The sequence below is a fragment of the Shimwellia blattae DSM 4481 = NBRC 105725 genome, assembly GCF_000262305.1.
In the GTDB taxonomy this organism is placed as follows: domain Bacteria; phylum Pseudomonadota; class Gammaproteobacteria; order Enterobacterales; family Enterobacteriaceae; genus Shimwellia; species Shimwellia blattae.
On sequence record NC_017910.1, the window covers coordinates 1,612,755 to 1,668,823 of the forward strand.

Annotated in this window: 55 protein-coding genes, 3 tRNA genes, 1 other RNA gene and 1 other annotated feature (2 of these 60 cut by a window edge); of the genes, 41 read left to right on the forward strand and 18 right to left on the reverse strand. The window is 56.5% G+C overall.

Translation table 11 applies throughout. The features are described from left to right. From dcyD to sdiA, 4 genes are all read left to right on the forward strand, one after another. Nucleotides 1-464: the 3' portion of a D-cysteine desulfhydrase gene (dcyD, locus tag EBL_RS07450; RefSeq protein ID WP_002440099.1), read on the forward strand. 523 nt of this gene lie to the left of the window's left edge; 464 of the gene's 987 nt are visible here — the last part of the coding sequence; its start codon lies off the left edge, out of view; the stop codon is at nucleotides 462-464. 27 nt (nucleotides 465-491) lie between these two features. Continuing rightward, on the forward strand, nucleotides 492-1,160 hold the full coding sequence (gene tcyL, locus EBL_RS07455; protein WP_002440100.1) for a cystine ABC transporter permease: 669 nt from the start codon (nucleotides 492-494) through the stop codon (nucleotides 1,158-1,160). Further along, entirely contained in the window at nucleotides 1,157-1,909 is a 753-nt protein-coding gene (gene tcyN, locus EBL_RS07460) for an L-cystine ABC transporter ATP-binding protein TcyN (protein WP_002440102.1), read from the forward strand. The genes tcyL and tcyN overlap by 4 nt, the downstream gene beginning before the upstream one ends. A 381-nt stretch (nucleotides 1,910-2,290) precedes the next feature. Beyond that, nucleotides 2,291-2,992 (forward strand): LuxR C-terminal-related transcriptional regulator, encoded by a 702-nt coding sequence (gene sdiA / locus EBL_RS07465; RefSeq protein WP_002440104.1) that lies wholly within the window; start codon nucleotides 2,291-2,293, stop codon nucleotides 2,990-2,992. Nucleotides 2,993-3,070: 78 nt separating this feature from the next. Here the strand turns inward: sdiA and EBL_RS07470 are convergent, their stop codons facing one another. Next, nucleotides 3,071-3,295: a DUF2594 family protein gene (locus EBL_RS07470; protein WP_002440105.1), complete on the reverse strand. Its 225-nt coding sequence runs from the start codon at nucleotides 3,293-3,295 to the stop codon at nucleotides 3,071-3,073. A 432-nt stretch (nucleotides 3,296-3,727) separates the two neighbouring features. Between EBL_RS07470 and uvrY the strand changes: the two genes are divergently transcribed. The 7 genes from uvrY (at nucleotide 3,728) to EBL_RS07505 (ending at nucleotide 8,001) form a co-directional block, all read left to right on the forward strand. Further along, on the forward strand, nucleotides 3,728-4,384 hold the full coding sequence (gene uvrY, locus EBL_RS07475; protein WP_002440108.1) for a UvrY/SirA/GacA family response regulator transcription factor: 657 nt from the start codon (nucleotides 3,728-3,730) through the stop codon (nucleotides 4,382-4,384). After that, nucleotides 4,381-6,213, forward strand: coding sequence for an excinuclease ABC subunit UvrC (gene uvrC, locus EBL_RS07480; protein ID WP_002440109.1), 1,833 nt, complete (start codon nucleotides 4,381-4,383; stop codon nucleotides 6,211-6,213). The genes uvrY and uvrC overlap by 4 nt, the downstream gene beginning before the upstream one ends. A gap of 55 nt (nucleotides 6,214-6,268) precedes the next feature. Beyond that, the gene (gene pgsA / locus EBL_RS07485) at nucleotides 6,269-6,817 is read left to right on the forward strand and encodes a CDP-diacylglycerol--glycerol-3-phosphate 3-phosphatidyltransferase (RefSeq protein WP_002440110.1); all 549 of its coding nucleotides are present in this window, start codon (nucleotides 6,269-6,271) and stop codon (nucleotides 6,815-6,817) included. Between the two features lie 147 nt (nucleotides 6,818-6,964). After that, nucleotides 6,965-7,040: transfer RNA gene (locus EBL_RS07490), tRNA-Gly, on the forward strand. Nucleotides 7,041-7,090: 50 nt separating this feature from the next. After that, nucleotides 7,091-7,164, forward strand: a tRNA-Cys gene (locus EBL_RS07495). Nucleotides 7,165-7,177: 13 nt separating this feature from the next. Further along, nucleotides 7,178-7,264 (forward strand) — tRNA-Leu (locus EBL_RS07500). A 176-nt stretch (nucleotides 7,265-7,440) separates the two neighbouring features. Then, nucleotides 7,441-8,001, forward strand: a complete 561-nt coding sequence (locus tag EBL_RS07505) for a UPF0149 family protein (protein ID WP_002440111.1) — start codon at nucleotides 7,441-7,443, stop codon at nucleotides 7,999-8,001. A gap of 31 nt (nucleotides 8,002-8,032) precedes the next feature. Here the strand turns inward: EBL_RS07505 and EBL_RS07510 are convergent, their stop codons facing one another. Together EBL_RS07510 and tyrP are read right to left on the reverse strand one after the other, a co-directional pair. After that, a complete protein-coding gene (locus EBL_RS07510) occupies nucleotides 8,033-9,295 on the reverse strand; it encodes an aromatic amino acid transport family protein (protein ID WP_002440112.1) in 1,263 nt (420 codons plus the stop codon). 489 nt (nucleotides 9,296-9,784) lie between these two features. After that, nucleotides 9,785-10,996, reverse strand: coding sequence for a tyrosine transporter TyrP (gene tyrP / locus EBL_RS07515; protein WP_002440114.1), 1,212 nt, complete (start codon nucleotides 10,994-10,996; stop codon nucleotides 9,785-9,787). Between the two features lie 302 nt (nucleotides 10,997-11,298). Between tyrP and EBL_RS07520 the strand changes: the two genes are divergently transcribed. Beyond that, complete coding sequence (locus tag EBL_RS07520) at nucleotides 11,299-11,937, forward strand: RpiB/LacA/LacB family sugar-phosphate isomerase (protein ID WP_002440115.1); 639 nt, start codon at nucleotides 11,299-11,301, stop codon at nucleotides 11,935-11,937. Nucleotides 11,938-12,041: 104 nt separating this feature from the next. Beyond that, a complete protein-coding gene (locus tag EBL_RS07525) occupies nucleotides 12,042-12,473 on the forward strand; it encodes a GNAT family N-acetyltransferase (RefSeq protein ID WP_002440116.1) in 432 nt (143 codons plus the stop codon). Here EBL_RS07525 and EBL_RS07530 read toward each other — a convergent pair. Continuing rightward, the gene (locus EBL_RS07530; RefSeq protein WP_002440117.1) at nucleotides 12,470-13,888 is read right to left on the reverse strand and encodes an MFS transporter; all 1,419 of its coding nucleotides are present in this window, start codon (nucleotides 13,886-13,888) and stop codon (nucleotides 12,470-12,472) included. The genes EBL_RS07525 and EBL_RS07530 overlap by 4 nt on opposite strands. A gap of 182 nt (nucleotides 13,889-14,070) precedes the next feature. Between EBL_RS07530 and EBL_RS07535 the strand changes: the two genes are divergently transcribed. Together EBL_RS07535 and EBL_RS07540 are read left to right on the forward strand one after the other, a co-directional pair. Continuing rightward, entirely contained in the window at nucleotides 14,071-14,931 is an 861-nt protein-coding gene (locus tag EBL_RS07535) for a D-amino-acid transaminase (RefSeq protein WP_014715957.1), read from the forward strand. Between the two features lie 57 nt (nucleotides 14,932-14,988). Next, nucleotides 14,989-15,240 carry a DUF2766 family protein gene (locus EBL_RS07540; RefSeq protein ID WP_002440120.1) on the forward strand — a complete coding sequence of 84 codons (252 nt, stop codon included), beginning with the start codon at nucleotides 14,989-14,991 and terminating at the stop codon, nucleotides 15,238-15,240. Between the two features lie 49 nt (nucleotides 15,241-15,289). Here the strand turns inward: EBL_RS07540 and EBL_RS07545 are convergent, their stop codons facing one another. Beyond that, nucleotides 15,290-15,781 carry a non-heme ferritin-like protein gene (locus EBL_RS07545; RefSeq protein WP_002440122.1) on the reverse strand — a complete coding sequence of 164 codons (492 nt, stop codon included), beginning with the start codon at nucleotides 15,779-15,781 and terminating at the stop codon, nucleotides 15,290-15,292. 913 nt (nucleotides 15,782-16,694) lie between these two features. Between EBL_RS07545 and EBL_RS07550 the strand changes: the two genes are divergently transcribed. The 5 genes from EBL_RS07550 to otsA all read left to right on the forward strand — a co-directional run bounded on the left by EBL_RS07550 (nucleotide 16,695) and on the right by otsA (nucleotide 22,757). Further along, the gene (locus tag EBL_RS07550; protein ID WP_002440125.1) at nucleotides 16,695-17,684 is read left to right on the forward strand and encodes an arabinose ABC transporter substrate-binding protein; all 990 of its coding nucleotides are present in this window, start codon (nucleotides 16,695-16,697) and stop codon (nucleotides 17,682-17,684) included. A 52-nt stretch (nucleotides 17,685-17,736) separates the two neighbouring features. Continuing rightward, the gene (araG, locus tag EBL_RS07555) at nucleotides 17,737-19,251 is read left to right on the forward strand and encodes an L-arabinose ABC transporter ATP-binding protein AraG (protein ID WP_034920046.1); all 1,515 of its coding nucleotides are present in this window, start codon (nucleotides 17,737-17,739) and stop codon (nucleotides 19,249-19,251) included. Between the two features lie 27 nt (nucleotides 19,252-19,278). Continuing rightward, the gene (gene araH / locus EBL_RS07560) at nucleotides 19,279-20,265 is read left to right on the forward strand and encodes an L-arabinose ABC transporter permease AraH (RefSeq protein ID WP_002440128.1); all 987 of its coding nucleotides are present in this window, start codon (nucleotides 19,279-19,281) and stop codon (nucleotides 20,263-20,265) included. 286 nt (nucleotides 20,266-20,551) lie between these two features. Then, the gene (gene otsB, locus EBL_RS07565) at nucleotides 20,552-21,358 is read left to right on the forward strand and encodes a trehalose-phosphatase (protein WP_002440129.1); all 807 of its coding nucleotides are present in this window, start codon (nucleotides 20,552-20,554) and stop codon (nucleotides 21,356-21,358) included. Continuing rightward, nucleotides 21,333-22,757 (forward strand): alpha,alpha-trehalose-phosphate synthase, encoded by a 1,425-nt coding sequence (gene otsA, locus EBL_RS07570; protein ID WP_002440130.1) that lies wholly within the window; start codon nucleotides 21,333-21,335, stop codon nucleotides 22,755-22,757. Before otsB ends, otsA begins: the two co-directional genes overlap by 26 nt. 11 nt (nucleotides 22,758-22,768) lie before the next feature. Here otsA and uspC read toward each other — a convergent pair whose 3' ends face one another. The 3 genes from uspC to nadE all read right to left on the reverse strand — a co-directional run bounded on the left by uspC (nucleotide 22,769) and on the right by nadE (nucleotide 25,805). Next, nucleotides 22,769-23,191, reverse strand: coding sequence for a universal stress protein UspC (gene uspC, locus EBL_RS07575; RefSeq protein WP_002440131.1), 423 nt, complete (start codon nucleotides 23,189-23,191; stop codon nucleotides 22,769-22,771). Between the two features lie 134 nt (nucleotides 23,192-23,325). After that, on the reverse strand, nucleotides 23,326-24,867 hold the full coding sequence (gene norR, locus EBL_RS07580) for a nitric oxide reductase transcriptional regulator NorR (RefSeq protein ID WP_002440132.1): 1,542 nt from the start codon (nucleotides 24,865-24,867) through the stop codon (nucleotides 23,326-23,328). A gap of 110 nt (nucleotides 24,868-24,977) precedes the next feature. Continuing rightward, nucleotides 24,978-25,805 carry an ammonia-dependent NAD(+) synthetase gene (gene nadE, locus EBL_RS07585; protein ID WP_002440133.1) on the reverse strand — a complete coding sequence of 276 codons (828 nt, stop codon included), beginning with the start codon at nucleotides 25,803-25,805 and terminating at the stop codon, nucleotides 24,978-24,980. Between the two features lie 264 nt (nucleotides 25,806-26,069). Here nadE and osmE point away from each other — a divergent pair, with 264 nt between their 5' ends. Both osmE and cedA read left to right on the forward strand, forming a co-directional pair. Continuing rightward, nucleotides 26,070-26,408, forward strand: a complete 339-nt coding sequence (gene osmE / locus EBL_RS07590; RefSeq protein ID WP_002440134.1) for an osmotically-inducible lipoprotein OsmE — start codon at nucleotides 26,070-26,072, stop codon at nucleotides 26,406-26,408. Between the two features lie 163 nt (nucleotides 26,409-26,571). Then, nucleotides 26,572-26,802 (forward strand): cell division activator CedA, encoded by a 231-nt coding sequence (gene cedA, locus EBL_RS07595; RefSeq protein ID WP_002440137.1) that lies wholly within the window; start codon nucleotides 26,572-26,574, stop codon nucleotides 26,800-26,802. A 63-nt stretch (nucleotides 26,803-26,865) separates the two neighbouring features. Here the strand turns inward: cedA and EBL_RS07600 are convergent, their stop codons facing one another. The 3 genes from EBL_RS07600 to hxpB all read right to left on the reverse strand — a co-directional run bounded on the left by EBL_RS07600 (nucleotide 26,866) and on the right by hxpB (nucleotide 29,768). After that, complete coding sequence (locus tag EBL_RS07600) at nucleotides 26,866-28,257, reverse strand: L-cystine transporter (protein WP_002440138.1); 1,392 nt, start codon at nucleotides 28,255-28,257, stop codon at nucleotides 26,866-26,868. Nucleotides 28,258-28,394: 137 nt separating this feature from the next. Then, the gene (locus EBL_RS07605) at nucleotides 28,395-28,982 is read right to left on the reverse strand and encodes a metal-dependent hydrolase (protein WP_002440139.1); all 588 of its coding nucleotides are present in this window, start codon (nucleotides 28,980-28,982) and stop codon (nucleotides 28,395-28,397) included. 117 nt (nucleotides 28,983-29,099) lie between these two features. Further along, nucleotides 29,100-29,768, reverse strand: coding sequence for a hexitol phosphatase HxpB (gene hxpB / locus EBL_RS07610; protein WP_002440140.1), 669 nt, complete (start codon nucleotides 29,766-29,768; stop codon nucleotides 29,100-29,102). Nucleotides 29,769-29,924: 156 nt separating this feature from the next. Between hxpB and EBL_RS07615 the strand changes: the two genes are divergently transcribed. Continuing rightward, the gene (locus EBL_RS07615; RefSeq protein ID WP_002440141.1) at nucleotides 29,925-30,461 is read left to right on the forward strand and encodes a YniB family protein; all 537 of its coding nucleotides are present in this window, start codon (nucleotides 29,925-29,927) and stop codon (nucleotides 30,459-30,461) included. A 33-nt stretch (nucleotides 30,462-30,494) separates the two neighbouring features. On the opposite strand, the gene EBL_RS07620 is transcribed toward EBL_RS07615, so the two are convergent. After that, nucleotides 30,495-31,355, reverse strand: coding sequence for a fructosamine kinase family protein (locus EBL_RS07620; RefSeq protein WP_002440142.1), 861 nt, complete (start codon nucleotides 31,353-31,355; stop codon nucleotides 30,495-30,497). Nucleotides 31,356-31,658: 303 nt separating this feature from the next. Between EBL_RS07620 and EBL_RS07625 the strand changes: the two genes are divergently transcribed. From EBL_RS07625 to ihfA, 9 genes are all read left to right on the forward strand, one after another. Then, the gene (locus tag EBL_RS07625; protein ID WP_002440145.1) at nucleotides 31,659-32,417 is read left to right on the forward strand and encodes a DUF481 domain-containing protein; all 759 of its coding nucleotides are present in this window, start codon (nucleotides 31,659-31,661) and stop codon (nucleotides 32,415-32,417) included. Between the two features lie 438 nt (nucleotides 32,418-32,855). Then, nucleotides 32,856-34,784: a threonine--tRNA ligase gene (gene thrS, locus EBL_RS07635; RefSeq protein ID WP_002440147.1), complete on the forward strand. Its 1,929-nt coding sequence runs from the start codon at nucleotides 32,856-32,858 to the stop codon at nucleotides 34,782-34,784. Between the two features lie 3 nt (nucleotides 34,785-34,787). After that, on the forward strand, nucleotides 34,788-35,330 hold the full coding sequence (infC, locus tag EBL_RS19750) for a translation initiation factor IF-3 (RefSeq protein ID WP_071840829.1): 543 nt from the start codon (nucleotides 34,788-34,790) through the stop codon (nucleotides 35,328-35,330). Nucleotides 35,331-35,423: 93 nt separating this feature from the next. Next, nucleotides 35,424-35,621, forward strand: coding sequence for a 50S ribosomal protein L35 (rpmI, locus tag EBL_RS07645; RefSeq protein WP_002440150.1), 198 nt, complete (start codon nucleotides 35,424-35,426; stop codon nucleotides 35,619-35,621). A 109-nt stretch (nucleotides 35,622-35,730) separates the two neighbouring features. Then, nucleotides 35,731-36,087, forward strand: a complete 357-nt coding sequence (gene rplT / locus EBL_RS07650; RefSeq protein WP_002440151.1) for a 50S ribosomal protein L20 — start codon at nucleotides 35,731-35,733, stop codon at nucleotides 36,085-36,087. Between the two features lie 124 nt (nucleotides 36,088-36,211). Beyond that, nucleotides 36,212-36,334, forward strand: a sequence feature (Phe leader region). After that, entirely contained in the window at nucleotides 36,217-36,261 is a 45-nt protein-coding gene (pheM, locus tag EBL_RS20720; protein ID WP_001386830.1) for a pheST operon leader peptide PheM, read from the forward strand. Its footprint overlaps the feature before it by 45 nt. A gap of 68 nt (nucleotides 36,335-36,402) precedes the next feature. Beyond that, nucleotides 36,403-37,386: a phenylalanine--tRNA ligase subunit alpha gene (gene pheS, locus EBL_RS07655; protein WP_002440153.1), complete on the forward strand. Its 984-nt coding sequence runs from the start codon at nucleotides 36,403-36,405 to the stop codon at nucleotides 37,384-37,386. Between the two features lie 14 nt (nucleotides 37,387-37,400). Then, a complete protein-coding gene (pheT, locus tag EBL_RS07660) occupies nucleotides 37,401-39,788 on the forward strand; it encodes a phenylalanine--tRNA ligase subunit beta (protein ID WP_002440154.1) in 2,388 nt (795 codons plus the stop codon). Nucleotides 39,789-39,792: 4 nt separating this feature from the next. Further along, entirely contained in the window at nucleotides 39,793-40,092 is a 300-nt protein-coding gene (gene ihfA / locus EBL_RS07665) for an integration host factor subunit alpha (RefSeq protein ID WP_002440155.1), read from the forward strand. 128 nt (nucleotides 40,093-40,220) lie between these two features. On the opposite strand, the gene EBL_RS07670 is transcribed toward ihfA, so the two are convergent. Then, on the reverse strand, nucleotides 40,221-40,577 hold the full coding sequence (locus tag EBL_RS07670; protein WP_126298253.1) for a RidA family protein: 357 nt from the start codon (nucleotides 40,575-40,577) through the stop codon (nucleotides 40,221-40,223). A gap of 131 nt (nucleotides 40,578-40,708) precedes the next feature. Here EBL_RS07670 and btuC point away from each other — a divergent pair, with 131 nt between their 5' ends. Beyond that, nucleotides 40,709-41,689 (forward strand): vitamin B12 ABC transporter permease BtuC, encoded by a 981-nt coding sequence (gene btuC, locus EBL_RS07675; protein WP_002440158.1) that lies wholly within the window; start codon nucleotides 40,709-40,711, stop codon nucleotides 41,687-41,689. A 24-nt stretch (nucleotides 41,690-41,713) separates the two neighbouring features. Here btuC and EBL_RS07680 read toward each other — a convergent pair whose 3' ends face one another. After that, entirely contained in the window at nucleotides 41,714-42,622 is a 909-nt protein-coding gene (locus EBL_RS07680) for a LysR family transcriptional regulator (protein ID WP_002440160.1), read from the reverse strand. A 96-nt stretch (nucleotides 42,623-42,718) separates the two neighbouring features. On the opposite strand from EBL_RS07680, the gene EBL_RS07685 reads away from it, so the two are divergent. The 6 genes from EBL_RS07685 (at nucleotide 42,719) to EBL_RS07710 (ending at nucleotide 48,625) form a co-directional block, all read left to right on the forward strand. Then, nucleotides 42,719-43,672, forward strand: a complete 954-nt coding sequence (locus EBL_RS07685) for a 2-hydroxyacid dehydrogenase (protein ID WP_002440161.1) — start codon at nucleotides 42,719-42,721, stop codon at nucleotides 43,670-43,672. 39 nt (nucleotides 43,673-43,711) lie between these two features. Continuing rightward, complete coding sequence (locus EBL_RS07690; RefSeq protein ID WP_002440163.1) at nucleotides 43,712-45,097, forward strand: MFS transporter; 1,386 nt, start codon at nucleotides 43,712-43,714, stop codon at nucleotides 45,095-45,097. A gap of 147 nt (nucleotides 45,098-45,244) precedes the next feature. Beyond that, entirely contained in the window at nucleotides 45,245-45,796 is a 552-nt protein-coding gene (locus EBL_RS07695; RefSeq protein ID WP_002440164.1) for a glutathione peroxidase, read from the forward strand. Continuing rightward, nucleotides 45,796-46,545 carry a vitamin B12 ABC transporter ATP-binding protein BtuD gene (gene btuD, locus EBL_RS07700; RefSeq protein ID WP_002440166.1) on the forward strand — a complete coding sequence of 250 codons (750 nt, stop codon included), beginning with the start codon at nucleotides 45,796-45,798 and terminating at the stop codon, nucleotides 46,543-46,545. Before EBL_RS07695 ends, btuD begins: the two co-directional genes overlap by 1 nt. Before the next feature lie 83 nt (nucleotides 46,546-46,628). Further along, nucleotides 46,629-47,093 carry an NlpC/P60 family protein gene (locus EBL_RS07705; RefSeq protein ID WP_002440167.1) on the forward strand — a complete coding sequence of 155 codons (465 nt, stop codon included), beginning with the start codon at nucleotides 46,629-46,631 and terminating at the stop codon, nucleotides 47,091-47,093. A gap of 92 nt (nucleotides 47,094-47,185) precedes the next feature. Then, nucleotides 47,186-48,625: a protein adenylyltransferase SelO gene (locus EBL_RS07710; protein WP_002440168.1), complete on the forward strand. Its 1,440-nt coding sequence runs from the start codon at nucleotides 47,186-47,188 to the stop codon at nucleotides 48,623-48,625. A 33-nt stretch (nucleotides 48,626-48,658) separates the two neighbouring features. Here the strand turns inward: EBL_RS07710 and EBL_RS07715 are convergent, their stop codons facing one another. Both EBL_RS07715 and ppsR read right to left on the reverse strand, forming a co-directional pair. After that, nucleotides 48,659-49,705, reverse strand: coding sequence for a 3-deoxy-7-phosphoheptulonate synthase (locus EBL_RS07715; protein WP_002440169.1), 1,047 nt, complete (start codon nucleotides 49,703-49,705; stop codon nucleotides 48,659-48,661). A gap of 157 nt (nucleotides 49,706-49,862) precedes the next feature. Beyond that, on the reverse strand, nucleotides 49,863-50,696 hold the full coding sequence (ppsR, locus tag EBL_RS07720) for a posphoenolpyruvate synthetase regulatory kinase/phosphorylase PpsR (protein ID WP_002440171.1): 834 nt from the start codon (nucleotides 50,694-50,696) through the stop codon (nucleotides 49,863-49,865). A gap of 337 nt (nucleotides 50,697-51,033) precedes the next feature. On the opposite strand from ppsR, the gene ppsA reads away from it, so the two are divergent. Then, nucleotides 51,034-53,412 (forward strand): phosphoenolpyruvate synthase, encoded by a 2,379-nt coding sequence (ppsA, locus tag EBL_RS07725; RefSeq protein WP_002440174.1) that lies wholly within the window; start codon nucleotides 51,034-51,036, stop codon nucleotides 53,410-53,412. 895 nt (nucleotides 53,413-54,307) lie between these two features. Here the strand turns inward: ppsA and rprA are convergent. Both rprA and ydiK read right to left on the reverse strand, forming a co-directional pair. After that, nucleotides 54,308-54,417: antisense sRNA RprA (gene rprA, locus EBL_RS19755), an RNA gene on the reverse strand. A 143-nt stretch (nucleotides 54,418-54,560) separates the two neighbouring features. Further along, a complete protein-coding gene (gene ydiK, locus EBL_RS07730; RefSeq protein ID WP_002443065.1) occupies nucleotides 54,561-55,685 on the reverse strand; it encodes an AI-2E family transporter YdiK in 1,125 nt (374 codons plus the stop codon). A 250-nt stretch (nucleotides 55,686-55,935) separates the two neighbouring features. Here ydiK and EBL_RS07735 point away from each other — a divergent pair, with 250 nt between their 5' ends. After that, nucleotides 55,936-56,069, forward strand: the beginning of a protein-coding gene (locus tag EBL_RS07735) for a cold-shock protein (protein WP_002443067.1). It continues 349 nt past the right edge of the window; the window shows 134 of its 483 coding nt (coding positions 1-134); its start codon is at nucleotides 55,936-55,938; the stop codon falls past the right edge of the window.

Consider the following 56,069-nt stretch of genomic DNA (forward strand, 5'->3'; position numbering starts at 1 on the left):
AAATTGCCCACCAGTGTGAGGATATTATTGATTTATCCAGCGTGGTTGTGGCCTCCGGCAGTGCCGGTACGCACGCGGGCCTTGCCGTGGGGCTGGAGCAGTTACTTCCCGGGACGGAGCTGATCGGCGTAACGGTTTCCCGCACGGTGGCCCAGCAAGAGCCCAAAGTCGCGGCGCTCCGGCAGGCGGTGGCTGAAAGCCTGCAGGTCAGCGCAACGGCCCCGTTAACGCTGTGGGACGACTATTTTGCCCCCGCTTACGGCATGCCAAACGAGGCAGGAAACGAGGCGGTGAAACTGCTGGCTCGCCTGGAGGGGATTTTGCTGGATCCGGTCTACACCGGGAAAGCGATGGCCGGGCTGATAGACGGCATCAGCCGCAAACGTTTTAAAGATGACGGTGCCATTCTTTTTGTCCATACGGGCGGCGCACCGGCACTGTTTGCCTACCATCCTCATGTTTAACCGGCCTCTGGCAGAGTGTAATTACTGATGCAAGAAAGTCTGCAACTGGTGCTGGATTCAGCACCCTTTTTACTCAAAGGCGCGATATTTACGCTGCAACTCAGTATCGGCGGGATGTTTTTTGGCCTGATACTCGGTTTTTTGCTGGCCTTAATGCGCCTGTCGCCGCTGTGGCCGGTCTCCTGGCTGGCGCGGATGTATATCTCCATTTTTCGCGGCACGCCACTGATAGCCCAGCTGTTTATGATCTATTACGGGTTACCGCAATTTGGTATCGAGCTGGATCCTATTCCCTCGGCGATGATTGGCCTTTCCCTGAATACGGCGGCCTATGCGGCAGAAACGCTGCGTGCAGCCATTAGCTCTATTGATAAAGGCCAGTGGGAGGCGGCAGCCAGTATCGGGATGAGCCCGTGGCAGACCATGCGCCGGGCGATCCTGCCCCAGGCGGCCCGGGTGGCCTTACCACCGCTGAGCAACAGCTTTATTGGCCTGGTGAAGGATACCTCCCTGGCGGCGACCATTCAGGTTCCTGAGCTGTTCCGCCAGGCGCAGCTGATCACCTCCCGGACGCTGGAGGTCTTTACCATGTACCTGGCCGCCTCTGTTATCTACTGGATCATGGCGACGGTGCTCTCGGTACTGCAAAACTATTTTGAGCAACAACTGAATCGCCAGGAGCGTGACAACAAATGAGTACCATTAGTGTCAAACAGCTGGTGAAGAAATTCCACGGGCAGACGGTGCTGCACGGTATCGATCTGGAGGTAAAATCCGGCGAAGTGGTCGCGATTATTGGCCCCAGTGGCTCCGGCAAAACCACGTTACTGCGCAGTATTAACCTGTTGGAAAAACCGGAAAGCGGGATCATCAGCGTTGGGGATATTACTATCAACGCCAGCCTTCCGCTGAGCCGCCAGAAGGCGAAAGTCCGCGAGCTGCGCCAGCATGTCGGGTTTGTATTCCAGAGCTTTAATCTGTTCCCTCACCGCACGGTGCTGGAAAATATCATTGAAGGCCCGGTGATAGTGAAAGGGGAGCCCAGACAAGAGGCCACCGCCCGGGCGCTGGAGCTGCTGGCAAAGGTGGGGCTGACGGGCAAAGAGAACAGTTACCCCAGACGCCTGTCTGGCGGGCAGCAGCAGCGGGTGGCGATTGCCCGGGCGCTGGCCATGCGCCCGGAGGTTATTCTGTTTGATGAACCCACCTCGGCCCTGGATCCGGAGCTGGTGGGCGAAGTGCTGAACACCATGCGCCAGCTTGCGGCGGAAAAGCGGACCATGGTGATTGTCACCCACGAGATGAGCTTCGCCCGCGATGTGGCCGACCGGGCCATTTTTATGGATCAGGGGCGTATTGTGGAGCAGGGGCCAGCGAAAGCGCTGTTTGCCAACCCGCAGCAGCCACGTACCCGCCAGTTCCTGGACAAATTTTTAATGCAGTAATCCGGCAGGCCACCGCCCGGTGGCCTCTGTTTTTAGTGCCTTCCTCTGTTGCCTGCCAGCGGCAGTCCTGCTGCTAACACATTAATTTCACTAACAGAAGAAAAATAATAACGCACGCAGTGATAACGCATTGTGATTATTTGTAATGCTAATCTGGCCCGGTATTTCGTAAAAAACAGACTATTTTTCGCCGCGTTATATACCCCGGTGTGTCATACCCTGTGGTCGTGTCGCCAGATCGTATGAGTAATTTATTACCGGATAGTTGTATTTTTACGCTATTGGTAAAAAATATTATGCTAAAAGGTAAATATATTTTAACAATGTGCTAAATTTACGATTGATTTTATTGATGATCTTTATGTAAGGAGCAGGCCACTTATGCAGGATAGCGATTTTTTCCACTGGTGGCGGGAATGCTCACTGGCGTTTCAGTCTGTTGAGACAGCGCCGGAGCTGCTGCTGGTGCAGCAAAAACAGTCGGTACTGATGGGGTTTGAATTTTGCGCGTTTTGCCTGCGCCACCCCATCCCGTTTACCCGGCAAAACCTTCTTACCCTGGCGACCAATTATCCGGAACAATGGATGGCCGGGCAGCATATGGAACATATCGCCGCCTGTGATGTGATACTCAAAGAACAGCCGGGAAGCCGCTGCTTTTTATCCTGGCATGATGCGCACGTGCCCCGGGGGGCCGGAGACGTTCACCAGGGGTTCACCCAGGGGGTGGTGGCATCTAACCGGACGGTTGGCTATTTATCGGTGGCTGACTGCAAAGTAAGAATGATGACCATGTCCGAAGAAGAGCTGATGCTGCGGATGCAGCACCTGTGTGAGCTGAGTATGGCGGCCCTGCAGCGCATTGATACCCCGATGCTTGAGGCCAGAGCCATGCGGCTCAGTAAGCGCGAGCGCGAGATCCTGCAGTGGACGGCAGAAGGGAAAACCTCATCTGAAATCGCGATGATTTTATCTATCTCAGAAAATACGGTGAATTTTCACCAGAAAAATATGCAAAAGCGCTTTAATGCGCCGAATAAAACCCAGATAGCCTGCTATGCGGCAGCAACGGGATTAATTTAAAGCCGGGGCGGTAGAAGAAAGAAGGGGGGAGGGCGCTTCAGACAAAAGGAGGCGGCCGGGATACCAGCCGCGCACAGATTACTGGCGGTACGCCTGTTTGATCTGCTTCAGGGTGCTGGTGAAAGCCTCTGCGTGGTTGCTGTTTTCCATCTGAGAGATTTCTTTTTCCATTTTAATTATTACTTTACCGGCATCAGCCTGCCCCATCGCTTTTAACATCTGGGTGAACAGCGCCTTCATACAACTTAATTCCAGGGCCAGTTCTGCTGCATTTTCGCGAGTGGAAAAGTCAGGTGTACTCATTTATTTTCCTCTATTCGGTTAGAACACCGTTTATCATGACGGCTACTCCAGGACGGCGGAGTATAGCATAAGCCGTGAAAAATACGCGCGCCGTAAAATGAGCAAATCATAACAGGTTGTTTTTTGCCCAACACCGCCTGTGGCGCGCCAGTCTGCGGCTTGTTTATATTATGTATATTTAAAGTTAATTAAAATAGAGTATTTATTAAATATATGTGTCTTATTTTGTTTATGCCGAACAGATACCGAATCTATTAACCATTTCCCTGAGCCAACAGGGTTATTTTCCTGAAGGTTTCCGGAAAAATTATTTCCGCAAAGCTGGTTACAGATCTCAGTAATGAATTTTGCGGTTTCAAACTTACAATAAAAACCGTTAAGATACGCCCGAGTTAGTTAGCCGCGTTATCCCTATTTCTGGAGATTCATCCATTGATCAACGTACTTCTTGTTGATGATCACGAACTGGTGCGCGCAGGGATACGACGCATTCTTGAAGATATCAAGGGCATAAAAGTCGCCGGGGAGGCCTGCTGCGGCGAAGATGCCGTAAAATGGTGCAGGACCAATCCGGTTGATGTTGTGTTGATGGACATGAGCATGCCCGGTATTGGTGGCCTGGAAGCAACACGTAAGATTGCCCGCGCATCGTCTGATATTCGGGTGATTATGCTGACCGTCCATACTGAAAACCCATTACCCACCAGGGTGATGCAGGCCGGGGCAGCAGGTTACCTGAGTAAAGGCGCCGCCCCCCAGGAGGTGGTCAGCGCTATCCGTTCGGTGCACTCCGGGCAGCGTTATATCGCTTCTGATATCGCCCAGCAAATGGCGCTGAGCCAGATTGAACCCGCAAAGACAGAATCGCCTTTTGCCAGTTTGTCTGAACGCGAATTACAGATTATGCTGATGATCACCCGGGGCCAGAAGGTCAACGAGATCTCAGAACAGCTGAATCTCAGCCCGAAAACGGTGAACAGCTATCGCTACCGGATGTTCAGTAAGCTGAATATCAGTGGGGATGTTGAGTTGACCCACCTGGCTATCCGTCATGGTCTCTGCAGTGCGGAGACATTAGCCAGTCAGTGAGCGCCGTGTTTGATTCTAAAGCATTTCTGAAAACGGTCACCAGCCAGCCAGGCGTCTACCGGATGTATGACGCCAGCGGGACCGTTATTTATGTTGGTAAAGCGAAAGATCTGAAAAAACGCCTTTCCAGCTATTTCCGTACCCAGGTCGCCAGCCGTAAAACGCAAGCGCTCGTCAGCCAGATTGCGCAAATTGATGTCACGGTCACCCATACCGAGACAGAAGCCCTGCTGCTGGAACACAACTACATCAAACTGTACCAGCCGCGCTATAACGTGCTGCTGCGTGATGACAAATCCTACCCCTTTATTTTTCTGAGCGGCGAGCATCACCCCAGACTGGCGATGCACCGGGGTGCCAGACACGCCCGGGGGGAATATTTCGGCCCGTTTCCTAATGGTTATGCCGTTCGCGAAACTCTGGCCCTGCTGCAAAAAATCTTCCCCATCCGCCAGTGTGAAAACAGCGTTTACCGTAACCGCTCGCGCCCGTGTCTGCAGTATCAGATTGGGCGCTGCCTTGGCCCCTGCGTGAAGGGGCTGGTGACCGAAGAGGAGTATGCGCGCCAGGTTGAGTATGTGCGGTTGTTTTTATCCGGTAAGGATGACCAGGTGCTCAGGCTGCTGATCGCCCGCATGGAGAACGCCAGCGAAAATCTGGAGTTTGAAGATGCCGCCCGCTTCCGGGATCAGATCCAGGCCGTGCGCCGGGTCACGGAAAAGCAGTTTGTGTCGAACACCGGCGACGATCTGGACGTAATTGGTGTGGCCTTCGAGGCCGGGATGGCCTGCGTGCATGTGCTGTTTATCCGCCAGGGGAAAGTGCTGGGCAGCCGCAGCTATTTCCCGAAAATCCCGGGCGGCACCGAGCTTAGCGAAGTGGTCGAAACGTTTGTCGGGCAGTTTTATTTACAGGGTAGCCAGGCGCGCACTCTGCCCGGCGAGATCCTGCTTGATTTTACGCTGACAGACAAAAACGTGCTGGCAGAGTCGCTCAGTGAAATCGCCGGGCGGCGAATTCATGTGGAGACCCGCCCCCGTGGCCCCCGTGCCCGGTATCTGAAACTGGCGCGCACCAATGCGGCCACCGCGCTGGTGACCCGGCTCTCCCAGCAGGCGACAGTCAGCCAGCGGCTGACGGAGCTGGCAAAAGTGCTGCACTTGCCGGAGATAAAGCGCATGGAGTGTTTTGATATCAGCCACACCATGGGCGAACAAACGATCGCATCCTGTGTGGTATTTGACGCAAATGGCCCATTACGCGCGGAGTATCGCCGCTACAATATAGAGGGCATTACGCCCGGCGATGATTACGCGGCGATGAATCAGGTACTGCGCCGCCGTTATGGAAAAGCGATTGATGAGAGTAAGATCCCGGATGTCATTCTGATTGACGGCGGGAAAGGGCAGTTACGCCAGGCTAAAGAGGTATTTGCTGATCTGGATGTCACCTGGGACAAGCAGCACCCGCTGCTGCTGGGGGTGGCGAAGGGCAGTGACCGTAAAGCAGGGCTTGAGACGCTGTTCCTTGAGCCTGAAGGGAATGGTTTTTCTCTGCCACCGGATTCACCGGCGCTGCATGTGATTCAGCATATCCGCGATGAGTCTCACGATCATGCCATTAGCGGCCACCGGAAAAAACGGGCCAAAGTGAAGAACACCAGCTCGCTGGAGGAGATAGAAGGCATTGGCCCTAAACGCCGCCAGCAGTTGCTGAAGTACATGGGGGGCTTACAACCCCTGATGAACGCGAGTGTGGAAGAGATCGCAAAAGTGCCGGGGATTTCGCAGGCGCTGGCAGAAAAGATCTACTACTCGTTGAAACATTAATTCCTATGTAGCAACATAGGTCAATCTCCATTGACGACAAATAGTTACCGGTGCTATGCGATTTAACATACCAACTCTATTAACGCTGTTCCGAGTTATTCTGATCCCGTTTTTTGTCCTCGCGTTTTATCTGCCTTTTACGTGGGCGCCTTTTGCCTGCGCATTTATCTTCTGGCTGGCGGCAATTACGGACTGGTTTGATGGCTTTCTGGCCCGGCGCTGGAACCAGAGCACCCGTTTCGGGGCGTTTCTGGACCCGGTGGCGGACAAAGTCATGGTGGCGATTGCCATGGTGCTGGTGGTGGAGTATTACCACAGCTGGTGGGTGACCTTACCGGCCGCCACAATGATTGCCCGCGAGATTATTATCTCTGCCCTGCGTGAATGGATGGCGGAGCTGGGGAAACGCAGCAGCGTGGCGGTCTCCTGGATTGGTAAAGTGAAAACCACGGCCCAGATGCTGGCGCTGATTGCGCTGCTGTGGCGGCCGAATATGTGGATTGAGTCCCTGGGTATCGCGTTATTTTTTGTCGCGGCGGTGCTTACCTTGTGGTCAATGTTCCAGTATCTGAGCGCTGCACGGGGCGATTTGCTTGATCAGTGATCAGTTCGCCGTAATTTTCAGCAAACGATGCACTGGGGTGAAAAATATCGTTGACTCACCGCGTCAGGTAAGTAGAATGCAACGCATCGAACGGCGGCACACTCTTCCGGACGATAACAAAATCAAGTGATTAGCTTACTTGATACTGCGGGAATAGCTCAGTTGGTAGAGCACGACCTTGCCAAGGTCGGGGTCGCGAGTTCGAGTCTCGTTTCCCGCTCCAGTTAAGAGACACACGCTCCGGCGGGTGTCACCCGAAAGGGAACACAATTTGGCGCGTTAGCAAAGCGGTTATGTAGCGGATTGCAAATCCGTCTAGTCCGGTTCGACTCCGGAACGCGCCTCCACTTTTCTTCCCGAGCCCGGATGGTGGAATCGGTAGACACAAGGGATTTAAAATCCCTCGGCGTTCGCGCTGTGCGGGTTCAAGTCCCGCTCCGGGTACCATGGGAAAGGTCTTTAAAGACAAAGAATTAAATCTGATAAGAAACCACCGCAAGGTGGTTTTTTTATATCTGCCATTCTGCCGATGAAGAGCGCAAATTATTTCATTCAGATGCATAATACCCCCCGTAGCGTGTAGATGATGCCGCCTGTCCGATTAAAAAACAGAGGAATAACTTATGAGTCAGGGCCCGTTAGATGCCGGTGAACTGGAATGGCTGGACGATATGCTGCTGGAGTACGGTAGCGATGCATCGGTACTGGATGTCTCTGAACTGGATGGTTTTTTAACGGCGGTACTTTCCGGCCCGGTGTTGATCCCGCCACAGCGCTGGATCCCCGCCATGTGGGGCGGTAATGAGCACCTGCCTCACTGGCACGACCCGGAGCAACAGGCGCGCTTTAGTGAGCTGCTCTTCCAGCATATGGAAGATATCGCCCTGCGCCTGCACGACGCCCGGGACCAGTTTGATCCCATGTTTGGCCTGCGCGATGTGGAAGGGCAGGAAGTCACCATTGTGGAAGAGTGGTGCTTTGGCTATATGCGCGGTGTGGCGCTGGGCCGCTGGTCCGCACTGCCACCCGAGGTACAGCCCGCCCTTGATGCGATTGCGCTGCACGGGGAAGAGCAGAACTTCGACCGGCTGGACACTCTCTCTGCGGATGAGTTCTTAGCCAGTATTGAGGCGATCCGCCCGGCCGCACTGGCCATTTACCAGTGGTGGCGTAAAACCCACTGAGTCTGCCAACAGCACCGGGGTTACCCGGTGCTCACCACAGGGAGCAGACCATTGCCAGGATGGCAACACCCCCCGCCAGAGTGATAAACACATTGCTGCGTCTTCCGGCATATCCGGCCATCGCCGGCACCCGGCGGATGGCATACACCGGCATCATAAACAGAATCACCAGGATAACCAGGCCGCCCGGCACTTCTGCCATCCCCGGAATACCCGGGTTCAGTGTGGCGACAGCCCACAGGGTGACCAGGAAGAAAACCGCAATACCAATATTCAGCTTACGCGGATCCACGCTTTTCCCCTGGTGCCGCGCCATCTTTTTTACCAGCCCCTGTAAGCCTTCGCGGGCCCCCAGGTAGTAGCCAAAAAACGAGCTGGAAAGTGCCAGTATCACCGCCAGCGGGCCAGACAACGCGAGCAGCGGGTTATTAAATTTATTCGCCAGACAGGAGAGCATGGAAATATTCAGCCCCTTCGCCCGGGCAAGATCCTGCGGGGTAACCGCCAGCACACAGCTGAAAACAAACAGCATGACAAACACCAGCAGCACCGCAGCGGTTTTACACAGTATCTGGCTGGCTTTTTGCTCTGCCTGCGCGCCGTACTCACGCTGCAGGGCGAGGGCAAAAGCGGAAATCGCCGGTGAGTGGTTAAAAGAGAGCACCAGCACCGGAAGGGCCAGCCACAGGGTGGTGGTGAAATCCCTTATTCCGGGTATCACCGTCAGCGCCGCCCGGCTCCAGTGGGGGATCAGACAGAGCGACAAAAACACCAGTATTCCCACCAGCGGGTAGACCAGCAACCCGGTCACCTTCAGCATCACGGTTTCGCGGGCCAGTACAACAGACATCAGCACCACAATCACTATCAGCGCCAGCAGCGGGCGCGGCACCGGGGGCATACCGGGCAGGCTGACCAGCAGCCCATTGACGGTATTAGTGAGCCCGACACCGTAGATCAGCAAAAGCGGATAGACAGCCAAAAAATAGAGCAGGGTGATAAGCATCCCGGCGGCGGCACCAAAATGCTCTTCCGCCACGGCGGTAAGATCGCACCCGGGCTCTTTTGACGAGAGCACAAAACGGGCCAGCCCCCGGTGGGCCAGCCAGACGACGGGGCCGACAATAACAGTCGCCACCACCAGTGGCCAGAACCCGCCCGCCCCGGCGCTGATCGGTAAAAAAAACACCCCGGCACCTATCGCTGTGCCACACAGGCTCAGTATCCAGGTGGTATCAAACTGACGGCTACCGGCCACGGTGTCCCTGCTTCCGCTGAGATAAATATCACTCATCTATGAACGTCCTTCCTGAGACCTGTATTTGGCGGAAATGTAATGAATATCCCGCAGCGCGGCAGTGATAAATATCATATATTTCTAATAACTTAGAGGTATCACCTTCGTTTATGTTTCGTTGATATTCTCCGTGCCATAACTGAAGCTAACAGCCGGAAATATAAGCAGTGCTTTATGGTTTTGCCCCGGGAAGGGAAGGGGCTGAAAATCAGGGCGTTCGAAAATAAGCCGTGCGGAAATAAGACATGCTGAAATAACCAGCGGTCAGACCGCCGGGCCTGCCATCAGGCTTGTGTTCAGGGAGAGGGCTGGTTAGTATTTTACCGAACGGTATCAGCGTTACCCGGGCAGGCAGCAGGCCGCGTCAGAAGCGACCCTGTCAGAGGCGGAACGTTAATAATCCCCGGCCAGCCCGGCACAATAAAATCAAAAAAGCAGTGTCGTGAAAACCACCCTCCGGGGTGGTTTTCTTTTTTATGCCGCGTATCAGCCGACGGCGGGCAGCAGCTTCAGGGCGATGGCCGCCTGCACTGCAATAATTCCCGCGCCACACAGCAATACCAGGCATAATACCGGCTTGCCGCCCGCAACCTGGTAGCTGCCTGCCGGGGCGTGTTTACGGCTCTGCCAGACCAGCAGCGCTGGCAACACCAGGGCAAGCACCGCCAGCGCAACCCCCGCATAGCCAAGGGCAAGCACAAACCCACGGGGATAAAACAGGGCAAACGCCAGCGGGGGTAAAAAGGTGATAAGCCCGGTCTGTAACCGGCCGGAGACACGATTATTACGCTGGAAAAGATCCGCCAGGTAGTCAAACAGCCCGAGAGACACCCCGAGGAACGAGGTGGCCAGCGCCAGATCGGCAAACAGATGCACCGCCAGCTCCACATGAGGGGTGGCGACCACCTCCCGAATGGCCTGGAGCAGCCCGTTCAGGCCGCTGTGGCTGGCCATAATACCGAGGAAGCTGTCACTGCTGATGGTGCCAAGGGTGGTCAGCTGCCACAGGATATAAGCCACCAGCGGGATGGCGCTGCCGGTGATAAATACCATCCGCAGCTTGCGCAGGTTACCGTCCAGATAGCTGACAATACTGGGAACGCTGCCGTGAAAGCCAAACGAGGTGAAAATAACCGGCAGCGCCGACAGGGTTAACCCCTGGCTCAGGGGCAGGGTCAGCAGATTCGCTTTGTGAATATGGGGCATCAGCAGGGCCAGCATAATCATCAGGAAGATCACTTTGGCGCTGAACAGAAGGCGGTTAAACATATCAACCATTGCCGTACCGGCACACACCACGCCACCGGCAATCACCGTAAACAGCAGCACCCCGGACGCGGGGCTGATGGTCATCTCCAGCCACTGGCCCAGGCTGGCAGCAAGTAATTCACCGGCCCCGCTGATATAGGCGGCGGTCAGGGCGTACATCAGAAACAGCATACTGCAGCCCGCAAGCCACTGCCCGGGGCGGCCCAGGTAGCGTAACGCCAGGCTGCCAAGCCCCATATCGGCCGGTTCGTGCTGATAAACCTCCACCAGCAGCAGTGCGGTATAGCTCATCAGGGCCCATAAGCTCACCAGTAATATCAGGGTGACACCAAACCCGACCCCTGCCGCCGCCAGCGGCATGGCGAGCATACCTGCGCCAATGGTGGTCCCGGCTACGATAAATACACTGCCTAATGTGCGGTTTTTCACTATTTCCTCTGTCTGTGGAGCGGATTTCCATCAAATCGTGCGGCAGAGTAAGGCAAAAATGGGATTTCGTCAAATGCACTTTACAATGCGTGTAATGATAAATTTACACTTTTGCGGCCGGTCGTGGTCTGCCGGTCGGTCATAAGAAAAAAGACCGGCCAGAAGTGCAAAACTGTGAATATATGCTATGTTTTCAAAACGAAATTTCATTAAATTTGAAAATATGTTTGTTATAAACCATCGCGGGTGGGAACAGTCCCTCATTCGCGGTGATAAACAGCGTTGACTCAGGAGAAGAAAGAATGAAAATTGCACTGATGATGGAAAACAGCCAGGCGGCGAAAAATGCCATTATCCATAAAGAGCTGGTATCCGTTGTCGAAGAGAAGGGGTATCCGGTCTATAACGTGGGCATGTGCGATGAGCAGGACCACCATCTGACCTATATCCATCTCGGTATTATGGCGAGTATTCTGCTGAACTCCCGCGCTGTTGATTTTGTGGTAACCGGCTGCGGCACCGGCCAGGGGGCGCTGATGTCCCTGAACATTCACCCGGGCGTGGTGTGCGGTTACTGTATTGATCCGGCTGATGCCTTCCTGTTTGCCCAGATCAACAACGGTAACGCCCTGTCACTGCCGTTTGCCAAAGGGTTTGGCTGGGGGGCGGAGCTGAATGTGCGCTTTATCTTTGAAAAAGCCTTCACCGGCCGTAACGGCGAGGGTTACCCGCCAGAGCGTAAAGAGCCGCAGGTGCGCAATGCGGGGATCCTCAACCAGGTGAAAGCCGCAGTCGTGAAAGATAACTATCTGGATACCCTGCGCGCTATCGATCCGCAGCTGGTGAAAACCGCCGTCTCTGGCGAGCGTTTCCAGCAGTGCTTCTTTGAAAACTGCCAGGATAAAGAAATCGAAGCGTTTGTCCGCGCTATCCTGGCGTAATCCGCAACACACGACCTCATCCGGCCCGCAATCTGTGGGCCGTTTTTGTACTTACGCTTTGCGATAACATGTGGCAATCTCTCTATTTTTAGCCCGGAGTGCCCATGAATATAAGACCCGTCACCCAAAGCGATTTTTCCCACTGGATGCCGTTATGGCAACAATATCTGGATTTTTATCAGCATGAGCTTCCCGCCGGGGTGACCCGTTCGGTCTTTGAGCGGTTGTGCGCCGGTAATGAGATGCTGGGTCTGGTGGCCACCGGTGACGATGGTCAGCTGACCGGGCTGATGAATCTGGTTTTTCACCCCTCCACCTGGAGCCTGCACGGTTATTGCTATGTGGAGGATCTGCTGGTGGCGCCGGAATACCGGGGCCAGGGTATTGCCCGGGCCCTGTTTGCCTACGCGGGGCAACTGGCGGATAAACGCCAGTGCGATCGGGTGTACTGGTTCACTCAGCAGGATAATCAGGCGGCGCGCCGTCTGTATGACAGTATCGGCCACCAGATCCCGTTTGTGGTCTATAACCGCTAATTTTTGCCGGACACCGTGCTACCGGCCCGGGCGGGCAGGCGCAGGGTGTCCGCCATTCCCAGCAGGCAGATCAGGGCAACCAGAACAAAAGCCAGCCGGAAACTGATCCCGGGAATGTCTGCCAGCGGCGGCCAGCGGGCAATCAGCTCACCTATTCGCACCCCGATGGCCCCGAGGGTTATCCCCAGCCCCACGGCCAGCTGGGTGGCGGTGCTGAACAGGGTATTGGCGTAGCTCATGGAGGCGGCCGGTACATCGGCGAAGGCCAGGGTGCTCACGGCGGTAAACTGCATGGAGCGAAACATACCGCCGAGGAACAAAATCACCAGGGTAACCCAGGTGGCCGTGTGGGGCGTCAGCAGCGCACAGGCCAGCAGGGCCAGCACATTCAGCGTGCCGTTTATCAGCAGCAGCGGCCTGAACCCCAGGCGGCGGATAAGCCAGGTGGTGGCGGGCTTCATGGCCAGGTTACCGGCAAATACCGCCAGCACCAGAGATCCGGCGTGAAACGCATCCATCCCGAACCCCACCTGAAACAGAAGCGGCAGCAGAAACGGCACCGCGCTGATGGAGCAGCGAAAGAGCGAGCCCCCGTACATGGTCACCGCAAAAGTGGGGATGCGCATGGCGTCCAGGCGGATCATCGGGTGGGCGGCGCGGCGAAAGTGGCGCAGTGTCCAGAACAGTGCCAGCAGGCCGGTCAGCAAGGCTGCAGCGGTTTTCCAGGGGGCGGGATCTCTGGCGGCGAGCATCTCCATGCCGATAACCAGCCCCGTCATGGCAAGCGCCATCGCCACAAATCCCCGGGTGTCAAAGGGGCGCCGCTCTTCGGCTTTGATATCCGGCACAATCCGCCAGGCGAGGGCTATCGCCACCAGACCTATGGGCAGATTAATAAAAAAGATCCAGCGCCAGTCGGCAAACTGGGTGATAAATCCCCCCAGAGGCGGGCCGATAATCGGCGCGACCAGGGCAGGCCAGGTCAGGGTTGCGATGGCTTTGATCAGTTGATCTTTCGGCGTGGTGCGCAGTACCGCCAGGCGGCCGACGGGCACCATCAGCGCACCGCCCACCCCCTGGAGTACCCGCATGGCCACAAAGGTGGTGACATTTTCCGCCAGGCCGCACAATACCGAGGCAAAAGTAAAAATCGCCAGCGCGAGGGTGAAAATCTTCCGCGCGCCGAAACGGTCGGCAATCCAGCCACTGGCGGGAATAAGCACCGCCAGCGTCAGTAAATAGGCACTGATACCAATATTTAAATCAACCGGGCGCACGCCGAAAAACAGCGCCATCTGCGGCAGCGCGGTCGCGATGACCGTACCGTCGAGAAACTCCATGAAAAAGGCACCCGCCACCAGCAATGCCGTGGGGGAAAGCCCCCATCGCCCCGGCACAATGTGAGAGTCAGACACGGTGATTACCAGAAATAAAATAGTGTTTTAATGTTTCCAGCTTTGCAGTAAACACGGACTGGCGCAAGGAAATATTTCCGTTGCTGGTTTTTCCGCCGGCATTTATCCCACCGCATGGATGAAGGCGGTTATCTGGTTTATGGTTTGAAGAACAGAGTACCAATGATGAAGAGAGGCACATGATGGCACGGACAGTGTATGTAAACGGGCAGTATATGGATGAGCAACAGGCCACAATATCAATATTTGACCGGGGCGCGCTGTTCGGGGATGCAGTCTATGAGGTCACGGCGGTCATTGATGGTCAGCTCTGGGATCTGGATGACCACCTGCACCGCTTGCGGCGCTCCTGTGCGGGCCTGGAGCTGGAGTGCCCCTGGTCCGACGCGGAGCTGGAGGAAATACACCGCACGCTGATAGCGAAAAACCAGCTCGGGGAAGGGGTGATTTATTTGCAGCTCTCCCGGGGGGACGCCGGCGATCGCGACTTCAGCTATGCGGAGGTCACTAACCCGCCAACCCTTGTGCTGTTTACCCAGCAAAAAACCCTGGTAGATACCCCGGAAGCGGCCCGGGGGCTGCGGATGATCACCCGCCCGGATGTGCGCTGGCAGCGCCGGGATCTGAAAACCGTCTCGCTGCTGGCGGCCAGTATGGCCTACACCGCCGCCCGGCGTCAGGGGGTGGATGACGCCTTGCTGGTGGAAAACGGCATGATAACTGAGGGCACCTCCTCCAATGTGTTTATTGTGACCCGGGACAATACGGTGATCACGCGCCCGCTGGGCAGCGGTATTTTGCCCGGCACCACCCGGCGTTTACTGATTGAGCTTATCGCGCAAAATGGCCTGCATCTTACTGAGCGGCTGTTCACCCCGGAAGAGGCCCGTGGGGCAAAAGAGCTGTTTATCAGCTCGACAACGGCACTCATTATGCCGGTCGTGGAGCTGGATGGCTGCCGCATTGCAGACGGTACACCCGGGCCGGTGGCGCAGGCGCTGCGCCGTGGTCTGATCAACTGGATCCGCCGTGACGAAGAGTGACAGCAGTGCGCCCGGGCATGTACTATGGCGCCTTTGCTATTTACAGGAGTGAGTTCAATGTCAGATATGCTTTCCGCCGATCAGGAACTGGTGTCCGACGTCGTTGCCTGCCAGCTGGTGATCAAACAGATCCTTGACGTGATTGATGTGATTGCCCCGGTTGAAGTGCGCGACAAAATGGCCCAACAGCTGAAAAGCATCGATTTCGCCGGTAACCCGGCGGCGGCAGATCCGGTTACCCGCCGGGCGGTCCAGAAAGCCATTGCGCTGATTGAGCTGAAATTCACGCCCCAGGAAACGGCGCATTAAGCCTTTACCGGCAGCCGTCTGCGGGTGCCGGTAAAGATATCTGCGGAAATTAGTGCAGCAGACCGGCGAGGTGCTTGTCGGTCTGTGCCATGCACATCCCGGCGATACGCGCGTTGTGCGCCTCGTCAGAGAGGGTTTTCAGTAACTGACCGGTCTGATTAAGCCGGGCGCGAATGCCCTGCAGGAAGTGCAGTGTCGTGGTGTCGTTCAGCGCTTCCGCTTCGGAGAATAACTGCGCCAGCGCGGTGCGGCGCCCCTGGTGATCGGCCAGGGCTTTTTCAAACAGTGTTTCCAGGGAGTCGCAGGGATTACCCGGCACCTTTATTTCACCCACCACCGGATTCGCGCCGGATTCTTTCATATAGTCGAATAACTGCATCATCTGGGTGACATCACCCTGAGCCTGCTGGCGCAGGAAATATGCGGTGCCGTTCAGGCTGTGCTCACTGCACCAGGAGCTCAGCTGTAAATAAAGGTTGGATGAATAAAAGACACGGTTCATCTGGGCGTTGAGTTTCTCAACCATTCCGAAAACTGCCATAAAAATATCCTTTTTTGATGGTGCTTATTTTCTACCCGGCACGCGTCTATTTCTTCGTGAAATAGAAAATTGCGGCGCGAGGTAAGAATGATAATAAAGAAAATAGTGATCTGCTTAACAACTTATGCGTTACATCACAACATCACCGGGCGGATGCTTGTGCCGATGCATAATACTCCTTCTCATGCATCCAGAAAACGCCTAAAACGGAGGGTTTACGGTTATTTACACCCTGATTTGCTATACCAGATCAGAGAATAAAATCTATTTTATCTGTATGATTTATAAAGATTTATTTCTGTGTATCTTCTGGTGGGTTAATTTTCACTCAGTTGATAACTTATTGACTTTTAAGGAGTGAGATTTTTACAAAAAATATGTATAAATTTGTGTCGCAGCGCCATTTTTGAATAACGCTGTTATTGGCAAATCACCCGTATGTATTACGACAGATAAATAAAGTTTAGCGCTAATAGGTTTGTGGCGGAATACTATTTGCGCTGGATCAATATTTACCGGAGTTATCAGATATTCCCGCCCGGGATATATAAATAAAAATAATTAATTGAGGGCGAAATGAATAACCGTCATACCCGCCCGGAGGCCAGCGTTTACCTGCCGCAGGGGGGCCAGCACAGGCAGGCTGAACATATGGATAAAACGGCTGGCGGAAAATTAATTGTGTGATGAAAATGCTCTTTTTTATGGGATAACATGCTAAATCTATGTACGTAATTACTGAAATTCTGTGGTGTGAGTTTGCTCTCCTATGGAGGATTAATTTCCCGCTAAAACTAATGCAGGTTTTCAGTGCCTGATCATGAGTCAGCACTAATCTCTTGTTTTCTTAACTATAACATCTAAAACGCTGGTTTTTATCCGGCCAATTACCCTGCTCAGCCTGGAGTTTATCATGCACAAATTCACTAAAGCGTTTGTCGCCATCGGACTTGCTGCGGTTATGTCACATTCCGCTATGGCCGAAAATTTAAAACTGGGTTTTCTGGTGAAACAACCGGAAGAGCCCTGGTTCCAGACTGAATGGAAATTTGCAGATAAAGCCGGCAAAGATCTCGGCTTTGATGTCATTAAAATTGCCATTCCGGACGGTGAAAAGACCCTGAATGCCATCGACAGCCTGGCCGCCAGCGGCGCTAAAGGGTTTGTTATCTGTACGCCAGATCCCAAACTGGGCTCGGCCATTGTTGCCAAAGCCCGCGGCTACGACATGAAAGTGATCGCGGTGGATGATCAGTTCGTGAACGCCAAAGGAAAACCGATGGAAACAGTGCCGCTGGTGATGATGGCCGCTACCAAAATTGGCGAGCGCCAGGGGCAGGAGCTGTATAAAGAGATGCAAAAACGCGGCTGGGATGTGAAAACCACCGCGGTGATGGCGATTACCGCAAACGAGCTGGATACTGCCCGCCGCCGCACTACCGGGTCCGTTGATGCGCTGAAAGCCGCCGGATTCCCGGAAAAACAGATCTACCAGGTGCCCACCAAATCTAACGATATCCCCGGCGCATTCGACGCGGCTAACTCCATGCTGGTTCAGCACCCGGAAGTGAAACAGTGGCTGATTGTCGGCATGAATGACAATACGGTCCTGGGCGGCGTGCGCGCCACCGAAGGCCAGGGCTTCAAAGCGGCGAACGTTATCGGTATCGGTATCAACGGGGTCGATGCGGTAAACGAGCTGTCTAAATCTTCCGCGACCGGCTTCTACGGTTCACTGCTCCCGAGCCCGGACATCCACGGTTATAAATCCAGCGAGATGCTCTACAACTGGGTCACCAAAGACGCAGAACCGGCGAAATTTACCGAAGTGACCGACGTGGTCCTGATCACCCGGGATAACTTCAAAGAAGAACTGGCGAAAAAAGGGCTGGGCGGCAAGTAATTGCGCACAGGATGGCGGGCGCAGGCCCGCCTGACCCGTGAAATCAGGAGGCATTATGCAGCAAACGCCATACCTCTCTTTTCGTGGTATCGGGAAAACCTTTCCCGGTGTAAAAGCGTTGCAGGACATCAGTTTTGACTGCCATGCCGGTCAGATCCATGCGCTGATGGGGGAGAACGGGGCCGGTAAATCCACCCTGCTTAAGATCCTCAGCGGAAACTACGCGCCGACCACCGGCTCCCTGGCGATAAACGGCCAGCCGATGCGCTTTAAAGATACCGCCGCCGCCCTGGACGCTGGCGTGGCTATCATCTACCAGGAGCTCCACCTGGTGCCGGAGATGACCGTTGCCGAAAATATCTGGCTGGGCCAGCTGCCCCATAAGGGCGGTATTGTTAACAACAGCCTGCTTAATTATGAAGCCGGGCTGCAGCTGAAACACCTGGGTCTGGATATCGATCCACAGACTCCGCTGAAATATCTCTCTATCGGCCAGTGGCAGATGGTTGAAATTGCCAAAGCGCTGGCCCGTAACGCCAAAATTATTGCCTTTGATGAGCCCACCAGTTCGCTCTCTGCCCGGGAAATTGACAATCTGTTCCGGGTGATCCGCGAATTGCGCGCCGAAGGGCGGGTAATTTTGTATGTCTCCCACCGTATGGAGGAGATCTTCGCACTGAGCGATGCGATAACCGTTTTTAAAGACGGGCGCTATGTCTGCACGTTTTCCGATATGAACCAGGTCAACCACGATTCGCTGGTACAGGCGATGGTGGGGCGCGACCTGGGGGATATCTACGGCTGGAAACCGCGCCAGTACGGGGAGCCGTGCCTGCATCTTGACGAGGTGAAAGCCCCGGGTGTCCGTGCCCCGGTCTCTCTGACGGTGCGCCGTGGTGAAATCGTTGGCCTGTTCGGGCTGGTGGGGGCCGGGCGCAGCGAGCTGATGAAAGGGCTGTTTGGCGCCACGCAGATAACCGGCGGCCAGGTGCTGATTGACGGGAAACCGGTCACTATCCGCAAACCGGCGGATGCCATTGCCGCAGGGATGATGCTGTGCCCTGAGGATCGCAAAGCGGACGGGATTATTCCGGTGCACTCGGTGCGGGAGAATATCAATATCAGCGCCCGGCGTAAGTTTCTGCGCGCCTGGTGCCTGATAAACCCCAAATGGGAGGCAGAAAACGCCCGGCACCATATTAACTCGCTGAACATTAAAACGCCCGGCGCCGAACAGCTGATTATGAACCTGTCCGGTGGCAACCAGCAGAAGGCGATTCTCGGCCGCTGGCTGTCGGAAGAGATGAACATCATCATGCTCGATGAGCCCACGCGCGGTATCGACGTGGGGGCGAAGCACGAAATCTACAACGTGATTTACGCACTGGCCGAACGCGGGGTTGCCGTTTTATTTGCGTCCAGTGACTTACCGGAAGTGCTTGGCGTGGCCGACCGTGTCCTGGTGATGCGTGAAGGCGAAATCGCCGGGGAGCTTCTTCATGAACAGGCAACTGAGCAGCAGGCCCTGAGCCTCGCCATGCCAAAAATCAGCAAGGCTGTGGCCTGATACGCCGCGTAAACGGGAGTAATGCTTATGTCTTCGTTAACTACATCTGGATCTGGCGCGACGCCGTCGCGGTTTAGTTTTGGCCGTATCTGGGATCAGTACGGCATGCTGGTGGTCTTTGCGGTGTTGTTTCTGGGCTGCGCCATTTTTGTGCCCAATTTTGCCACCTTTATCAATATGAAAGGGCTGGGGCTGGCTATCTCCATGTCGGGGATGGTGGCCTGCGGGATGCTGTTCTGCCTGGCCTCCGGGGATTTTGACCTGTCCGTTGCCTCGGTCATTGCCTGCGCCGGGGTGACCACAGCGGTGGTGATTAATCTCTCCGAAAGCCTGTGGATCGGCGTATTTGCCGGGCTGATGATCGGGGTACTCAGTGGTCTGGTTAACGGGTTTGTGATTGCCCGGCTTAAGATTAACGCCCTGATAACCACCCTTGCGACCATGCAAATTGTGCGCGGCCTGGCCTATATCATCTCCGACGGTAAAGCGGTGGGGATCGAAGATGAGCGCTTCTTCGAGCTGGGCTATGCCAACTGGCTGGGCCTGCCTGCGCCCATCTGGCTGACGGTGATCTGCCTGGTTATTTTTGGCTTCCTGCTCAACAAAACCACCTTCGGGCGCAATACGCTGGCTATCGGGGGTAACGAAGAAGCTGCCCGCCTGGCCGGGGTGCCGGTTGTGCGGACCAAGATCATCATTTTCGTGTTGTCCGGCCTGGTGTCTGCGGCGGCGGGGATTATTCTGGCCTCGCGGATGACCAGCGGCCAGCCGATGACCTCTATCGGCTATGAGCTGATTGTTATCTCGGCCTGTGTGCTGGGCGGGGTCTCCCTGAAAGGGGGGATTGGTAAAATCTCTTATGTGGTGGCGGGTATTCTGATCCTCGGCACCGTGGAGAACGCCATGAACCTGCTGAACATCTCCCCGTTCTCGCAATATGTGGTGCGTGGCCTGATCCTGCTGGCAGCGGTGATTTTTGACCGCTACAAACAGAAAGCGAAAAACACCGTATAACCGCCTGCCTGTTACCGCCCCGGCACGCTGCCGGGGCGTTTTGCCTATTATCCGGATAATTTTCCCGCCACTGTTTCCTCATAAAACAGCGCGTTTTTCAGACAATTCCGTCACCGTTTTGCCCCTTTCCTGGTCTGCGGGCCGCCGTCCGGCATGGCGGGGTCAGCCTCAGAGTCTATACTTTTTACGCTAATGATAAATTCGGCCCATTGTGTGCCGCTGGCACAAACAGCATAAAGCCGATCGCAGACAGACAATATGACACCCGCAACAGGAGGACCTTAAGGTGGATGATGCACTCCCTGTACCACCCCTGATATCCGGACAATACAGCTTTTTTTTTGATGTTGATGGCACCCTGGCAGAGCTACAGCCCCGGCCAGAAATGGTAACACTGCCCGCCGGGCGAAAACGGCTACTGGCCCGGTTACAGGCCGCAAGCCATGATGCCATGGCATTGATTTCAGGGCGCTCCCTGGAGGATCTGGACACACTGACCGCACCATTGCGCTTTGCCCTTGGTGGCGTGCATGGTGCAGAGCGCCGTGATATCAATGGCCTGATCAGCGCAGTAACGCTTCCCGCCGGTCTGACAGACCCGCTTCGCCAGCAGCTACAGGCGGTGTGCCTGCGCTTTCCCGGCACCAGGCTTGAAGAGAAAGGCATCGCATTCGCGCTGCACTACCGGGGGGTGACGCTCTCAGAAACGGCGTTAATCCAGGCGGTGGAGCAACTGATTCGTCCCTACCCGGAGCTGGCTCTCCAGCCGGGAAAATGCGTGGTCGAAATCCGGCCTGCCGGGGTCTCGAAGGGCATGGCGCTGGCCCGTTTTCTGGAGGAGGCACCCTTCCGGGGGCGGCCGCCTCTGTTTATGGGGGACGATATGACCGATGAAAGCGCCTTTGACGAGGTTAACCTCCGGGGGGGCCTCAGTATCAAAGTCGGGGAGGGGGAAACGCTCGCCCGTTACCGGCTGAGCGGCGTGACCGAGGTGTATCACTGGCTGGAGCAGGTGGTTAACCGTCTGGAGGCGGCCGCAACCGGCGCAAGCGTCAGGGGGGTGAGCCATGGGCCGTTTAGTCGTTGTCTCTAACCGTATCTCCGCACCGGATGACAAAAAAGCCAGCGCTGGCGGGCTCGCGGTTGGCGTGCTTGGGGCGCTGGAAGCCACCGGCGGGTTGTGGTTTGGCTGGAGCGGGGAGACAGGCGACCCGGATGGCCCGCTACACACCGTCAGGCGCGGCAATATCCACTGGGCATCCTTTGATCTGAGTGAGGAAGATCACCAGCAGTATTACTGCCAGTTTTCCAATGCGGTGCTGTGGCCCGCCTTCCACTACCGGCTGGATCTGGTGAAATATGATCGCCAGGCCTGGGAGGGATATGCCCGGGTAAACAGCCGCCTGGCAGACAAACTGCTGCCCCTGATTGAACCGGATGACATCCTGTGGATCCACGATTACCACTTACTGCCCTTTGCCAGCGAGCTGCGCAAGCGCGGGGTGCGCAACCGGATAGGCTTTTTCCTGCATATACCCTTCCCGGCACCGGATATCTTTACCGCGCTGCCGCCTTATGCCCGCCTGCTGGAGCAGATGTGTGATTATGATCTGTTAGGGTTCCAGACCGGGGGGGACCGCCAGTCGTTTCTCGACACCCTGAGTGCGGAGACGCTGTTATATACCACGGCCTCCGGCAGCCACCAGGCCTATGGCAAAGTCTTTCATACGGATGTCTACCCGATAGGCATCTCCCCGGCGGAAATTGCCCGCCAGGCGGCAGGCCCGCTACCGCCCAAGCTGGCGCAGCTCCGGGCGGAGCTGGCCCGGGTGCAGAATATCTTCTCGGTAGAGCGGCTGGATTACTCCAAAGGGCTGCCTGAGCGCTTTGCCGCCTTTGAACATCTGCTGGCGCGCTACCCGGAGCACCACGGGCGTATCCGCTATACCCAGATAGCCCCCACCTCCCGGGGGGAGGTGCAGGCGTATCAGGATATCCGCCACCAGCTGGAGACCGAAGCCGGGCGGATCAACGGGAAATATGGTCAGCTGGGCTGGACACCGCTCTATTATCTGAATCAGCACTTTGATCGCAAACTGTTGATGAAAGTGTTTCGCTACGCGGATGTGGGCCTGGTGACCCCGTTGCGGGACGGTATGAACCTGGTGGCGAAGGAGTATCTGGCCGCCCAGGATCCGGCCAACCCCGGGGTGTTGATCCTGTCGCGCTTTGCCGGTGCCGCCCAGGAGCTGACGTCCGCCCTGCTGGTGAACCCCTACGATCGTGACGATATGGCCAGTGCCCTGCATCAGGCGCTGAGTATGCCGCTGGCCGAGCGTATCGCCCGCCACAGTGAGGCAATGGCGGTCCTGACCAGAAATGATATTGACCACTGGCAGCAGCGGTTTATCGGGGATCTCCGGCGCCTGGAGAGCGGAGCGTTAAAGCCGGAGATGGGCAGTAAAGTCGCGCCGTTTCCCCGGCGGGCATAGGGCTGGCCCTGTCAGCGCAGGCAGATAAGCAGCACATCTCTCTGGCTGGTGGCGATAACTTTACGGGCGGCGCACACGGCGCTACTGAACCGGCTGCTGTTGTGGTTACCGCAGATCAGCAAGTCGATATTTTCCTCTTCACAGGCGGCGATCAGCTGCGGGGCCAGTTCGCCTGTGACTATCCGGCGTGAGGTTATCGGGTAGTCACAGTGTGCGACCAGGTCATCAAGAAACAGGTGGGTCTCCTCCAGCAGGAGATCGCGCAGATCCTCAAGCATGGGGGAGGTCATATGCTGATAAAACGCCGGCTCCACCGCCAGGGTAAGTAGCGTAATCGACCCCTGTACCGGCCGGGCGAGCGCCACGGCTTTCTCAACCAGTTGCTGACTTTCCACCCCCGGGGCGACGGCGACCAGCAGGCGCTTATAGGCCATTGACTCCTCCATTCACTGACTCGGACATCCTTTCCGGCAGTGTAGAGGGATGTGGCCCCGGAAAACTGTGCGCTGGCACTCTTATTCGCCGACGGGCCACCCGGTCCCTTTTTTTGTCTGCCCGCGCGGGCTGCTTACTTCATGCCCAGCCGTTTTGCCAGACGGTGCAGGTTTGCCACATCCAGGTGCAGGGCCCGGGCACTGGCGGCCCAGTTGTGCTGGTGGCGGGCCAGGGCCTGCTCAATCAGCTGGCGCTGGAAGGCGTCGGTGGCATCGCGCAGGCTGAGCTCAGCGGCCCCTGTGCCGCCGGGGAGTGCCGGGGCTGGCGTACTCTGCTGTGCGGGGGCTTCCGGCCCGGGCGCGGCAGAGAGCGGCAGGTGGGCGGCAGACAGCACCACGTCCGGGCCGGACTGGGCCGCCCGGGCCACAATGGTGGCGCGGTAAATGGCGTGCTCCAGCTCGCGGACATTACCCGGCCAGGCGTACTGTTGCAGGTGGGCGGCGGCGTCTTCGCTCAGTATTACGCTGTCCAGGCCAAGCCGGGCGCGGCACTGCTCGCAGAAGTACCCGGCCAGCAGCACAATATCGCCGCCGCGCTCGCGCAGGGGGGGCACCCAGAGGGGGAACACGCTGAGCCGGTGGTACAAATCTGCCCGGAAGCGCCCGGCCAGCACTTCGCTTTTCAGATCCCGGTTGGTGGCGGCCAGCACCCGTACATCGACCCTCAGGCTCTGGTCATCCCCCACACGCTGAATATCCCCGTACTGGAGCACCCGCAGCAGTTTGGCCTGCAGGGCCAGCGAGAGCTCACCGATCTCATCCAGAAACAGCGTGCCGTGATCGGCCAGCTCAAACTTCCCCTGGCGGTTGCCGATAGCCCCGGTAAACGCCCCTTTGACGTGGCCGAACAGCTCGCTTTCGGCCACCGTTTCCGGCAGGGCGGCACAGTTGAGGTAGACCATCGTCCTGGCGCTGCGGGGAGAGGCATCGTGAATGGCTCTGGCGACCAGCTCTTTCCCGGTGCCCGTTTCACCGCTGATCAGCACGTTGAGATCTGAAGCGGCGACAATCTCAATTTCGTGTTTCAGGGCCTGCATCCCCTGGCTCAGGCCAATCATGCCCGCTTCGGGAATGGCGCTGCTGGCGCTATCCCGGGGGAGCAGTAAATTCTGGCTTTCCAGTTGCTCAATCAGCAGGGCGTTGTTGAGGGCGCCTGCCGCCAGGGCGCTTACCAGGCGCAGCTCTTCATTGCTGAAGGTATCAAACTGGTGGGGGGACATGCTGTCGAGGGTCAGCGCGCCAATCAGGTTATGACCGGCAAACAGCGGTAACCCGACACAGGCGTGGACTTTCAGGGCCTGCTGGCCGGGGATCAGGCCATCGTAAGGGTCGGGCAGCGTGCTGTCTGCCGGGAAGCGGACAATATCACCCGCCCGGGCGATGGCCTCAAGGCGCGGGTGGGTATCAAGGGAGAAGCGGCGGCCAAGCACATCCGGGGCCAGGCCGTCTATCGCCAGCGGGCGAAACTGCTGGCCTTCGTAGCGCAGCAGGGCAGAGGCATCGCAGTGCAGCATCTGGCGCAGGGTGGTGATCAGGCGCTGAAAGCGGTCCTGGTGGGTCAGCCCTTGCTGGAGTTCAATAGCAAGGGTGGCCAGCAGATTTACGGAGAGAGTCATAATAGCTCGCTTACGGCATGGTGACAGGCAGTCTGCCGATTTTGTCATAATGACCATAAGCGAGACCAGCGAATTTGGCCGGTCACTACCGGCCCGGGTCAGCCTGCGGCCTATTTGCGCCAGAAATCGTCAAACACGGTGATCGGCGTGCGGCGTTTATGCTCGGTGCGGGTATACCAGCCTTCAATGGCGGTGATGATGTCCGGGGGCAGGTTTTTCCCTTCCAGATAGTCATCGAGATTATCGTATGTCATGCCAAAGGCCACTTCATCCGGCAGGGAGGGGCGATCGTCTTCCAGATCTGCCGTGGGCTGTTTCAGGTAGAGGTGCTCCGGGCAGCCGAGGGTTTTGAGCAGCAGTCTTCCCTGGCGTTTGTTCAGGCTGGAGATGGGGTTAATGTCGGTGCCGCCATCGCCATATTTAGTGAAAAAGCCGGTCAGGGCTTCAGCCGCGTGGTCGGTGCCCACCACCACCCCTTTGGTCATGGCGGCGATGCTGTACTGGGCCTTCATGCGTTCGCGGGCCTTTTCATTGCCGCGCACGAAGTCGCTCAGTTCGATGCCCGCCTCGCGCAGTGCCTGTTCGCTGGCCTGTACGGCGCCTTTGATATTCACGGTCAGTGTGCGGTCCGGCTGAATAAACGCCAGGGCGTCCTGGCAGTCCTGCTCGTCGGCCTGGATACCATAGGGCAGGCGCACGGCAATAAACTGGTAGCTGTTATCCCCGGTCTCTTCACGCAGCTCGCTGACGGCCATCTGGCAGAGCTTGCCGGTGAGTGTTGAATCCTGGCCGCCGCTTATCCCCAGCACCAGGGTGCGCAGGAACGGATATGTTTGCAGGTATGACTTTAAAAAATCGATGCTGCGGCGGATCTCTTCACCGGCATTAATCTGCGGTTTGACCCCCAGAGTGCGAATAATATCTTGCTGCAAAGTCATACAACCCCTCCATTAAGGTCAGTCTGCCGGGTGGCGAATGATAATAATGGCAGTAAAACTACCGCGTTGCGATGAAAACGACAAGCGAGAGCCGGGCGGTTGTTCCCCGGGCGGTGGCGGAAAAGTCCGGAACTGGCCCGGTGTTACATTATTCTGATTTTTTGGTGACGAATAGAGCGTAAAATGGCTAACAGGTTGATAAATTGTATTTTATATTCCAGACTGAAAACGGGAATAACCTGATAGTTATCAGAGGACGTAATAATGAATAAACACATAGCCGGCGTATTCGGCGCCGCCGCAGTACTGGCCATGCTGGCGGGATGTACCGCTTATGATCGTACCAAAGATCAGTTTACCCAGCCGGTCGTGAAAGATGTCAAAAAAGGAATGACCCGCAGTCAGGTGGCCGCCATAGCCGGTAAACCGGCTTCCGAAGTGACCATGATCCATGCCCGTGGCACCTGCCAGACCTATATCCTGGGGCAGCGGGATGGCAAGATTGATACCTACTTTGTGGCGCTGGACGATACCGGCCACGTGATGAACACCGGGTATCAGACCTGTGCCGAGTATGATACAGACCCTTCCACTAAAAAGTGACCTTCAGCCGGTCTGCCAGTGCAGCCTGTGCTGGCAGACCGGATTAACCCCACTATTTTACCCGCCAGTTCACACGGTTGCGCACAGGACGGGCGACGTTCCCCCCGGGCTCAGGTATAATTCCCGCAGTTTGTGTGATTGCCATAGAGCCAGATTTGACACCATGAAACCACTTCGCCAGCAAAACCGCCCTATCATCAGCTATGTTCCCCGGGTCGAGCCTGCGCCGCCCAGCCATGCCTGGCGTATGGAGGAGTACCGGGACGTGTGGGTGCTGAAAAATAAATATGTGGCTTTTATCCTGGTGGGGGACCGGTTTCGCCAGTCGCCGGGGTTTGATATTCCCCAGGCCGCCCAGCGCTGGGCGGATCAGGTTCGCCAGGATGAGCTGTAACCGGGAATAAAAAAACGCCGCGCTGATTACAGCACGGCGTTTTTTGTGGTGCCCTGCGGGCGGTTAGCGCTGGGCCAGGGCTTCGTAATCGTCGCTGTTCAGCACGGCGGTGTCGGTCTGCTTCATCAGCTGGCTGGTGATGGTCCCGGCGGTCATTGCGCCATTCACGTTCAGGGCGGTACGGCCCATATCGATAAGCGGCTCAACGGAAATCAGCAGCGCCACCAGGGTGACCGGCAGGCCCATCGCCGGCAGCACAATCAGCGCGGCGAAGGTCGCGCCACCGCCCACACCGGCAACCCCTACGGAGCTCAGAGTCACCATACCGGCCAGGGTGGCTATCCATACCGGATCCAGCGGGTTGATCCCAACTGTTGGTGCCACCATCACCGCAAGCATTGCCGGGTACAGGCCCGCACAGCCGTTCTGGCCAATAGTGGCGCCGAAAGAGGCTGAGAAGCTGGCAATAGACTCCGGCACCCCCAGACGGCGGGTCTGGGCTTCCACATTGAGCGGAATGGACGCGGCGCTGGAGCGGCTGGTAAACGCAAAGGTGATAACCGGCCAGACTTTACGGAAGTATTTCACCGGGTTAACGCCGTTCACCGCCAGCAGGAGCGCATGCACGCCAAACATAATGGCAAGCCCGATATAAGAGGCCACCACAAAGCCACCCAGCTTGATGATGTCCTGCAGGTTAGAGCTGGCGACCACTTTGGTCATCAGGGCCAGTACCCCGTACGGGGTGAGCTGCATCACCAGGCGCACCAGTTTCATCACCCAGCTTTGCAGAGTATCGATCGCCACCAGTACGCGCTGGCCTTTTTCCACATCGTCTTTGAGCAGTTTCAGGGCGGCGATGCCGAGGAAGGTCGCGAAAATCACCACGCTGATAATCGAGGTGGGGTTCGCGCCGGTCAGATCGGCAAACGGGTTCTTCGGTACAAAAGAGAGGATCAACTGCGGCACGCTGAGATCGGCCACCTTACCGGCATAGCTGGTTTCAATGGCATTCAGCCGTGCGGTTTCCGCACTCCCCTGGACCAGACCTTCGGCGCTCAGCCCGAACAGGTTGGTGACCAGAATCCCCACCAGCGCGGCAATCAGCGTGGTGAAGAGCAGGGTGCCGATGGTCAGCACGCTGATTTTACCCAGCGACGCGGCGTTGTGCAGGCGGGCTACCGCGCTCAGAATAGACGCGAACACCAGCGGCATGACGATCATCTGCAGCATCTGCACATAGCCGTTGCCCACGATATTCAGCCACTGAATGGTGGCGGCCATGACCGGGTTACCGGCCCCGTAGACAGTATGCAGCGCAAGGCCGAACACCACCCCCATCCCCAGGCCGAGCAGCACCTTTTTGGCCAGGCTCCACTGAGTGTGGCGGGTTCTGGACAGCGCCAGCAGCAGAATAACGAACACGACAACGTTCGCAATAAGTGGAAGGTTCATCCCCAAATCTCCAGTTCATTATAATCAGGCATGCTCATTGGTCATGCCTTTATACCGCTCAGGGTAGCAGATGCCCTGAGCGGGAGTTTATATTCAAAAGATATTGTTTATTACTTTTTGGAATATAACGGTGGCAGTTAGTTTTGCTGGTGAATAATAAAACGATTAAACCCGCCCTGAAAGGTGTGAATCAACTGGCTGGACCAGCGGACCGCCTGGGTCTCCGGCAGCCCCTGGGGCATCCAGACTGAGAAACCAAACAGCGCGATGCATAAAATCCGCTCCAGCTGGTTGTTTTTGTGCGGGGTGACAATCGGGAATCTGAACCGCCAGCGGCAGGGCCACAGCAGGGGCACCCCGGCCGGGGTAAGCATATCGGCGGCAATATGGCTCAGATAGCCCAGCACCATCCCCTGCAGGACATCCGCCGGGATAAGCCAGGTTTCCGGCACCTTCAGATACAGGAGTGTCAGGGCGACAAATACCGCCATCAGGCTGTGGGTAAACCCCCGGTGGCCGAAGGCCCGGGCAATGGGGGTAGAGATAAGTTTCAGCCGCTGGCCGAGGAAGGAGCGCGGGTGATCAATATCCGGCAGCAGGCAGGTGAGCACCGCCGCCGGAACAATATGCCACCAGTCTCCTTCTGCCAGTACCGGGGTGAGCCCGGCATTTTTGGCGAAAACAGCACTGGCAATGGAAAAGAGCAGGTGGCCTTCCGCCGTCATGATACACCCGAAAATAACTGTCAATTCATCCAGTATAGGGTTTTTATACAGTAGACGGAAGGGGTGACGCGGTAACAAATTGTCACCGGGCCCCGGGAATACCGGGCGCCCGGGTGGTTAACCCTGTAAGTGGCTCAGGGTCAGTTCAGTCAGGGAGGTGAGCTGAACATCTGCCAGCACCCAGCGCGGGTTGCTGCGGTTCTCAGCCGCCGGCACAACGATAGAGCGCATCCGCGCCGCTTTGGTGGCGATCATGCCGTTGACGGAGTCTTCCAGGGTGACACACTGCAACGGGGGAATACCCAGCTGCTGTGCCGCGTTCAGGTACACCTGCGGGTGGGGCTTACTGTAGGGCAGATGCTCTGCAGAGGCCAGGGTATCGAACTGGCTGCGTAAGCCAAACATCTCCAGTACCTGCTCCAGCATATACATAGGCGAGGCGGAGGCCAGGCCCACTTTCATGCCGCTCTCTTTACACAGGGCAATGGCCTGGGCAGCGCCTGGCAGCAGCGGGCGCTGCTGCTCAACAAGCTCAATGGCGCGTTTAAAAATTGCCTGGGTCACCTGCGCTTTTGAGGGCCCCTGCCAGGGCTGGCGCCCATACCAGAGGTCAACCACCAGATCGATACGCAGCCCCAGGGTATCCGGTAATTCATGCTGGCGGGTAAGGTCGACACCGACACTGGCCAGGGTTTCCCGTTCCGCCTGATCCCATAAAGGCTCTGAATCAATTAACAGGCCGTCCATATCAAACAGGGCTGCGGCAACATGAGGGGCAGTGGTCATCAGCAATAACTCCTTCGGATAAATAGCAGGATAAATACTCTGCTGAGTGTACGCCCTGCGGGATGATTAACAAAATGCACCGCAAAATTCAGGCGAAACGTGGCGTAAGCAGGTAGACTTAACGGGTTTTTTAAGAAGATAAATCAAGGGGAAGGGATGACGTACCAACAGCTGGGGCGTGTGGCTATTATCAAACGTATTGCGGGCTGGGTAATTTTTATTCCCGCGGTGATATCAACGCTTATCTCTGTTTTGCAGTATATGTACCAGCACAGCGAGAAAAAACCGGGTATCGACGCAGTCATGATGGATTTTGCCCACGTGATGATCGACATGGTGCGCTTTAACACGCCGTTTCTGAACCTGTTCTGGCATAATTCGCCGCTGCCGGATTTTAACCACGGCCTTAATGTGGGCTTCTGGATTATCTATGTGCTGATTTTTGTCGGGATCGCCTTACAGGCCAGCGGTGCGCGCATGTGGCGCCAGTCGCGGGCGCTGAAAGAGGGGATCGAGGACCAGCTTATCCTGGAGCAGGCCAAAGGCCCGGACGGGCTGAGCCGCAGCCAGCTGGAGGCACGGCTGGTGATTCCGCGCCACACCCTGCTGGTGCAGTATTTCCCGCTGTATATCCTGCCGGTGATCATCGGCGTTATCGGCTATGTTTGCCTGTCCCTGCTGGGGTTTCTGTAACCGGGGCGCAGGTGGTCGCCTGCGCCCGGGACCTTAAGAGGCCATAAAATCATCCACGGCCTGGTGGGCCGTTTGCAGATGCTGGCCGCCAAACAGAATGGCGCGGTTTAATAAGGTATATAGCTGGTAGAGCGGTTGCCGGTCCATAAAATCCAGCGGCAGGGGAGAAACGGACTGGTAACCGTCGTAAATCTGCGGCGGTTGTTCCGGGTGGAGCGGCAGCATCGCCAGATCACACTCCCGGTCCCCCCAGTAGCAGGCCGGATCAAAAATCACCGGGCCGTCTGGCCCCTGGGCACAGTTACCGGACCACAGATCGCCGTGCAGTAGCGAAGGCTGAGGCTGGTGACCTGCCAGCCGGTCCTCCACTTTTTTGACAATCGTATCAATGCCGCCGAAGTCTATCCCTTTTTCCGCCGCCAGCTCCAGCTGCCAGCCAATGCGCTGCTCCGCAAAGAAGCTGGACCAGCGGCGCTGCCAGGTATTGGGCTGTGGGGTGGTGGAGAGGTCATTATCAAAATCCAGGCCAAACTGTGGCTGATCGCTCCACAGGTGAAGCCTGGCAAGCTGCTGGCCCAGCAGAAAAGCGTTATGGGCATCCAGCGGGCGGAGCGGAATATAGTCCTGGAGCAGGAAGCTGTATTGCCGGTCGCTGCCGACGCCCCACACATGGGGGACATGAACCGTAGCACTGCGGGCCAGAAGCGCCAGTTGATCCGCTTCGGCGGTGAAAATCGGCAACAGCTCCCGCGCGTCACTCTTAATAAAGATCTCCCTGCCGGCATACTGGCAGCGCCAGGCGCTGTGGATCTCTCCGCCGGGTAGTTCGGTACGCTCAAGGGCTTCTGATTCACCCAGTTGCTCTCTTAACAGACGACTGATGGCTTGCCACATAGTTTTATCCCCACGTTGTCTGGTAGATCATTAGCTTACGTGCTAAGCATGGACGAAAACACGACATATCGCACAACAATCACGTTAAATAATGGATTGTCCCGCGATTTGATCAGCGCCTTATTCATTTTTCTTATCCGCAGGGATCGTTCTTATTCAAAAGATGAAATAAGAAATTATTGCTATGCAAAATCGGCTTATTTTATAATTCGCGTCCTTTCTATGGATAGCCCATTTTGCTCCTCAGAAAAATATCCGGGGCCGGTAACGGCTTCTTTTTATGCTGTGCGGACAATAAGTTAAATGAAACTTTTTAAGACAGTACCCGTGGCGCTGCTCTTCACGGGAAGTGCGCTTGTAAGTCACTATGTAGTTGCAGACGATAATGTTTTTACTGTCATGGATGATCCCTCCACCGCGAAGAAACCCTTCGAAGGAAACCTGAATGCCGGATATCTTGCCCAGTCCGGTAACTCAAAAAGCTCTTCATTAACTGCTGAAACCACCATGACCTGGTATAACAGCGTCACGGCCTGGTCCCTGTGGGGCAATGCCAGTAATAACTCATCTAATGATGAACGGTCGTCGGAAAAATATTCCGCCGGGGGGCGTGGCCGTTATAACTGGACCGACTATGACTATCTGTTTGGCCAGGCCAGCTGGCTGAGTGACCGCTACAACGGTTACCAGGCCCGGGACGTGTTTACCGCCGGTTATGGTCGCCAGATCTGGAATGGCCCGGTACACAGTCTGCGGGTTGAATTCGGCCCCGGCGTGCGTTACGACGAATACACCGAAGGCGGCGACAAAACGCAGGCACTGGGCTATGCGGCAGGATCCTATGCCTGGCAACTGAGCGATAACGCCAAATTCAGCCAGGGGGTATCGCTGCTCGGGGCTGACGATACCACGGTGAACTCCGAAACGGCGCTGAATGTGGCGATCAATAGCCATTTCGGGCTGAAGGTGGCCTATAACGTGACCTGGAACTCGAACCCGCCGGACAGCGCGCCAGAGCATACCGACACGCGCACCACGGTCACTCTGGGTTACCGGATGTAATAATATGACCGGCCACCATTTTACTGGCCGGTCAGTTAAGGTTTTATTTGTTATTTTTTGTCTTATCCGGACGTGCGTTTTTTATTATTAAAAATATTGTCAGAAATAGTTTCTGTTATTTCCCCAATCCGCAGGCGCCAGTGCCTGGAGAATATTTATGCCCGGACATTATTAACAACGGCCCGATTACCCTAAATCAGGCGTTCATGTTACAGACCGGGAATAAAATCACCCCGTAGCCGGGTCTGTGGGGCGACAAGAGGGCGCTGAAGTGCTACTATCCCCCTCCGCAGGTTGCAACAGCGGCCTGCGCGTTCAGAAGCCGCCCACCACTCGCAATTGTCGGCGAGATGGGCAGGCAACGTACCTCAATTTTAAGCTAATAAAACGTTGTATGTGAGCTTTCGTGTGGCTCACCACTGCAAGTAAGGACTTATAATGCCTGTTATTACTCTTCCTGATGGCAGCCAGCGTGCTTACGACCACGCTGTCAGTGTTATGGATGTGGCCCTGGATATCGGCCCGGGTCTGGCGAAAGCCTGCATCGCAGGTCGCGTGAATGGTGAGCTGGTTGATGCCTGCGACCCGATTGAGCAGGACGCCACCCTGGCGATTATCACTGCGAAAAACGAAGAAGGGCTGGAGATTATCCGCCACTCTTGCGCGCACCTGTTAGGCCATGCCATCAAGCAGCTGTGGCCCAATACCAAAATGGCTATCGGCCCGGTTATCGACAACGGTTTCTACTACGATGTTGATCTTGACCACACCCTGACCCAGGAAGACATTGACCAGCTCGAAAAGCGGATGCACGAGCTGGCAGATACAGATTACGACGTCATCAAGAAAAAAGTCAGCTGGCAGGAAGCCCGCGATACCTTTGTCAGTCGCGGTGAAGACTACAAAGTGGCGATTCTTGATGAGAACATCAGCCATGACGATAAACCCGGGTTGTACCATCACCAGGAATATATCGATATGTGCCGGGGCCCCCATGTGCCAAACATGCGCTTCTGCCATAACTTCAAGCTGATGAAAACCGCCGGTGCCTACTGGCGCGGCGACAGCGACAACAAAATGCTGCAGCGTATCTACGGCACCGCATGGGCAGATAAAAAAGCGCTGAATGCGTATCTGCAGCGCCTGGAAGAGGCCGCAAAACGCGACCACCGTAAAATCGGTAAGCAGCTTGACCTGTACCATATGCAGGAAGAAGCGCCGGGCATGGTGTTCTGGCACAACGACGGCTGGACCATCTTCCGCGAGCTGGAAGTGTTTGTGCGCTCCAAGCTCAAAGAGTACCAGTATCAGGAAGTAAAAGGTCCGTTTATGATGGACCGGGTGCTGTGGGAAAAGACCGGCCACTGGGACAACTACAAAGACGCCATGTTCACCACCTCTTCTGAGAACCGTGAATACTGCATCAAACCCATGAACTGCCCGGGCCACGTTCAGATCTTCAACCAGGGTCTGAAGTCTTACCGCGATTTGCCGCTGCGTATGGCGGAGTTCGGTAGCTGCCACCGTAACGAGCCATCAGGTGCGCTGCACGGTCTGATGCGCGTGCGTGGCTTTACCCAGGATGATGCTCATATCTTCTGTACCGAAGATCAGGTGCGTGCTGAAGTCAACAGCTGCATCCGTATGGTCTATGATATGTACAGCACTTTCGGGTTCGAGAAAATTGTCGTGAAGCTCTCCACCCGTCCGGAAAAACGTATCGGTAGTGACGCCACCTGGGATCGCGCTGAGGCGGATCTGGCGGCAGCCCTGGAAGAGAACCATATCCCGTTTGAATATCAGCCGGGTGAGGGCGCATTCTACGGTCCTAAGATTGAGTTCACGCTCTACGATTGCCTGGATCGTGCCTGGCAGTGTGGTACTGTTCAGCTGGACTTCTCGCTGCCGGCACGTCTGAGCGCGTCTTATATCGGCGAGAATAACGAGCGCCAGGTGCCGGTGATGATCCACCGCGCTATCCTGGGGTCTATGGAACGCTTCATCGGTATTCTGACGGAAGAGTTCGCAGGTTTCTTCCCGACCTGGCTGGCACCAGTCCAGGTGGTGATTATGAATATCACCGATAGTCAGTCTGAATACGTTAACGAACTGACCCGTAAACTGCAAAATGCGGGCATTCGTGTGAAAGCAGACTTGAGAAATGAGAAGATAGGCTTTAAAATCCGCGAGCACACTTTACGTCGCGTCCCTTATATGCTGGTTTGCGGCGACAAAGAGGTAGAAGCAGGCAAAGTAGCCGTGCGTACCCGTCGCGGTAAAGACCTGGGTAGTCTGGACGTAAACGATGTGATTGAGAAGCTGCAACAAGAGATTCGCAGCCGCAGTCTTCAACAACTGGAGGAATAAGGTATTAAAGGCGGAAAACGAGTTCAAACGGCGCGTCCGAATCGTATTAATGGCGAAATTCGCGCGCAGGAAGTTCGCTTAACAGGTCTGGAAGGCGAGCAGCTTGGTATTGTCAGTCTGAGAGAAGCTCTGGAAAAAGCTGAAGAAGCCGGGGTGGACTTAGTCGAAATCAGCCCTAACGCCGAGCCGCCGGTTTGCCGTATAATGGACTACGGCAAGTTCCTCTATGAAAAGAGCAAATCTTCTAAGGAACAGAAGAAAAAGCAGAAAGTTATCCAGGTGAAGGAAATTAAATTCCGCCCTGGTACAGATGAAGGTGACTATCAGGTAAAACTCCGCAGCCTGATTCGCTTTCTCGAAGATGGCGATAAGGCCAAAATCACACTGCGTTTCCGCGGTCGTGAGATGGCCCACCAGCAGATCGGTATGGAAGTGCTTAACCGCGTGAAAGACGATCTGGTTGATCTGGCAGTAGTCGAATCCTTCCCAACGAAGATCGAAGGCCGCCAGATGATCATGGTGCTCGCTCCTAAGAAGAAACAGTAAGGCCACCAAGTAATCCTGTCTGAGGGGCTTGCCTCTCAGACAAGGTTCGCCTTTGTTTCGTTTATTTAACAATGCGAAGTGGAAGTTAATAAGATGCCAAAAATCAAAACCGTACGCGGTGCTGCTAAGCGCTTCAAAAAAACCGGTAAAGGTGGTTTTAAGCGCAAACACGCTAACCTGCGTCATATTCTGACTAAAAAAGCGACTAAGCGTAAACGTCATCTGCGCCCGAAAGCCATGGTTTCCAAAGGCGATCTGGGTCTGGTAATTGCTTGCCTGCCGTACGCATAAGCCAATTTTTTAATTTAATCGCCCGATCCATTTTGTGTTGCGGCCAGGCTCAGCGCCGTGGTCCCCAAAATGATGGGTAACAACAGAATATAGATACAGGAGAGAGCATATGGCTCGCGTAAAACGTGGTGTAGTTGCCCGTGCACGTCACAAGAAAATTTTGAAACAAGCTAAAGGCTACTACGGTGCGCGTTCTCGCGTATACCGCGTTGCCTTCCAGGCTGTTATCAAAGCTGGTCAGTACGCTTACCGTGACCGTCGTCAGCGTAAGCGTCAGTTCCGTCAGCTGTGGATTGCACGTATCAACGCAGCAGCACGTCAGAACGGTATCTCTTACAGCAAATTCATCAACGGCCTGAAAAAAGCCTCTGTTGAAATTGACCGTAAGATCCTGGCTGACATCGCTGTATTCGACAAAGTAGCATTCACTGCTCTGGTCGAAAAAGCGAAATCAGCTCTGGCGTAAGCCAGTTAAGAGAGGGAGCCTGGCTCCCTCTTCTTGTTTTATCTGTATCACTATCAGTAGATTGACATTTCCCGGTAAACGTTTTTGAATAGAACGCTTACGATAAGCGCCACACAAGGTAACGCAAGCATGAATGCTGCTATTTTCCGCTTCTTTTTTTACTTTAGCACCTGAACCCGGGAGGCTAGCGCGTGAGAGAAGAAACGGAAAACAAGCGCCAGAGCCTCCTTATGGAGGCTTTTTTTATACCTGACGTTTTCGCCTTTTGAATAAGACCAACGACTCCGGCTACCGTGCCGGCATAAGAGGAATACCATGCCACATCTCGCAGAGCTGGTTGCCAGTGCAAAGGCAGCCATTCACGATGCCCAGGATGTTGCCGCGTTAGATACTGTACGCGTCGAATACTTAGGCAAAAAAGGGCATTTGACCCTTCAGATGACCACCCTGCGTGACCTGCCTCCCGAAGAGCGTCCCGCTGCCGGTGCGGTAATCAACGAAGCGAAAGAGCAGGTACAACAGGCCCTGAACGCCCGTAAATCTGAGCTGGAATCCGCTGCCCTGAACGCGCGCCTGGCGCAAGAGACCATTGATATTTCTCTGCCGGGGCGCCGTATTGAGAATGGCGGCCTGCATCCGGTCACCCGCACGATTGATCGCATCGAGCACTTCTTCGGCGAGCTGGGCTTTACCGTGGCAACCGGCCCGGAAATCGAAGACGATTACCACAACTTTGATGCCCTGAACATTCCCGGCCACCACCCGGCGCGCGCGGACCACGACACCTTCTGGTTCGATGCCACCCGCCTGCTGCGTACCCAGACCTCCGGCGTGCAGATTCGCACCATGGAGCACCAGCAGCCGCCGATCCGCATTATCGCCCCGGGCCGGGTATACCGTAACGACTACGACCAGACCCACACCCCGATGTTCCACCAGATGGAAGGGCTGATTGTTGATAAAAACATCAACTTCACCAACCTCAAAGGCACCCTGAACGACTTCCTGCGTAACTTCTTTGAAGAAGATCTGCAGGTGCGTTTCCGCCCGTCTTATTTCCCGTTTACCGAACCGTCTGCCGAAGTGGACGTGATGGGCAAAAACGGCAAATGGCTGGAAGTGCTGGGCTGCGGCATGGTGCACCCGAACGTTCTGCGTAATGTGGGTATTGATCCGGAAGTTTACTCCGGCTTCGCCTTCGGGATGGGGATGGAGCGTCTGACCATGCTGCGTTATGGCGTGACCGATCTGCGCTCGTTCTTCGAAAATGACTTACGTTTCCTCAAACAGTTTAAATAAGGCAGGACTATCCAATGAAATTCAGTGAACTCTGGTTACGCGAATGGGTAAATCCGGCCATTGACAGTGACGCGCTGTGCAGCCAGATAACCATGGCCGGTCTGGAAGTGGACGGTACTGAAGCCGTTGCCGGTGCGTTTAATGGTGTTGTCGTCGGTGAAGTGGTGGAGTGCGCCCAGCACCCGAACGCAGACAAACTGCGGGTGACAAAAGTTAATGTGGGCGGCGAACGCTTGCTGGATATCGTCTGTGGCGCGCCAAACTGCCGCCAGGGCCTGCGCGTGGCGGTCGCCACCATTGGTGCCGTACTGCCGGGCGATTTCAAAATCAAAGCCGCCAAACTGCGCGGTGAGCCCTCTGAAGGGATGCTGTGCTCCTACTCGGAGCTGGGCATTTCTGATGACCACAGCGGCATTATCGAACTGCCGGCGGATGCCCCCATCGGTACGGATATCCGTGAATACCTGAAGCTGGACGATACCGCCATTGAAGTCAGCATCACCCCGAACCGGGCAGACTGCCTGAGCATCATCGGGATTGCCCGGGATGTGGCAGTGCTGAACAAAATGACCCTGAACGCACCGGATATCGCCCCGGTAGCGGCCACCATCAGCGACACGCTGCCGATCCGCGTTGAAGCCACCAGCGCCTGCCCGCGCTACCTGGGCCGGGTTATCAAAGGCATTAATGTGAAGGCCGCCACGCCGTTGTGGATGAAAGAAAAACTGCGCCGCTGCGGGATCCGCTCCATTGACCCGGTAGTAGACGTGACTAACTACGTCCTGCTGGAGCTGGGCCAGCCGATGCACGCTTTCGATCTGAACCGTATTGACGGCGGGATCGTGGTGCGTATGGCGGAAGAGGGCGAGAAACTGGTCCTGCTTGACGGCAGCGAAGCGACCCTGAAAGCCGACACTCTGGTGATTGCTGACCATAAAAAAGCCCTCGCCATGGGCGGTATCTTCGGCGGTGAACATTCCGGCGTCAGTGAAGAGACCCGGGACGTGATGCTGGAGTGTGCCTTCTTTAACCCGCTGGCTATCACCGGCCGCGCCCGTCGCCATGGCCTGCATACGGATGCCTCCCACCGTTATGAGCGCGGTGTGGATCCGACCCTGCAGTTCAAAGCCCTGGATCGCGCGACCCGCCTGCTGATGGATATCTGCGGCGGTAACGCAGGCCCGGTTATCGACCAGACCAGCCAGGCAGATTTACCGAAGCGTGCCACCATCACCCTGCGTCGCAGTAAGCTGGATCGCCTGATTGGCTACCACATTGATGACGCCCAGGTGACCGATATTCTGACCCGTCTGGGCTGTGAAGTGACTGTGGGCCAGGATCAGTGGCAGGCCGTGGCGCCGGGCTGGCGTTTTGATATGGAAATCGAAGAAGACCTGGTGGAGGAAGTTGCCCGCCTGTTCGGTTACGACAATATCCCCAACACCCCGGTACAGGCCGGTCTGGTGATGGGCAGCCATCGCGAAGCGGTACTGCCCATGAAGCGGGTGAAAACCATGCTGGTGGACAAAGGCTACCAGGAAGTGATCACCTACAGCTTTGTGGATCCGAAAATCCAGCAGCTGCTGCACCCGGGTGAAGAAGCGCTTCTGCTGCCAAGCCCTATCTCCAGCGAAATGTCCGCCATGCGTCTTTCCCTGTGGACCGGTCTGCTGAGCACGGTTATCTATAACCAGAACCGCCAGCAGGGGCGCGTGCGCCTGTTTGAAACCGGGCTGCGCTTTGTGCCGGATACCAACGCAGATCTCGGCATTCGCCAGGATGTGATGCTGGCCGGTGTGATTTGCGGTAACCGCTATGAAGAGCACTGGGATCTGGCGAAAGGCAGTGTCGACTTCTATGATTTGAAAGGCGATCTGGAATCGGTACTGGAGCTGACCGGTAAATTATCCGAAATTGAGTTCCGGGCAGAAGCCATTGCGGCACTGCATCCGGGCCAGAGTGCGGCGATTTATCTTGATGGCGTACGTATCGGATTTATCGGCGTTATTCATCCGGAGCTGGAGCGCAAGCTGGACCTGAACGGCCGCACGCTGGTGTTTGAGCTGCTGTGGGATGCGCTGGCAGACCGCGTCGTACCGCAGTCTCAGGGGGTTTCCCGCTTCCCGTCTAACCGTCGCGATATCGCGGTTGTGGTAGCCGAAAATGTGCCCGCAGCGGATGTTTTGGCAGAGTGTAAGAAAGTTGGCGTAAATCAGGTAGTTGGCGTAAACTTATTTGACGTGTACCGTGGCAAGGGCGTGGCCGAAGGCTATAAGAGCCTGGCTATCAGCCTGATCCTGCAGGATTCCGGCCGTACACTCGAAGAAGAGGAGATTGCCGCTACCGTTGCCAAATGTGTAGAGGCACTAAAAGAGCGATTCCAGGCATCATTGAGGGATTGAACCTATGGCGCTTACAAAAGCTGAAATGTCAGAATATCTGTTTGATAAGCTAGGGCTTAGCAAGCGGGATGCCAAAGAGCTGGTTGAACTGTTTTTCGAAGAGATCCGTCGCGCTCTGGAAAATGGGGAGCAGGTGAAGCTCTCTGGTTTTGGTAACTTTGACTTGCGCGACAAAAACCAACGTCCAGGACGCAATCCGAAGACGGGGGAAGATATTCCCATTACGGCTCGCCGGGTGGTGACCTTCAGACCCGGGCAGAAGTTAAAAAGCCGGGTTGAGAACGCAACGCCGAAAGACGAATAACTGACGTCATCCAAAAGGCCGCCTTGTGCGGTCTTTTTCTTGCCGGGTATCGTCTTCCTGCCACAGACAAAAGCGCCTGGCGGTAGCCCGTCAGGCGCTTTTTTTCGCAGAATAACGGCCCGGGCCGGTTATGCGGATTTAACGGCGGTGACCATCACCTCAACCAGGATATCCGGGCGGGCCATATCGGCCTGCACGGCAGCCCGTGCCGGGCTGAAGCCCTCGGGCAGCCAGGCAACCCACTCCTCATTAAAGCTGTCAAAGTCCCGGGCGATATCCTTTAACCACACCTGGGCGCTGAGCAGGTGGCGCTTATCGCTACCGGCTTCCAGCAGCAGGGCGTCAATCTTCTCAAACACTTCGCGGGTTTGCTGGCTGATATCCGCATCGCGGGTTTTCGGCGTTTGCCCGGAGAGAAAAACCAGGTTGCCATACTCAACGCTGGCGGAAAGACGGGGTTTGGGATTATTGCGTTTAATTGTCATGCGCTTTGTTTCCATGTCAGAGCATCTTGAGTTATCAACTATAACCGTTCAGCACCCAACGACAAATTGCTTTTCTCCCCCGCACGCCCCCCGTAGAATTCGCGGTATCTTAAGCGAACCTGACATAACCTATGCTGTCTTTTGCCCGAACCCAACAACGCTACAATCGCTACTGGCTGGCGGCGCTCACGCTGCTGTTGCTGGTGAGCTTTGTCTTCAGCCTGTGCGCCGGGGAGCAGTGGATTGGCCCGCAACACTGGCTTACGGACAGCGGCAAGCTGTTTGTCTGGCAGATCCGCCTGCCGCGCGCTCTGGCCGTACTGCTGGTGGGCGGTGCCCTGGCCCTGACCGGCACGCTGATGCAGGCGCTGTTTGCCAACCCGCTGTCTGAGCCCGGCCTGCTGGGGGTGTCTAACGGGGCAGGGGTAGCGCTGGTGGCCGGGCTGTTTATCGGGGGCGGTTACTGGCCGGGCTGGGCGCTGGGGGTGTGCGCCATTCTGGGGGCACTGCTTATTACCCTGATTTTGCTGCGCTTTGCCCGCCGCCATCTTTCTACCGGCCGGTTGCTGCTGGCCGGTGTGGCGCTGGGGATCATCTGTAGCGCCATGATGACCTGGGCGGTCTATTTCAGCACCAGCATGGATCTGCGCCAGCTGATGTACTGGATGATGGGCGGCTTTGGCGGGGTGGACTGGGGCCAGGGCTGGCTGATGCTGGCCCTGCTACCGGTAATGGTGTGGCTGTGTACCCTCGGGCATCCGCTTAATTTACTGGCCCTGGGGGAGAGCAGCGCCCGGCAACTGGGGGTCTCTGTATCGGCCTGGCGTAACCTGCTGGTGCTGGCAACCGGCTGGCTGGTGGGGGTGAGCGTGGCGCTGGGCGGTGCTATCGGGTTTATTGGCCTGGTGGTTCCCCATATGCTGCGGCTATGCGGGCTGACGGACCACCGGGCCTTGTTACCCGCCAGTATGCTCGCTGGTGGCGGCATACTGCTGCTGGCCGATATTCTGGCCCGCCTGGCCATACCGGCAGCGGAGCTCCCTATCGGGGTGGTGACCGCTACCCTGGGGGCCCCGGTGTTTATCTGGCTGCTGTTAACGGCAAAACGCTGATGCGCCCGGGGCTATTCCCCGGGACTATTCTCCCGGAGCAAAGGCCGGATCTTCATTAATGATGGCGTTTACCGCATCAATAAATACCGGTAACGCCGGGTTAGGGTTCGATTTTGAATAGACCAGAAAATTGTGTGCCTGAATACTGGCTCCTTCAATAGTGAGATAGGAAATATTAGGAAAGCCCAGGGTTTTTGCCGAAGCGGGCACAATAGAACAGCCGAGCCCGGCACTGACCATCCCCAGAATGGTGTGGGTCTGGGCGAACTCATATTTATAGTTGGGCGTTATTTTATTAAAAATAAACAGATCGCTGATGCGATCATAAAACGTTCGTGCCTCGTTCGGGCTGTAGCAAAAAAACGTTTCATTATTAAATGCCGTGAGCGGTATTTTGCGTTTGCGGGCGAGGGGGTGCTCAGAATGAAATGCCGCCACAAAGGTTTCCCGGGTTAACGGTAAATAGGTCAGTAGAGGATCCGGTGGGACATGGCGCACAAAACCGACATCAATCAGATTTTCCGCAATCGCGCTGACCTGCTTTTGCGAGACCTGCTCATAAAGCTGAAAATCCAGCCCCGGGAGCCTGGCGGTCATCTGTTTGAGTAGCCGGGGAATAAATTGCCAGGAAAATACCGCCGTAAAACCCAGCCGCAAAGTTCCGGCAAAGCCCATGGCGCGCTGGTGGGCCGAGGACTGAAGCTGATCGGCCAGCTTCAGGATCAGCCGCGACTCCCTGAGCACATGCTCCCCCATATGGGTGAGATTCACATGGCGGTTATTTCTGGCGAATAGCGCACATCCCAGGCTCTTTTCCAGTAGCTGGATCTGGCGACTTAGTGGTGGCTGGGTAATATGCAACCGGGCAGCAGCCCGCCCGAAATGCAGCTCCTCAGCCACGGCAATAAAACAGCGCAACTGGTATAAATCCATGATTCAATTCTTATATCAATGAATGCCGAATTTATATTAGACATGGAATAATCCGCTGTCCATCATCGTGATAAATAACCATGATGGAGAGCGCAAATGATACAAAATATCGCTACAACCCGGCCGCATATTTTATTAACGCAGCCTTTACCGGAACCGGTTGAAAAAATACTACTTCGCGACTATGAGGTGCACCGCCTTTATCTGGCCCATGATGCGAACAGTATGCTGTCTGACATTGCCCCCCTGATCCAGGGGGTGGTTACCGGCGGGGCGAAGGGGTTCTCCCGGGAGTTAATGGCCCAGCTACCGGCATTAAAAATTGTCGCCATCAGCGGCATCGGCACCGATGCGGTTGATCTGGCGTACGCCGCCCGGCGGGGGATTTATGTCACCACCACGCCGGATATTCTGACCGATGATGTGGCCGATATGGCTATGGGGCTGATTATCGCCACCCTGCGGCGGATGAGCGAAGCCGAACATATTGTGCGCACCGGCCAGTGGCCCGGGAGCACGCTCCCCCTGGCGCGCAAAGTGAGCGGCGCCACACTTGGCATTATTGGCCTTGGCCGGGTAGGGCAGGCTATCGCCCGGCGGGCGGTGGCGTTCAGTATGCCGGTGCGCTACACCAGCCTCACCCCCTGTGAGCATGTGGATTACACCTTCGTGGAGGATGTGCACGAACTGGCCCGCCAGGTGGATGTCCTGGTGCTGGCGGCCTCTGCAGACAGCGGCCAGGTGATTGTCAGCGATACGGTGATCGAGGCGCTGGGGCCAGACGGGTATTTCATTAATGTCGCCCGGGGTAAACTGGTGGATGAAGCCGCACTGCTGGATGCCCTGATCCACCGGCGGATAGCCGGGGCCGGGCTGGATGTCTTTGCCCGGGAGCCCCATGTACCGGAAGCCTTTTTCACCCTGCCTAATGTTACCCTGCAGCCCCACCGGGCCAGCGCCACCACCCAGACGCGTATCGAAATGGGAATGCGGGTGCTGGAGAATCTGGCCGCCTGTTTTAACGGGCAGCAGCCCCCACACCGGGTATAACGGCTTAGTTTTGTTCTGCACAACAGATGGGTGATAACGATGAGCAATCATAAAGAAAGTTATGTTTCCCTGCCACGCAGTACACATGTCGGGCGCCGCCGTTACTGGGTGCTGGCGTTAATTTTTATCATTACCGTTATTAACTACGCAGACCGCGCCACCATGTCCATCGCCGGGACCTCGGTCATCCGGGAGTTGTCCCTGGATCCGATGATGCTGGGGATGATCTTTTCTGCGTTTGCCTGGGCCTATGCCCTCGGGCAGATCCCCGGCGGCTGGCTGCTGGACAAGTTTGGTGCCCGGCGCGTGTATGGCATCAGCCTTATTTTATGGTCGTTGTTTACCGCCTTACAGGGGACCGTGGGCTGGATGGGCTTGTCCGGCGTACTGGCGGCCAGCACGCTGTTTCTGATGCGCTTTATGCTGGGGCTGGTGGAGTCCCCGGCCTTTCCCGCCAACTCCCGGATTGTCTCCTGCTGGTTTCCCACCCGCGAGCGGGGGCTGGCCTCGGCGCTGTTTAATTCCGGGCAATATATGGCAGTGGTGCTCTTTACCCCGCTGATGGCCTGGATAACCCACGCCTGGGGCTGGGAGCATATCTTCCTGTGGATGGGGGCGCTGGGTTTAGTGCTGGCGGCGGTCTGGTTTATCTACTACCGGGATCCCCACCAGGATCCGCGCCTGAGCCCGCAGGAAAAAGCGCTGATGAAGGAAGGTGGCGCCCTGGTGGATCTGGATGCCTGTCGGCAGGAGAAGAAACCCGGCCTGAGACTGGCAGAGATGAAATGCCTGTTTGTCTCCCGCAGTCTGTGGGCGATTTATCTGGGCCAGTATTGCATTACGGCATTAACCTACTTTTTTATTACCTGGTTCCCGGTGTATCTGATTCAGGGGCGCGGTATGAGCCTGATGCAGGCCGGGTGGGTGGCAGCGCTCCCGGCGATTTGCGGCTTTACCGGCGGCCTGCTGGGGGGCTACCTCTCCGATATGTTAATCGCCAGAGGCGTGCACCCGTCCCGGGCCCGTAAAACGCCGTTTATTATCGGCATGGGGCTTTCCACCACTCTGGTGTTTGCCAATGTGGTTGAGTCCGACAGCGCGGTTATCTTCCTGATGGCGATGGCGTTCTTCGGGAAAGGGTTTGCCGCCATTGGCTGGGCGGTTATTTCAGATGTCGCGCCGAAAAATATGGTCGGCCTGTGCGGCGGGGTATTTAACTGTATCGGGAATATTGCCGGTATCATCACCCCGATGGTGATTGGCTATGTGGTATCGGTGACCGGCTCTTTTAACCTGGCCCTCTATTTTGTGGCGGCCCACGGGTTACTGGCGATTATCAGCTATGGGCTGATTGCCGGGCGGTTTGAGCGTATACCGGGCTCATCGCCCGAGTGCCTGAGTGACCCGGTATCATCGCATCAGTAGTACACTGCCCGGCGGGTATTGTTTCGTTAAGGTTTAACTTGTTGGTTTAACGAACAATCCACGCCGGGCAAAAGGTTTGGAAATTAACCGGATGATGTGACTATAGTATATTCTCCAGAGACAACTCTCCTGCGCTGAGGAACTGCTATGCAACAGTCACTTGTTACTATCCCCGTTACCACCCTGGACGGGCAACCCACCACGCTTGCCCACTGGCCTGATCAGGTGCTGCTGGTGGTGAATGTGGCCTCAAAATGCGGCCTGACCCCTCAGTATGAACAGCTGGAGGCACTGCAAAAACAGTACCAGTCCCAGGGGTTTGCGGTACTGGGCTTCCCCTGCAACCAGTTCCTGGGCCAGGAGCCGGGCAGCGCCGAAGAGATTAAAACCTTCTGTAGCACCACCTACGGGGTTACCTTCCCGATGTTCAGCAAGATTGATGTCAACGGTGAACACCGCCACCCTCTGTATCAGGCGCTGATTGACGCCGCACCAGAGGCCATTTTCCCGGAAGGCAGCGGCTTTTATGAGCGGATGGCCAGCAAAGGCCGGGCTCCGGCACACCCGGGGGATATTTTGTGGAACTTTGAAAAATTCCTGATTGGCCGTGGCGGCCAGGTGATTGCCCGTTTCTCGCCGGATATGACCCCGGATAACCGCCACCTGATTGCGGCGCTGGAAATGGCGCTGGCGGCCTGATGCTCCCCCTGCTGGCGCTGCAAAACCTGGCGGTCACCGGGCGTCTGGCGCCCCTGAGCGGCCATGTTTTGCCGGGGGCATACCTGCACCTTGTCGGGCCGAACGGGGCGGGCAAGAGCACGCTGCTGGCCTGCATGGCGGGGTTGCACCCCCACCAGGGGGCGTGTTTGCTGAGTGGGCAGCCTGTATCCGGGTGGCCTGCGGCGGCGCTGGCCCACCAGCGGGCCTGGCTTAGCCAGCAGCAGGTGGCGCCGTTTGCCATGCCGGTCTGGCACTATTTATCGCTGCACCAGCCGCGGGAGTCCGCCCAGGCGGTGATGCTCTCCCTGGCCCGGGCGCTGGGGCTGGAAGATAAACTCACCCGCCAGGTCAGCCAGCTTTCCGGCGGCGAGTGGCAGCGGGTACGGCTGGCGGCCTGCGTGCTGCAAATTCACCCGGGCTGCCATGACGGGGGGCGGCTGCTGTTGCTGGACGAACCCATGGCGGGGCTGGATGTGGCGCAGCAGGCGGCGGTTGACCGGGTGCTGGGGGAGCTGCACCAGGCGGGCATAACGATTGTGCTGAGCAGCCATGATCTGAACCATACCCTGCGCCATGCAAGCCAGGTATGGCTTCTGAAAGGCGGGGTGCTGCTGGCCCGGGGCGAGCCCGGTGACGTGCTCAGTGAAGATAATTTAACCCGGGCTTATGGTGTCGGTTTCCGGCATCTGCGGGTAGATGGATACAATATGGTCGTTCCCGTCCCCTGAGCTGGCGCAACGCTTGCGGGGGAAAGAGGACGGCGCTACATTACGCGAAACCAACTACGCGATAAATAGAGGGATTTAGCGGAATGCGCTACTGGCTACTGGTCTTTGTGACTCTGATCCTGGCAGGCTGCAGCAGCCACCGGGCTCCGCCACCGAATGCACGGCTTTCTGACTCTATCACGGTTATTGCCCAGTTAAATGACCAGCTCAACACCTGGCGCGGCACCCCTTACCGCAACGGGGGCATGAGCCGCCGCGGCGTGGACTGCTCGGCATTTGTGCTGATGACCTACCGCGACCAGTTCAGCCTGCGGGTGCCCAGGGTGACCACCGATCAGGCGCAGATCGGCACTGAAATCAGCAAAGACGAGCTGCTGCCTGGCGATCTGGTATTTTTTAAAACCGGCAGCGGTGAGAATGGCCTGCATGTGGGGATCTATGATACGGATAACCAGTTTATCCACGCCTCCACCAGCCATGGGGTGACCCGCTCTTCGCTGGATAATGTCTACTGGCGCAAAAAATTCTGGCAGGCCCGCCGCCTGTAACGCACATATTCCCCGGGCAACCGGGGAATACCCCTGACACCGCCCGGTGTTTAAAAACCGCCTGACGCACTACACTGCACTCAGGAGGATTTATGAACCCAACGCCCCGATTTACCAACAGCTGGTATCACCAGTTACCCGGCTTCTATACCCCGGTACAGCCGTATCCGCTCACCAATACCCGCCTGATCTGGCATAACGCCCCCCTGGCGGATGAGCTCGGGCTGGATCCCGCCCTGTTTGACTCCCCGGCCGTCTGGGCCGGGGAGCAACTGCTGCCCGGTATGGCGCCGCTGGCCCAGGTCTACAGCGGCCACCAGTTTGGTCAGTGGGCCGGGCAACTGGGCGACGGGCGCGGGCTCCTGCTGGGCGAGCAGTGCCTGGCCGATGGCTCCGTACGGGACTGGCACCTGAAAGGGGCCGGGCTCACCCCCTATTCCCGGATGGGGGACGGGCGGGCGGTGCTGCGCTCAACCCTGCGCGAAGCGCTGGCCAGCGAGGCGCTGCACCACCTGGGGATCCCCACCACCCGGGCGCTGAGTGTGGTCACCAGCGATACGCCGGTCTGGCGGGAGAGCGAAGAGCGCGGGGCGATGCTGATGCGCATTGCCGAAAGCCATCTGCGTTTTGGTCATTTTGAACATTTCTATTACCGCAAAGCGCCTGAGAAAGTGCAGCAACTGGCCGATTACGCCATAGCCCGCCACTGGCCTGGGCTGGTGGCGGAGCCCGACCGTTATGAGCTGTGGTTTCGCGACGTGGTGCAGCGCACCGCCCGGCTGATTGCCCACTGGCAGGCCGTGGGGTTCGCCCACGGGGTGATGAACACCGACAATATGTCCCTGCTGGGGCTGACCCTGGATTACGGCCCCTATGGGTTTATGGATGACTATAACCCGGGGTTTATCTGCAACCATTCTGACCACCAGGGGCGCTATGCCTTTGATAATCAGCCTGCGGTGGGGCTGTGGAACTTACAGTGCCTGGCCCAGGCCCTGTCGCCGTTTATTGCGGTCGACACGCTGAACGCCGCGCTGGATCTCTACTCTCCGGCGCTCTCCCTGGCATGGAGCGGGCATATGCGGGCTAAGCTGGGGCTCTTCACCCCACAGGATGGCGACAACGATCTGCTGGTTGAGCTGTTTAGCCTGATGGGCCGGGAAGGCAGTGACTATACCCGCACCTTCCGGATGCTGAGCCTGACGGAGCAACACAGTGCCGCCTCACCGCTGCGCGATGAGTTTATCGACCGCGCCGGGTTTGATGCCTGGTTTGGCCGCTACCGCCAGCGCCTGCAGGAGGAGCAGACGGATGACAGCCAGCGCCAGGCGCAGATGCTGGCGGTGAACCCGGCAGTGGTTCTGCGCAACTGGCTGGCCCAGCGGGTTATTGAGCGGGCAGAGCAGGGAGATTATGGACCGCTGCATGAGCTGCACCAGGTGCTGATGCAGCCCTTCGCCCACCGGGAGGACGATTACACCCACCGGCCACCGGAGTGGGGCAAGCACCTTGAGGTGAGCTGCTCAAGCTAAAAAAATCCCGGCCACAGGCCGGGACGGAGGGGATCAGAAGCGGCTGGCAACCGCGTTGAATAACCGGTGCAGCAGGGTTTCGGTATCTTCCCAGTTAAGGCACGGGTCGGTAATCGACTGGCCATAGACCAGCGGCTGCCCGGGGACAATCTTCTGGGTGCCTTCCCGCAGGAAACTTTCCGCCATCACCCCGGCAATGGCCCGGGAGCCGTTGCGGATCTGCTGGCAGACGTTGTCGCATACTTCCAGCTGGCGGCGGTGCTGCTTCTGGCAGTTGCCGTGGCTGAAATCGATAACCAGATGCTCCGGCAGATCAAAGCTGTGCAGGGCATCACAGGCGGCGGCGATATCTTCCGCGTGGTAGTTCGGGGACTTCCCGCCGCGCATAATAATATGGCCGTGGGGGTTGCCGCTGGTCTGGTAAATGGTCATCTGGCCGTTTTTATCCGGGGATAAAAACATATGGCCCGCCCGGGCGGCGCGGATCGCGTCAATGGCTATCCGGGTGTTGCCGTCGGTGCCGTTTTTAAACCCGACCGGGCAGGAAAGGGCCGAGGCCATCTCCCGGTGGATCTGGCTTTCTGTGGTGCGGGCACCAATGGCCCCCCAGCTTATCAGGTCGGCAATATACTGGCCGATCACCATATCGAGGAATTCAGTGGCGGTGGGCACACCCAGCTCGTTAACCTGTAACAGCAGGCGGCGGGCCTGTTCGATACCGTGGTTCACCCGGTAGGAGCCGTTGAGATCCGGATCGGAAATCATGCCTTTCCAGCCCACCACGGTGCGCGGCTTTTCGAAATAGGTGCGCATCACAATTTCCAGCCGGGTGTGGTATTTGTCGCGCATCTGGCGGATACGGCGGGCATATTCCATGGCCGCGTCCAGATCGTGAATGGAGCAGGGGCCAACGATCACCAGCAGGCGGGGGTCGGTGCCGCTGAGGATATTTTCGATCCGCTGGCGGGCTGCGGTAACGGAGGCCGCCACCTCTGTGGAGATAGGATAACGGGAGGCCAGCTCCGCAGGGGTGACCAGGCTTTCTATACGCGCGGTCCGCAGTTCATCTGTTTTGTTCATGCAATGTCTCGGGAATTGGGTCTTCTCTGCGGTGATATACCGGGAAGTGATGCCGGTCACAATAAACCAAACCACGCGCGAAGCAAAGCCACGCGCCGGTCCGGCCACCGGGAAGACTGTACCCTAACATATACAACTGTATTTTTGTACTAGTTTGTCAGTACATGCGCCGGCTCAGCCCCATGATATCGAGGATTTTGGTGGCGATCTCTTCCACCGAAAAGTTGGTACTGTTGATATAGGGCACCTGGTGTTTACGGTACAGGGCCTCCACTTCGGCGACCTCCATCCGGCACTGGCGCAGGGAGGCATAGCGGCTGTTTTCCCGGCGCTCTTCGCGAATAGCGGCCAGCCGCTCCGGGTTAATGGTCAGCCCGAAGAGCTTGTGCTGTAGCGGTTTCAGGGCGGCGGGCAGTTGCAGGTCGTCCATATCATCGGCGATAAACGGATAGTTAGCGGCCCGGACACCAAACTGCATGGCCAGATACAGGCTGGTGGGGGTTTTACCGCAGCGGGAGACCCCCAGCAGGATCACCTGGGCCTGGTCGAGGTTGCGCATCGAGATCCCGTCATCATGGGCGAGGGTGTAATCAATGGCGGCAATACGCGCATCATACTTATTAAGATTACCCGGGGTCAGACCGTGGGTGCGGTGGGCCACCGGCGTGGGATCCAGCTTCAGCTCATGCTGGAGCGGGGCCACCAGCGCCTGGACAATATCCTGACAAAACCCCTCGCTTTGCAAAATAATATTGCGGATTTCCGGCAACACGATGGAGTAGAACACCAGCGGGCGAACACCGGTTTGCTGCCAGATGGCGTTGATCTGCTCTTTCACGGCCCGCGCGCGGGATTCATTTTCCACAAACGGCAGGGTAATACTGTCGAAGGTGACCGGGAACTGCGACATGACCGCGTGGCCCAGTACCTCAGCGGTGATGGCAGTACCGTCGGAAATATAAAAAACGTGACGATCGATATAATTATCCATGAAACGACCCCGGTTCATTAATGTCCTCAAGCACTAAACTATAAATTAAAACAAATAGCTGACGTTAACTAATTTGGATTTATAAATAACTGAAACAGTGTTTTTAGTTTTTATGAAATCCCGTAACCACATTTTTTGCACTGTGCGTTTCAGAGTTATCTGTAATATTTATTATGATAATCAGTCTGTTATAAAAATCCTCTCTTTTTCTTAATTTTTAAAAAATATTTTTGCTTGAACGATTCACCGTTTTATCCGCCGCGATAAATATGCCAGGCTAAAAAGGTAGTTTGATGTTGTAACGCCTCATTCCTATATCACAAAAAGGATTGTTTCGATGTCCAATAACGGTTCGTCACCGCTAGTGCTTTGGTATAACCAACTCGGTATGCATGATGTTGACAGAGTAGGGGGCAAAAATGCGTCCCTCGGTGAGATGATCACCAACCTGTCCGATTTAGGTGTATCAGTACCAAATGGATTTGCAACCACCGCAGATGCATTTAACCAGTTTCTGGATCAAAGTGGTGTTAACCAGCGTATTTACGCGTTGCTGGATGAAACGGATATTGACGATGTAGCTGAGCTGGCCCGTGCCGGTGCGCAGATCCGTCAGTGGATTATTGATACGCCATTCCAGCCAGAGCTGGAGCACGCCATTCGCGATGCGTATCTGCAACTGGCCGACGGTAACCCCCAGGCCTCTTTTGCGGTGCGCTCCTCCGCCACTGCCGAAGATATGCCGGATGCCTCCTTTGCCGGGCAGCAGGAAACCTTTCTCAACGTGCAGGGCATTGACGCCATTATGGTGGCGGTGAAACATGTGTTCGCCTCCCTGTTTAACGATCGCGCCATCTCCTACCGTGTCCACCAGGGCTATGACCACCGTGGGGTAGCACTTTCTGCTGGTGTTCAGCTGATGGTGCGCTCTGATCTGGCGGCCTCCGGGGTGATGTTCACCATCGATACGGAATCCGGCTTTGATCAGGTGGTGTTTATTACCGCTGCCTGGGGTCTGGGCGAAATGGTGGTGCAGGGGGCTGTAAACCCGGATGAGTTTTACGTGCATAAGCCGACACTCAGCGCCGGTAACCCGGCCATTGTGCGCCGCACTATGGGGTCGAAGAAGATTCGTATGGTCTACGCCGACAGCCAGCAGCATGGCAAACAGGTGCGGATCGAAGATGTGCCCGCCGGTCACGGTGATCGCTTCTGTCTGACAGACCAGGAAATTCACGATCTGGCCCGCCAGGCGATGCAGATAGAGCAGCATTATGGCCGCCCGATGGATATCGAGTGGGCCAAAGATGGCCACACCGGCAAATTGTATATTGTTCAGGCGCGCCCGGAAACCGTGCGCTCCCGCGGGCAGGTTATGGAGCGTTACACCCTGCATTCCCACGGGCGCATTGTTGCGGAAGGCCGCGCTATCGGCCACCGTATCGGTGCCGGTGAAGTGAAAGTCATCCACGATATCAGCGAAATGAACCGCATTGAGCCTGGTGATGTGCTGGTGACCGACATGACGGACCCGGACTGGGAGCCCATCATGAAAAAAGCGGCGGCCATCGTGACCAACCGTGGCGGGCGCACCTGCCATGCGGCGATTATCGCCCGCGAGCTGGGGATCCCGGCGGTGGTGGGCTGTGGTGATGCCACCGAGCGCCTGCACGACGGTGACAAGGTCACCGTTTCCTGTGCCGAAGGGGATACCGGGTACGTCTACGGCGATCTGCTGGACTTCAGCGTTCAGAGCTCCAGCGTGGACACCATGCCCGCGCTGCCGCTGAAAATTATGATGAACGTGGGTAACCCGGACCGGGCGTTTGACTTTGCCTGCCTGCCGAACGAAGGGGTTGGCCTGGCGCGGCTGGAGTTTATCATCAACCGGATGATCGGTGTGCACCCGCGGGCGCTGCTGGAGTTTGACGACCAGGAGCCTGCGCTGCAAAACCAGATCCGCGAAATGATGAAAGGCTACGACAGCCCGCGTGAATACTATGTGGGCCGCCTGACAGAAGGCATCGCCACCCTTGGCGCGGCGTTCTGGCCGAAGCGGGTGATTGTGCGCCTGTCGGATTTCAAATCAAACGAGTACGCCAACCTGGTCGGCGGCGATCGCTACGAGCCGCACGAAGAGAACCCGATGCTCGGCTTCCGTGGGGCGGGCCGCTACGTTTCTGACAGCTTCCGCGACTGCTTCGCCCTGGAGTGTGAAGCGGTGAAACGGGTGCGTAACGAGATGGGGCTGACCAACGTTGAAATCATGATCCCGTTTGTGCGTACCGTTGAGCAGGCGAAAGCGGTGGTGGATGAGCTGGCGCGTCAGGGGCTTAAGCGCGGTGAAAACGGCCTGAAAGTCATTATGATGTGTGAGATCCCGTCCAATGCGCTGCTGGCGGAGCAGTTCCTCGACTATTTCGACGGCTTCTCCATTGGCTCTAACGATATGACCCAGCTGACACTGGGGCTGGATCGCGACTCTGGCGTGGTGTCTGAGCTGTTTGATGAGCGCAACGACGCGGTGAAAGCGCTGCTGTCGATGGCTATCCGGGCGGCGAAAAAGCAGGGCAAATATGTGGGGATTTGCGGTCAGGGTCCTTCTGATCACGAAGACTTCGCGGCCTGGCTGATGGAGCAGGGCATTGACAGCCTCTCTCTGAACCCGGACACGGTGGTACAAACCTGGCTGGGGCTGGCGGAGCTGAATAAGTAACCCCAGCGTCTTTGCCATAACAACGCCCGGTCTCTGATGAGCCGGGCGTTTTTTTATTGTGGTTTGCCAGGCATAAAAAAAAGGTTCATCGCATTTAAGCGTGGCGGCTGAAGCCTTTTCCCAAAGGGTGGTTTTGGCGAATAGCGATTCGCAGGCGCTTCAGACATTGTGCCGGGATCTGGTCTATGTACGTTTAGTGAAAAGGTTCCGCTCCCCGACCTCCGGTATTTCTTTGTGGCAACCGAACCTGGTCGCGTCCTAAAGGGGAATACCGATTCCCCTTTAGGGATACCCCCGGCCCGCGGGGAAACTGTCGCTGCGCGATATGCTCTGCTGCGCCTCAATCCTGCGGTCCGGTCGGGATTCGACATCCTGTCTCAGCCCTCCCTGTGGCGGCCATCCGGGCCGCCACCCCTGGTCTTTTCAGCTTCGCGCCGCCAGTTTCTTTTACGCGGGACTGGAAAACCCCTGCGGTAAAACAACACAGTTTCAGCGGCTGAAATGCCGCTGAATGTCAGTTAATGGCCGCGAGGGTGTTAAACCCCCGCATAAAGGCAATCGGCGGAAACGCAGGTGCGGCTCAAGGACTGGCTGCCAGGATGGCAGACAGAAGGAAGGTTGAGGCATGGATGCCGAATCCTGACTGGTCCGCCAGAGCAAGCCGGAGTTGCAGCGAACCGCGCAGCGGCGATTGACCGCGGGCCGGCGAGGTCTCCAGGAGGGGGCCGGCCCCCCCTCCTGGAACGCGACCAGGTTCCGCACACAACATATGAGTGCCCATCGTCGGGGAGCGGAACCCGTTCACCGGGCGTTCATATGTCCGAATCTGAAGCGGGCGAGAATCGCTATTCTCACAAATCACCGTTTGGGCAATATCACGCTAACCCGCGATGAACCAAAAAAAAGCCCATCGTGGGAGATGGGCAAAGACTACACACAGCAATTTGGTTATCTACTCAGGGGATGTATCTGTACTTATAAATCAATATGTTGATTCATGAAGGTCTGTTTATACTAGATACTGGCCGGAAAATCGTCGATCGGATTCATCCCAATCGTTACGCAAAAGTAAATACTAATGGGGAAATGTAGAAAGTTATTCCGAAGCGTTGCCCGGGCGATAGCCTGCTGGCTACCGCCCGGCGTTATCAGTGAGGGGTCTCTTCTGATTTGGGCGTGTGCCCTTCCAGAATCTCTACCAGCTCTTCCGGGTCTTCATCCGGCAGGGCGGCCTCATTCACCCACACCACATACAACCGGTAAGACACCGCCAGCACCACCGGGCCGATAAACAACCCGATCATCCCGAAGGCGATTAACCCGCCAATAACCCCGGAAAGCACCAGAATCAGCGGCAAATCGGCCCCCATACGAATCAGCACCGGGCGGATAACGCTATCCATCATGCCGACAATGGCGCTCCAGATAAGCAGCACCGTGCCCCAGGTGGTATCCCCCGTCCAGTAAAGCCAGATAATCGCCGGAACCAGCACCAGCAACGGGCCAATTTGCACCAGGCAGCAGAGAATCATCACCACCGTCAGTAACGTTGCGTAGGGGATACCGCAAATCGCCAGGCCAATCCCCCCGAGGATCCCCTGCACCAGTGCGGTCACCACAACCCCTAAAGCCACCGCGCGGATAGCCTGCCCGGCCAGCACCACGGCCGCATCGCCACGCTGGGCAGCCAGGCGATAGGCGAAGTGGCGAAAGCCCATGCCGACATTTTCACCGCGCCAGTAAAGCAGGGCGCTGAAGGCCAGCATCAGAAAACAGTGCATCACAAAACTGCCCACGTGGGCTATCTGGCCCACAAACCAGTTCGTGGTGGTGCCAATATAGGGCTGCACTTTGGCAACCAGCGCCCGCCCGCCGCTTTGCAGCAGGCTGTGCCAGCTTTGCCAGAGCTTATCGCCCACCAGAGGGATATTACGCAGCCAGTTAAATTCCGGCAGGCTCATATGGCCGGAGGTGGCCCAGTTGACCACCGGGCCGCTGTTATCCACGATACTGCTGACCAGCAGCGCAATGGGGATCACAAACAGCAGCGTGAGCAGGAGTGTCATCACCAGTACCGCCAGGGAGCGCCGCCCCCACAGCAGCTGCTGCAGGCGCAGCAGCAGCGGCCAGGTGGCAATCACCACGGTGCCTGCCCAGGCAAAACCGAGGATAAACGGCTGCACCACCCACAAACAGGCGATAATCATAATGGAAAGAAACAGCACCGAGAGCAGGACCCGTGGAATATCCACGCGTGGGTTCAGGATGGGCATAACTCTGATTTACCTTATTACTTGCCACCGGGGTGGCAGGGGTATCGTAAACGATACGCGATTCAACATGTTGAAGATTTTAGCGCGTTTTTGGTCTCTGTGCGTAGGCCGGGCGGGCGGATAAACCGGATCCCGGGGTTTTAGCGGGGCAATCGCCCGGATGTCAGCCAAACCCATAGTCTGTACCGGCATTGTGTTTTACACTGCACGCTGTAAAACAGTGAGTAGCTCAACGATTAAGCAGGCGGTTATGGTGATGAAAGGCACAATCACAACGTGGTTTAAAGATAAAGGTTTTGGATTTATCAACGATGAGAACGGCGATAACCGCTATTTTCATGTGATTAAAGTCGCTAATCCGGAACTTATCAGGAAAGATGCGGC

Bases quoted from the DNA above. Each gene is read 5' to 3' on its own strand.
- EBL_RS07625 (WP_002440145.1), top strand. From the start codon at position 31,659: ATGAAACTTTTTAAGACAGTACCCGTGGCGCTGCTCTTCACGGGAAGT.
- EBL_RS07710 (WP_002440168.1), top strand. From the start codon at position 47,186: ATGAACCCAACGCCCCGATTTACCAACAGCTGGTATCACCAGTTACCC.
- tcyL (WP_002440100.1), top strand. From the start codon at position 492: ATGCAAGAAAGTCTGCAACTGGTGCTGGATTCAGCACCCTTTTTACTC.
- EBL_RS07470 (WP_002440105.1), bottom strand. From the start codon at position 3,295: ATGAGTACACCTGACTTTTCCACTCGCGAAAATGCAGCAGAACTGGCC.
- pheT (WP_002440154.1), top strand. From the start codon at position 37,401: ATGAAATTCAGTGAACTCTGGTTACGCGAATGGGTAAATCCGGCCATT.
- thrS (WP_002440147.1), top strand. From the start codon at position 32,856: ATGCCTGTTATTACTCTTCCTGATGGCAGCCAGCGTGCTTACGACCAC.
- EBL_RS07620 (WP_002440142.1), bottom strand. From the start codon at position 31,355: ATGTGGCAAGCCATCAGTCGTCTGTTAAGAGAGCAACTGGGTGAATCA.
- EBL_RS07505 (WP_002440111.1), top strand. From the start codon at position 7,441: ATGAGTCAGGGCCCGTTAGATGCCGGTGAACTGGAATGGCTGGACGAT.
- EBL_RS07550 (WP_002440125.1), top strand. From the start codon at position 16,695: ATGCACAAATTCACTAAAGCGTTTGTCGCCATCGGACTTGCTGCGGTT.
- EBL_RS07715 (WP_002440169.1), bottom strand. From the start codon at position 49,705: ATGAACAAAACAGATGAACTGCGGACCGCGCGTATAGAAAGCCTGGTC.
- EBL_RS07520 (WP_002440115.1), top strand. From the start codon at position 11,299: ATGAAAATTGCACTGATGATGGAAAACAGCCAGGCGGCGAAAAATGCC.
- otsA (WP_002440130.1), top strand. From the start codon at position 21,333: ATGGGCCGTTTAGTCGTTGTCTCTAACCGTATCTCCGCACCGGATGAC.
- uspC (WP_002440131.1), bottom strand. From the start codon at position 23,191: ATGGCCTATAAGCGCCTGCTGGTCGCCGTCGCCCCGGGGGTGGAAAGT.
- nadE (WP_002440133.1), bottom strand. From the start codon at position 25,805: ATGACTTTGCAGCAAGATATTATTCGCACTCTGGGGGTCAAACCGCAG.
- EBL_RS07685 (WP_002440161.1), top strand. From the start codon at position 42,719: ATGATACAAAATATCGCTACAACCCGGCCGCATATTTTATTAACGCAG.
- osmE (WP_002440134.1), top strand. From the start codon at position 26,070: ATGAATAAACACATAGCCGGCGTATTCGGCGCCGCCGCAGTACTGGCC.
- norR (WP_002440132.1), bottom strand. From the start codon at position 24,867: ATGACTCTCTCCGTAAATCTGCTGGCCACCCTTGCTATTGAACTCCAG.
- rpmI (WP_002440150.1), top strand. From the start codon at position 35,424: ATGCCAAAAATCAAAACCGTACGCGGTGCTGCTAAGCGCTTCAAAAAA.
- EBL_RS07680 (WP_002440160.1), bottom strand. From the start codon at position 42,622: ATGGATTTATACCAGTTGCGCTGTTTTATTGCCGTGGCTGAGGAGCTG.
- EBL_RS07525 (WP_002440116.1), top strand. From the start codon at position 12,042: ATGAATATAAGACCCGTCACCCAAAGCGATTTTTCCCACTGGATGCCG.
- EBL_RS07600 (WP_002440138.1), bottom strand. From the start codon at position 28,257: ATGAACCTTCCACTTATTGCGAACGTTGTCGTGTTCGTTATTCTGCTG.
- araH (WP_002440128.1), top strand. From the start codon at position 19,279: ATGTCTTCGTTAACTACATCTGGATCTGGCGCGACGCCGTCGCGGTTT.
- cedA (WP_002440137.1), top strand. From the start codon at position 26,572: ATGAAACCACTTCGCCAGCAAAACCGCCCTATCATCAGCTATGTTCCC.
- sdiA (WP_002440104.1), top strand. From the start codon at position 2,291: ATGCAGGATAGCGATTTTTTCCACTGGTGGCGGGAATGCTCACTGGCG.
- EBL_RS07695 (WP_002440164.1), top strand. From the start codon at position 45,245: ATGCAACAGTCACTTGTTACTATCCCCGTTACCACCCTGGACGGGCAA.
- EBL_RS07540 (WP_002440120.1), top strand. From the start codon at position 14,989: ATGTCAGATATGCTTTCCGCCGATCAGGAACTGGTGTCCGACGTCGTT.
- pgsA (WP_002440110.1), top strand. From the start codon at position 6,269: ATGCGATTTAACATACCAACTCTATTAACGCTGTTCCGAGTTATTCTG.
- ppsR (WP_002440171.1), bottom strand. From the start codon at position 50,696: ATGGATAATTATATCGATCGTCACGTTTTTTATATTTCCGACGGTACT.
- btuD (WP_002440166.1), top strand. From the start codon at position 45,796: ATGCTCCCCCTGCTGGCGCTGCAAAACCTGGCGGTCACCGGGCGTCTG.
- hxpB (WP_002440140.1), bottom strand. From the start codon at position 29,768: ATGACCACTGCCCCTCATGTTGCCGCAGCCCTGTTTGATATGGACGGC.
- EBL_RS07545 (WP_002440122.1), bottom strand. From the start codon at position 15,781: ATGGCAGTTTTCGGAATGGTTGAGAAACTCAACGCCCAGATGAACCGT.
- pheS (WP_002440153.1), top strand. From the start codon at position 36,403: ATGCCACATCTCGCAGAGCTGGTTGCCAGTGCAAAGGCAGCCATTCAC.
- tcyN (WP_002440102.1), top strand. From the start codon at position 1,157: ATGAGTACCATTAGTGTCAAACAGCTGGTGAAGAAATTCCACGGGCAG.
- EBL_RS07605 (WP_002440139.1), bottom strand. From the start codon at position 28,982: ATGACGGCGGAAGGCCACCTGCTCTTTTCCATTGCCAGTGCTGTTTTC.
- btuC (WP_002440158.1), top strand. From the start codon at position 40,709: ATGCTGTCTTTTGCCCGAACCCAACAACGCTACAATCGCTACTGGCTG.
- ihfA (WP_002440155.1), top strand. From the start codon at position 39,793: ATGGCGCTTACAAAAGCTGAAATGTCAGAATATCTGTTTGATAAGCTA.
- EBL_RS07690 (WP_002440163.1), top strand. From the start codon at position 43,712: ATGAGCAATCATAAAGAAAGTTATGTTTCCCTGCCACGCAGTACACAT.
- rplT (WP_002440151.1), top strand. From the start codon at position 35,731: ATGGCTCGCGTAAAACGTGGTGTAGTTGCCCGTGCACGTCACAAGAAA.
- EBL_RS07705 (WP_002440167.1), top strand. From the start codon at position 46,629: ATGCGCTACTGGCTACTGGTCTTTGTGACTCTGATCCTGGCAGGCTGC.
- EBL_RS07670 (WP_126298253.1), bottom strand. From the start codon at position 40,577: ATGACAATTAAACGCAATAATCCCAAACCCCGTCTTTCCGCCAGCGTT.
- EBL_RS07510 (WP_002440112.1), bottom strand. From the start codon at position 9,295: ATGAGTGATATTTATCTCAGCGGAAGCAGGGACACCGTGGCCGGTAGC.
- ppsA (WP_002440174.1), top strand. From the start codon at position 51,034: ATGTCCAATAACGGTTCGTCACCGCTAGTGCTTTGGTATAACCAACTC.
- EBL_RS07535 (WP_014715957.1), top strand. From the start codon at position 14,071: ATGGCACGGACAGTGTATGTAAACGGGCAGTATATGGATGAGCAACAG.
- ydiK (WP_002443065.1), bottom strand. From the start codon at position 55,685: ATGCCCATCCTGAACCCACGCGTGGATATTCCACGGGTCCTGCTCTCG.
- EBL_RS07615 (WP_002440141.1), top strand. From the start codon at position 29,925: ATGACGTACCAACAGCTGGGGCGTGTGGCTATTATCAAACGTATTGCG.